Below are 57,671 nucleotides of genomic sequence, written 5' to 3'. Positions count from 1 at the left end.
GCCGGGCTGTCCGAAGTGTCGGGCGAGTATCTGAACCTGTACCGCGACTATCGCTTCGCGCAGGCGCTGTACGAGGTCTATGCGCGGTCGTCGGAGGAAGTGGCGGTCGAGACGCTGGCATCCGAAACCGCATCGGACGTGCAGCTGATCGAGGCGCCCCGGCTGGACGCGGACCGCAAGTTCAACGTCTCGGCAGTTGCGCTGTTGCTGCTGGTGCTGCTCGCGGCGGCGTTCACCGAAATCTATGCGCCCGCGACCGGCATCGAGCTGGCGCTGGGCCGGTGCCGGGATGCCGGGCAATGAGCCGGCGCGACGCGGGGATCGAGCTGTCGATCGTCATCCCGTGCTTCAACGAGGAAGCCAATGTCCGCGCGATCTGTATCGCGGTCAGCGCGGCGGCGAGCGCGCATGTGCGCAGCCACGAGATCATCCTGATCGACAATGGCTCTACCGACGGCACCCGCGCCGAGATGCGCGCGCTGTGTGCAGAGGACCCGCGCATCCGCGTCATCCTGAACAACCGCAACTATGGCCAGATGCGGTCGCCCACTTATGGGATCTACCAGGCCGAGGGCGCGGCAGTGATCGGCATGTGCGCCGATTTCCAGGACCCGCCTGCGCTGATCGGCGAATTCGTCCGGCAATGGCGCGCGGGGGCGCAGGTCGTGCTGGGCCAGCGCCGTTCGGAGCGGGCATCGCCGCTGCTGGGGGCGACGCGGCGGCTGGGCTACGCGTTTCTGCGGCGGTTCGGCGATTATCCGGTGATTCCGGGCGCCACCGGCTTCGGACTGTTCGACCGTGCCGTGGTGGACACGCTGGCGGCGTGGCACGAGCCCGAGCCGTTCTTTCGCGGGATGGTGGTCGAAAGCGGATTCCGGCTGGCAGTGGTCCCGTTCGATCGCCCGGAACGCGCGGCGGGCGAGACCAAGAATGGTTTCGCCTCGCTCTATTCCTTTGCGCTCTCCGGGCTGGCCGGGTCGGCAAAGTCGCTGTTGCGGATGCCGATCGCGCTGGCGTTGCTGGCCGGGGCCGCCGTCGTGCCGATGGCTGGGGCGACCGTTGCGGCGATCATTCTGGGCGGGCCGCTGTCGCCGTTGCTCGAACTGACGATCGCCTTTGCGATGTTCGCGGTGTTGCTGCTGTTCCTCGGGCTGATCGGCGAACAGGTGCGTATGCTGTCGGAGCGCAGCCGCAACGTCCCGCTGGTGATCGAGGAGGAGCGGCTGAACTTCCCCGCCGATCGCGCGCGCCCGGCGGCGCGGACGCTGGTGCAGCGCCCGTGAAAGCCCGGCTGGCGCGCCTGCCCGAGCTGCTGCTGATGTTCGCCGTGCTGGCGAGCGCGCTGTGGACGCTTGGCCAGTTTCGCGACACCGGATTCCTGCCCCAGCCGTTCGTGTTCGATACCAACGACACGTTCATGGACTGGTTCAACACCGCCTATTGGGCGAACCATCCCGGCGCGTTTTCGGTGTGGCGGACGGTGTATCCGCCGCTGTCCTTCGCGTTCCTCGATCTCGTCACGCTGCCGGGCTGTTATCTCCAGTCGCCGTTTCACGCGCGCGATTGCGATTGGCTGTCGCAGGCGGTGATCCTGGGCTTTTACCTGCTCGACGTGGTGCTGGTGTGGTGGAGCTTTCACCGCGCCGATCCGCGCACGGCGGCGATGCGCGGGCTGGCGTTCGCCTTTGGCCTGCCGCTGTTGTTCACGCTGGAGCGCGGCAACCTGATCCTCGTCGCGCTGCCGTGTTTCGTGCTGGCGCATGGGCCGCTGGTGCGGTCGGGCTGGGGGCGGGCGATCGCCGCCGCCGCGACGCTCAATTTCAAGCCGTATCTGCTGCTCCCCGTGCTCGCTTATGCCGTCAAGCGCGAGTGGCGCGCGCTGGAGCTGGCCGGGATCGCCACGATTGCGCTGTACCTGGTGACGCTGGCGATCGTCGGCGGGGGGACGCCGGGCGAGATTGCCGCCAACACGGCCAATTGGGTCGTGTTCCAGGGCGGGCAGGTGTGGAACGAGATCCATTATTCGACCAGCTACGCCCCGCTGCTCCAGGTTCGCAACGCGCAGATCCCGGTGCTGGATTTCGTCCCCTCGCGCACTGTCGAGGGGATCGAATGGCTGGTGCCGATCGTGATCCGCGCGAGCCAGGGGATCGCGCTGGCCGCGCTCGCCGCCGCCTGGCTCCAGCCGCGCGCGCTGCCGACGCACCGGGTGGCGGCGATCCTGCTGGGCGCGTTCCTCGTCACCCAGTCTCCGGGGGGCTATACCCAGACGTTCCTGCTGTTTCTCGTCCTGCTCGAGCCGTGGCGCGGCGCGGGGCCGATCGCGGCGATCGTCTGCGCCTATCTGCTGTGCATCGTGGCGGATTGGCCGCTGTCGACCGTGCTCGACCTGTCGCTCGACAGCTGGCTGAGCGGGCGGCCGGTCAGCCCCAGCTTCGGGCTTGCGGTGGGGCATTTCGCGCGGCCGGCGCTGGTCGTCGCTATCCTCTGGACGCTGTCGCTGGACAGCATCGCGCGGGTGATCCGTGCCCATTTCCGGCACCGGCCCACGCTGGGGCTGGTCGCCGCATGATCCTGGAGCAAGACCTGCGCGCGGTGCACGCCGCGCTTGCGCCGCATTGGCATCGGCTGGACGGCGCGCGCATCTTCATGACCGGCGGGACGGGGCTGATCGGGCGCTGGATGCTGGAGGCACTCGCGCGTGCCGATGTGGACGTCCCGGTGACGCTGCTCAGCCGCGATCCGGCGGGGTTTGCCGCGCGGGCGCCGCATCTGGCGCGGCGCTTCGACGTGGTGCGGGGCGATGTGACTGCGTTCGAGGCGCCCGAGGGCCGCTTCACGCATGTCATCCATGCCGCGACCGACGCCAGCGCGGCGCTCAACGCCCATGATCCGCGCCGGATGTTCGACACGATCGTCACCGGCACCCGCAACGCGCTGGATTGCGCCGTCGCGTGCGGGGCGGCGCGCTTCTTCTTCCTCAGTTCGGGCGCAGTCTATGGCGTCCAGCCGCCGGACATGCCGAATGTACCCGAAAGCTGGCTGGGCGGTCCCGATCCGCGCGATCCGCGATCGGCCTATGGCGCGGGCAAGCGCGCGGCTGAGATGCTGTGCACCATCTATGGCACGCAGTTCGGGCTGGACGTGGTCAACGCGCGCATCTTTGCGCTGCTCGGCCCTCTGCTGTCGCTCGACACGCATTTCGCGGCGGGGAATTTCATCCGCGACGCGATGGCGGGGCGGACGATCCGCGTCGAAGGGGCCGGGCAGGCGGTGCGCTCGTACCTGTACGCCGCCGACCTGACGGTGTGGCTGTGGATGCTGATGCTGCGCGGCGAGCCCGGTGCGGTGTTCAACGTCGGTTCCGAAGAGGCGGTGTCGATCGCCGATCTCGCGCGGCGCACCGCCACGGTGCTGAACGGCCCGGGCGTCGAGATACTGGGGCGGCCCGATCCCGGCTGGAATGCCGGGCGCTATGTGCCCGCGACCGGTGCGATCCGCGCCGCGCTGGGCGTGTCTCCCACGATTGGCCTCGAGGAGGCGATCCGGCGCACTGCGCTGTCGAACGGATGGAAATCATGACCAAGATCAAGCTCGCGGCCTGGGTGGCCGACCAACTCGCCGCGCGCGGCATCCGCGACGTGTTCATGCTCACCGGCGGCGGCGCGATGCACCTGAACCACGCGCTGGGCACGCATCCGGGGCTGCGCACGACGTTCACGCACCACGAACAGGCGCTGGCGATGGCGGCGGAGGCCTATTACCGCTTTTCCAACCGGCTGGCAGTGGTCAACGTCACCTCGGGGCCGGGGGGCACCAATGCGATCACCGGCGTCTATGGCGCCTGGGTGGATTCGGTGGGGATGCTGGTCCTGTCGGGGCAAGTGAAGCGCGAGACCACGGTGCGCGCCACCGGCCTGCCGCTGCGCCAGTTCGGCGACCAGGAACTCGATATCGAGGAACTGGTGCGCCCGATCACCAAATATGCCGTGATGGTCAACGATCCCCGGATGATCCGATACCATCTGGAAAAGGCGCTGCACCTTGCCACCAGCGGGCGGCCGGGGCCGGTATGGGTCGACATCCCGCTCGATGTACAGGCGGCGATGATCGACCCGGACGGCCTGCCGGGCTTCGACCCCGCAGAGCTGGACGAGCCGTGGCGCGCGACCGACCTGTCGGCGGCGGCAGCGGCGATCCTGGAGCGGTTGCAGGCGGCACAGCGCCCCGTGGTGTTCGCGGGGGGCGGCGTGCGGCTGTCGGGCGCGCACGGCGATTTCCTGCGCCTGATCGAAAAACTCGGCGTGCCGGTGGTGACCGGCTGGAATGCGCATGACGTGCTGTGGAACGATCACCCGCTCTATGCCGGGCGCCCCGGCACGGTGGGCGATCGCGGCGGCAACATGGTGACGCAGAGCGCGGACCTGTTGCTGGTGCTGGGCAGCCGGCTGAACATCCGCCAGGTCAGCTATAACTGGCAGAGCTTCGCGCGCGAGGCGTACAAGATCTGGGTTGATATCGACCCGGTCGAACTGCGCAAGCCGACGGTGGTGCCCGATATGCCCGTGGTCGCCGATCTGGCCGAACTGATCCCCGCGCTGCTGGCACAGCCCTATGCCGGGCCGACCGCGGCGCAGGGCGAATGGCTGGACTGGGCGCGCGAACGCGTGCGGCGTTTCCCGGCGGTGCTGCCCGAATATCACGCGCACGCGACGCGGATACACCCCTATGTCGCGATGGATGCACTATTCGGCCAGCTGGGCGCGGACGATGTGGTCGTCACCGGCAATGGCAGCGCGTGCGTGGTCAGCTTCCAGGCGGCGGAGATCCAGCGCGGCCAGCGGCTGTGGACCAATTCGGGCAGCGCGACGATGGGCTATGACCTGCCCGCCGCGATCGGCGTCTGCGCCGCGACCGGCGGCGACCGGCGCGTGATCGCCATCGCCGGCGACGGCAGCATCATGATGAACCTGCAGGAGATGCAGACCATCGCCGGGTCCAGCCTGCCGGTGAAGGTCTTCCTCATCAACAACAGCGGCTATGTCTCGATCTTCCAGACGCAGCGCAATTTCTTCGACGGCGTCGAAGTGGGCGGAGGCCCCAAGAGCAACGTGACCTTCCCCGATTTCGGCAAGGTCGCGGCGGCATTCGGCTTTACCTGTTTCCGGGCCGACAATCACGCCGACCTGCCCGCCACGATCGCGGCGGCGCTGGCCGCGGACGGCCCGGTGCTGTGCGAGCTGATGATCGACGACGCGGTCGGCTTTGCGCCCAAATTGGGGGCAAAGGCGCATCCCGACGGGCGGATCACGTCGCCGGCGCTGGAGGACCTGTCGCCCTTTCTCCCGCGCGAAGTGCTGCGCGAGAACATGCGGATCGCGCTGTGGGAGGAGGAATGACCGCGATGGCCAAGGGGCGCCGCGCCCGGCCGCTGCGCTTCCTGATCGCGGGGGCGGCGAATACCGGGTTCGGCATCGCGATCTATCCGCTGCTGTTGTGGAGTTCGCAGACGCTGCACCGCCACTATCTGCTGGCGCTGGCCATCGCGCAGGCGCTGAGCCTGTGCTTCGCCTTTACGACGTACAAGCTGGGCGTGTTCCGCACGCGCGGCAATCTGGCGCGCGAGTTCGGCAGCTTTTCCAGCTTCTATCTGCTCAACTATGCGGCGAACTGGGCCGCGCTGCCGCTGCTGGTCGAACTGGGCGGGGTGCCGCCGGTGCTGGCCCAGCTTGCGTTCACTGCCGTCCTGATCGTCGGCAGCTATTTCTGGCACAGCCAGATCACCTTTCGGTCGAGCGGGGAACGGCGATGAAGACCAGTGGATTCCTGCACCGCGCCTGTCCGATGTGCGGCGCCACCGACACGCGCGAAGAAGTACACAGCCGGCGAAGGGCCGAGGGCATCACGCTGGATTCGCTGCGCCCCTATTGGTCGGGGCTTTTCAAGGAGAAGCTGTTCTTTTCCTATCATCGCTGCGCCGCGTGCGGGCTCTTGTATAATCCGGTGTTCTTTGGGCCGGGCCAGCTGGCGGATCTCTATTCCGATATGGCGCCCAACATGGACCTGGTGCCGAGCGATGCGATCGCGGCCACGCAGCGCGGCTATTTCCAGGCGGCGGCGCGGCGTGGCGGGCTGGCGGGCGGATATCTGGAGGTTGGGCCCGACATCGGCCATATCGTCTCGGCGGCGGCGGCGCAGGGGGCGTTCGACCATTTCTGGCTGTTCGAGCCCAATCGCGCGATCCACGACCCGTTGCGCGCGGCAACCGGGGGGCGACCGGCCACGCTGTCGGCGGACATGGACGATTTCAGCGCGGTGCCCGACGGATCGGTCGGGCTGGCGGTGATGGTGCATGTGCTCGACCATTTGCTCGATCCGCGCGCGACGCTGGCGCAGATCCGGGCGAAGCTGCGCCCCGGCGGCACGCTGATGATCGTCACGCATGACGAAAGCTCGCTGCTGCGCCGGTTGATGGGCGAGCGGTGGCCGCCCTTCTGCCTGCAGCATCCCGAACTGTATAACCCGGCCACGATCCGCAGCCTGCTCACCCGTACCGGCTTTGGCGACATCGCCGTCGAGCGCAGTCGCAACCATTTCCCGATCGATTTCCTCGCGCGGCAGGCGGCGTGGAGCGTCGGGCTGAAGGTCGATCGCGTGCCGTTGCCGTCCGTGTCGATCGGCCTGCGGCTGGGCAACATGCTGACACTGGCCAGCGCCCCGCCTCAGGCGGCGGAGCGCGTGACCAGGCGGCTGGAAAGCGTGCGGTAGTCGGCGATCTGGGCGAGAGTGACGGCGCGGGCGTCGGCGCCGTCCCCGATCGCGCGGTGCCACGCCACGATCCAGTCCAGCGTCTGTTCCAGCGAGAGCGCAGCACGCCAGCCGAGCGCTGCGCGCACCTTTGAACAATCCAGCCGCAACAGCCCGGCCTCATGCGGGCGCGGGCCGGTGTCCGCCACGGCATTGGCGGCATTGCCGCCCCAGGCCGCGCGCATCCGCGCGACGATCCACGAGACGGGGCGGGCATCCTCGTCCGAGGGCCCGAAATTCCACGCATCGGCGAAGCGCGCGTCGCCACCCAGCATCCGCTCGGCAATCTGGATATAGCCGCCCAGCGCCTCCAGCACATGCTGCCACGGGCGCACCGCTTCGGGCGCGCGGACCAGCGGGGCGACACCCGCTTCAAACGCGCGGATCAGGTCGGGGACCAGCCGGTCGCTCGCCCAGTCGCCGCCGCCGATGACATTGCCGGCGCGCACCGATGCGAGCAGCGGGCCGCCGTCCGCGAAGAACGAACGCCGCCATGCGGAGACGACCAGTTCGGCCGCGCCCTTGCTGCTGCTGTACGGATCATGGCCGCCCATCGGATCGCCCTCGCGATAGGGCCACACCCATTCGCGGTTCTCATAGCATTTGTCGCTGGTGACGCAGACGATCGCGCGCACGCCGGCCACGCGCCGTGCGGCGTCGAGCAGGTGCACCGTGCCCATCACATTGGTGGCATAGGTCTCGACCGGCTCGGCATAGGACAGGCGGACCAGCGGCTGTGCGGCGAGGTGGAAGATCACTTCGGGCCGGCTGGCGGCCACCACCGCGCGCACCGCGTCGGGATCGCGGACGTCGCCGTGCACATGCGTGACGAGGGCGCCCACGCGCGCCGCGTCGAACAGGCTCGGGTCGCTCGGCGGGGCGAGCGCGAAGCCGGTGACGTCGGCGCCCATCGCGTGCAGCCACAGGCTTAGCCAGCTGCCCTTGAACCCGGTATGTCCGGTCACGAGCACCCGGCGCCCGGCCCAGCCGCCGCTCACCAGCGCTTCCACGGCGCGGCGCCCGATCGCCAGAGTTCGTCGAGGTGCACCTTGTCGCGCAGCGTATCCATCGGCTGCCAGAAGCCGTCATGGCGATAGCTCATCAGTTCGCCGCCGCGCGCCAGCTGTTCCAGCGGACCGGTTTCCCACACGGTTTCCGGGCCGTCGACCAGATCGAGCACGCTGGGATCGGCGACGAAGAACCCGCCATTGATCCGTCCGCCGTCCCCGGCGGGCTTTTCGCGGAAATCGGTCACCCGGTCGCCGTCGAACTCCAGCGCGCCGAAGCGGCCCGGCGGAGTGACCGACGTGATCGTGGCGCGCGCGCCATGGCTGTTGTGGAACCCGACCAGCGCGCCGACATCGATATCGGCAACCCCATCGCCATAGGTGAAGCAGAACGGCTCGTCGGGATCCAGATATTGCCGGATCGCCGCCAGCCGCCCGCCGGTCATCGTCTGCGCGCCGGTTTCGACCAGCGTGATCCGCCACGGCTCGCTGCGGGCGAAATGCACTTCCATCCCGTTGCCGCCGCGCAGGTCGATCGTCACGTCCGATGTGTGGAGGAAATAGTTCGCGAAGAACTCCTTGATCAGATAGCCCTTATAGCCGAGGCAGATCACGAAATCGTTGAATCCGGACGACGAATAGATCTTCATGATGTGCCACAGGATCGGCATCCCGCCGATTTCCACCATCGGCTTCGGCCGCACGCTCGTCTCTTCGCCGAGCCGCGTGCCCAATCCGCCGGCAAGGATTACGGTTCTCATCGTCGCTCCACGTCATGCATTCGACACCATGACGAAATCGATCGCCCCGGCCCGTAATCGCGGCTTCGCCCGATGGGGCGAGAGGCTGCTCCTGCTGCTGATCCTGGCCGCTGCCACGGGGTTGCGGCTGGACGGCGTGGGCTTTGGGCTGCCTGCGCTCAACGATCCGGACGAGCCGCTGTTCGTGATGACCGCGCTCGATATGCTGCGGAACCACAGCCTGAACCCCGGCTGGTTCGGGCATCCCGCCACGATCACGTTCTACAGCCTCGCGCTGGTGCTGCTGGCGGTGGGGGGCGGGGGCGTGCTGACCGGGCGGTTCGCCGATGCCGATGCTTTCGTTGCGGCAGTGTATCGCGATCCCGGCATCCTGTTCCTGCCGGCGCGGTGGTTGATCGTGGCGTGCGGCGTCGCCTGTGTGTGGCTGGTCTATCGGCTTGGCAAGCGGCTGGGTGGGGCGCGGCTGGGGCTGGTCGCGGCGGGGTTCCTGGCGGTCAACGCGGTACACATCCACTATTCGCAGATCATCCGCACCGATGTGCAGGCAAGCGTATTCATGCTGCTGTGCACGCTGTCGGCACTCGCAATCGTCCGCGAAGGGCGTGCGCGCGATTATATCCTGGCGGGAATATGGGCGGGGCTTGCCTGCGCGACCAAATGGCCGGCGGCGATCGTCGTGCTCAACCCGCTGTGCGCGGCGCTATATCAAAGCTGGCGGGATCGCGGCGGGGCGGGGCGCGCGGTGCTGATCCCGGTGGCGGCAGTGGCGGCGCTGTGCATCGCGTCGCCCTATCTGCTGCTCGATTACCCGACGGTGTTGCGCAACCTGGCCGGGGAGGCGCGGACGGCGCATCCGGGCGCGGTGGGGGGCGGGTTCCTGGCCAATCTCGGCTGGTATGCGGCGCATCCGCTGTTGCAGTCGTTCGGGGCGGCGGGGCTGGCGCTGGCGGTGGTGGGGCTGGTCGGCGCGATTGCGCGCCGGCGGACGGACGTCGTGGCTGTGGCGCCCGGTGCGCTGGCATTCCTGATCGTCATCGGCGCGCAGGCGCTGCTGTGGGAGCGGTGGATCGTGCCGCTGTTGCCCTTTGTCGCGCTGGCGGCGGCAGTGGGGTTGTGCGGGGTGGCGGACGCCGTGCGCGCCCGGCTGGGCCGTCGCCTGTCCGGGGTCGAGGCGCTTGCCGCGATCGTGCTGCTGCTGCCGATGCTGGCCGCCGCGCGGAGTGGCGCTGTCGAGCGGGCAGTGGATACGCGGCAGGTGGCCAGCGCCTGGGTCCGGGCGCATGTGCCGCCGGGGCACGGCATCCTGGTGGAGCATGCGGCGTTCGACCTGCTCGGCGGGCCGTGGCGCTTCCGCTTCCCGCTGGGTGCGGCGGGGTGCGTCGATGCGCGCGATATCCTGTCGACGCGGATACGCTATTCGCGGGTGGAGACACTGCGCTCGGGGCGGTCGGTGGTCGATGTCGCGCATGTCGATGCGGCGCAGTTGCCCACGTGCCGCGCCGATTTCGCGGTCCTGACGCATATCGACGGCTATGCTGCCGATCCGGCGCGCTTTCCGGGCGAACTGGATCGCTACCGCGCGCTCATCGGCGCGGGGCGTCAGGTCGCCGTCCTTCGCCCGGTGCCGGGCGCGCGGACCGGCCCGGTGGTGCGGATTTTCCAGTTCCCGCGATGATGCCGCACGCGTGCAGGGATACCGGCGCGGCGAACGCCGTTATGGCCAGGGGCGCTGTCGCGGGTTAGCGTCGTTGCCCGAGGATAATGGTCGAGCGGTCAGATGGTTTTTGGATTGTACACCTACGCGGAGCGCAAAGGCGCGGGCTGGCGGAGGGTGTTGCCGCCCCTCGCACTCGCCGCCGGACTTTTGCTGAGCGCGCCCGCAGCGGCGCAGGACTATCCGGCGCGCCAGATCGGCGACTGGACGATCGCGGCCAGCAAGGACCGGCAGGGGTGTTTTCTGACCAAGGAATATCCCGGCAGCGGCAGGACCACGCTGCTCCTGGGGCTCGATATCGATGGCGGCAACCATCTGTCGGTGCTCAACCAGAACTGGTCGATCAAGCCGAAGGACCGGCTGACGCTCAACTTCCGCCTGTCGAGCGGGGGCTATACCGATCATTTCGCGGTCGGCATCGTATCGGACGGGAAACAGGGCTTCGTCACGAATTTCGAGCCGCGCTTCCTGTCCTATTTCGCGTCGTCCAAGGCGCTGCACATCGATCGCGGCGACGTGGCGGTGGCGCGGCTCGCACTCGACGGCAGCGGTGCGGCGGTCGCTGAACTGCGCCGCTGCGTCGACGTCCAGCAGACCAGCGCCAAGGCGGGGCCGCAGGAGGCGGAGCGTTCCGACGACATTCCGCGAGACCCGTTCGCCAAGGGGACGGGGCGCAAGCCGAAGCGGTAGCGCCATCCATTGGGCGGAGAACCTGCACAGCCCGACAGAATCAGGATTGTTGGAACCAAGGGGCTCGTCTTGGGTACTTACCGGGGGATAACGATTGGAAGAAAAATGATGTCGCACTCTGTCATGAAAATTGCTCCCGCTCTGGTGGTTCTGGTCGGCGGCGTCGCCCTGAGTGGCTGTGCTACCAAGAGCTATGTGCGCGAGCAGATCGCGCCCGTTACGCAGCGCGTCGATGCGCTCGAGACCCGTCTCCAGGAGACCGACGGCACCGCCAAGGCGGCGCTGGCCGAGGCGCAGGCCGCTTCGGGTCAGGCCCAGGCCCAGGGGCAGCGCCTGGACCAGCTCAATGGCCGCGTCGACAGCGTCGAGCAGCGGCAGCTTCAGATGCAGGCGCAGCAGAACCGCAAGCGCCCGCGCAACTGACCTCTTCGCATTGCGAACAACCGGGCCGCTGCGGCGGGCCGTGGTTCTATACCGGGTGGCCGCTCTTCCGGGCGGCCACCCCTGGTTTTTTGAGCGGCTGAATCGATGATCCATGGCTTATTGGCGCTGGCGGGGCTGGCGCTGGTTTCTCCGGTGGCGGACGCCGCACCTGCACCTGCGAGCACGCAATCCCATAGCGCGGCGCCGGCCAAGCGGGCTCCGGTCAAGCGCGCGGCTGCCAAGCGTGCGCCGGCCAAGGCTGCGCCTGCCGCACCGGCACCGGCGATCGACCCCGCGGTCGACGCGACGCGCGTGGTCGATTGGGTTGCGGACGCGGGCGACAATCACGGCCTGCCCTATGCGATCATCGACAAGCAGAACGCCGCGCTGTTCCTGTTCGACGCCAAGGGCAAGCCGCTGGGCGCGGTTCCGGTGCTGATCGGCATCGCACCCGGCGACGAGGCGAGCCCCGGCATCGGCAGCAAGAACCTGTCCGAGATCGGCCCGGCGGAAAAGACCACGCCGGCAGGGCGCTTCCTGGCGAAGTTCGGCCTGGCGGCGGGCAAGGAAAAGGTCCTGTGGGTCGATTACTATACGTCGGTCGCGCTGCACCCGATCCCGCCCGGCGCCCCGAAAAAGGAGCGCCGCCGCGAACGGCTGTTGTCGCCGCGCACCGACGACAACCGGATCACTTTTGGCTGCATCAACGTGCCCGCCGCCTTTTATGCCAAGAGCCTGCGCCCGCTTTTCCTGAAAAAGGGCGGCTATGTGTACATCCTGCCTGATACCAAGCCGATCGAGGCAGTGTTCCCCCAGCTTCGCGTCCAGGCGCTCAAGAACGGCCTCTGAGCCCAGATCCTGCGGTATGCGTAGTGTTACCAAGTGCAGTCGCGCCGCAGGCGTTCCAGAACGGGCCGGGCGGTGGGGCCCGTGCACTGGAGAATGCCATGATCGATACCGTATCGGCGCCGTCCGCGCCGGACCGCGCGTCCCGTCTTGGGGCCGGCACAGGCTGGTTTGCCGTGCTTGGACTGCTTCTGCTCGGGCTCGGCATCGCTGCGGCGGCTAACCTGTTCCTCGCGACCGTCGCGGCGATTTATTATGTCGGCGGGATGATGATCGCCGCAGGCGTGCTCCAGCTTGTCCACGCGGCCGGCACGCGCGCCTGGGGGCTGTGGCTGCTCGGCGGCGTGCTCTACCTTCTGGCCGGTGTCGCCGTGTTTCTCGACCCGCTGTTCGCGGCTGCGGTGCTGACGCTGATGCTGGCGGTGTCGCTGGGGCTTTCCGGGATCGCGCGATTGGTGTTCGGGGTGCGCTCGTGGCTGCCCGGCAGCGGCTGGGTCGCGGCCTCGGGTATCGCCAGCATCGCCGCAGCGCTGGTCATCGGCAGCGGCTGGCCGGTCAATGCTGCGTGGGTGCTGGGCATGGTGCTTGCGATCGACCTGATGTTCCAGGGTCTGGCGCTTCTGATCGTCGCGATGGCCGGACGCTCCGGATAAGCGTTCGCGCGGCGCGGCGGGATCGGCCCGTGCGCGCCGCGATCAGATCGACCCGGCGGGCGGCGCCAGCACCGCCGCCGCTGGCCGGCGCGGCGAGAAGGGCATGGTGGGGCCGTATCCGAAGCGCATCACCAGATCGGGCCGGCGCCCCGGCATTCCGATCAGCGCCGCGAGTTCGGGGCGCAGCGCGGCGACTTCGACGGGCTGGTTGATGAAGGCGTGTCTGAGCCCGAGCGCGGTCGCTTGCAACGCGAAACGCTGGCATGCGTGGCCCGCGCGTACCCAGTGATCCTTGTCCGCTTGCTCGGACACGAAGACCGCGACCCCGGCGGAAGAACGAATCTGGCGGGCATATTTGTCGTTTTCGGACGCCGCAGTGAACGCCCAGTCGAAGAACAGTCCGCCGAGCCATGCCGGTACGGCGGGATTGCCGCTTGCCGGGCCGAACAGCCCGTCGCCATGCGCCAGCGCCTGGCGCGGATTGAACCGCAGCCATTGCTTGAGTTCGCGCATGAACGCGGGATCGGTCATCTGCGCGCGATTGCCCGACTGGACCAGTTCGAGCACGCGATCGATCTGCGGCGGCGCGGTCAGCAGTACGAGATCGACGCCCGGCACGCGCGCGGCGGCGGCCAGCGTCGCGAGATCGGCCGGGGGCACGCGCCGCCCGTCATAGTCGGCGCGCGTCGACTGGCGTTTCGGGATCGCGTCGAACAGCGCCGAGCGTTCCGCCGGTCCCGTGGCGAAGTCCAAGACGACCGATCCCGCCGCGTGCGGATCGAACCGTGGTTCGCCCCGTCGGCCCGACGCGGCGGCGGCGAGTGCCAGATTTTCCGCCGCGCAGCCCAGGCTGGCGAACAGATGGTGGTCGTCGGGATCGACCACGTGCGTGCGCCGCGCGAAATCGGGAAGGATCGCGATGCGGCGCGGGTCCGGTTGGAACCGCCAGGGCTGGGTGTTGTGCCCGCTCGCCGCCAGCGTGGCATAGCGGATCAGTTCGGCAAGCGGGGGATGCGCGGACAGAAGGGCGCGTTGTGCCGCCATCGCATCGGCATAGGCCGCCATCGAGCCCGTGCCCGAACAGCCATAACCGGCGGCGGCGGCGCCCGCCACGATCGCGCCGCCCCCGATCAGCATCTGGCGCCTGTTCATCGCCCGGGCTCCTTCAACGTTGCCCCGACTGGGGCGCTATGCCGCCTGCTCGAAATCCAGGACGATGCGGCCTTCGATCTCGCCGCGATGCATGCGATCGAACACGCCGTTGATGTTCTCCAGCGTGTCGGTGGCGACGGTGGCGCGGACCTTGCCGGCGGCGGCGAAGTCGAGCGATTCCTGCAGATCGAGCCGGGTCCCGACGATCGAGCCGCGCACGGTGACGCCGTTCAGCACCGTGTCGAAGATCGACAGCGGGAAATCACCCGGTGGCAGCCCGTTGAGCGAGACGGTCCCGCCGCGCCGGACCATGCCCATCGCCTGCTGGAATGCCTTGGGGCTGACGGCGGTGACCAGCACGCCCTGCGCCCCGCCGATCTCCTTCTTGATGAACGCCGCCGGATCGGTGTGCAGTGCATTGACGGTCAGCGATGCGCCCAGTTCCTGCGCCAGCGTCAGCTTCGCGTCGTCAATATCGACCGCGACCACATTCAGCCCCATCGCCTTGGCATATTGCACCGCCATATGGCCGAGCCCGCCGATCCCGGAGATCGCGACCCAGTCGCCCGGCTTGGTATCGGTGACCTTCAGCCCCTTGTACACCGTCACCCCCGCGCACAGCACCGGCGCGATGTCGACAAAGCCGATATTGGCGGGCAGGTGGCCGACATAATTGGGATCGGCCAGCACATATTCGGCGAAGCTGCCATTGACCGAATAGCCGGTGTTCTGCTGCGTCTCGCACAGCGTCTCCCACCCGCCCAGGCAGTGCACGCAGTGGCCGCAGGCGGAGTAGAGCCACGGCACGCCGACCCGGTCGCCTTCCTTCACATGGGTGACGCCGGTGCCCACCGCGACGACATGGCCGACGCCTTCATGGCCGGGGATGAAGGGCGGGTTGGGCTTGACCGGCCAGTCGCCCTCGGCGGCGTGCAGATCGGTGTGGCACACGCCGGTGGCGGCGATCTTGACGAGGATCTGGCCGGGGCCGGGCATCGGCACGGTCACTTCCTCGATGACGAGCGGCTTGCCGAATTCGCGGACGACGGCCGCCTTCATGGTCTTTTGCATGGGTTCGCTCCTGATGGGATGTCGGCCGGGTTCAGAACGGCGCGTCGATGTCGACCACGTCGATCAGCTTGTGATTGACGAATTCCTTGATCCCCAGCCCGAGCAGTTCGCGGCCATAGCCCGAGCGGCGGACCCCGCCGAACGGCAGGTCGGCCTTGACCATCGTCGGATGGTTTACGAACACCATGCCGGTCGAGATCCGGCGTGCCACCGCCGCGCCGCGTGCGGTGTCGGCGGTGAACACCGATCCGCCCAGCCCGAACGGCGAATCATTGGCGATCCGCACGGCGTCGTCCTCGTCCCTGGCGCGGAACAGCATCGAGACGGGGCCGAAGAACTCCCAGTGGCGGGCCGGATTGTCCTCACCAATATCGGTCAGGATCACGGGCTGTACGAACGCGCCGCGATTGGGTGCGTCGGGCCCGACCGGCGTGGCGGTGGCGCCATGCGCGACGGCCCGGGCGACCATGTCGCGCAGATCGTCGGCGGCCTTTTGCGAGGACAGCGGCGCCAGCGTGGTTTCGGGGTCGAGCGGGTCGCCCATGCGGAGCGCGGCGACTCCCTTGGTATAGCGCTCGACAAAGGCGTCGTAGACGTCATCGACGATGATCATGCGCTTGGACGAGACGCAGACCTGTCCGCCGTTCCAGTGCCGCCCGAACACCGCCCAACCGACGGTCTTGTCGAGATCGGCATCGGCCAGCACGACAAAGGCATCGGCTCCACCCAGTTCCATCGTCGATTTCTTGAGCGCCTTGCCCGCCTGCGCCGCGACGACTGCGCCGGCGGCTTCCGACCCCGTCAGCGCGACGCCGTGGACGCGCGGATCGTTGAGGATCAATTCGATCTGGGCATGGGTGGCGTAGAGGTTCTGGAACGCCCCCTCGGGCAACCCCGCCTCGCGCATCAGCGCCACGAACGTTGCCGCGCTCTGGGGCACATTGGCCGCGTGCTTGAGCAGCATCGTGTTGCCCGCCGACAGTTGCGGGGCGATGATCCGGGCGATCTGGTAATAGGGGAAGTTCCACGGCTCGATCGCCAGCAGCACGCCCAGCGGTTCGTGCACCAGAATGGCCTCGCCCTCGTCGGGGCTCGCCACGGGCAGCGTCTCGGGCGCGAGCAGGCGCTCGGCATTGTCGGCATAATAGTCGAAGATCGCGGCGGACAGTTCGACTTCGGCCTTCGCCTCGCCCAGCAGCTTGCCCATTTCCAGCGTGAGCAGGCGGGCATAGCGATCGGCATCGCGGCGCAGGATCGTCGCCGCGCTGCGCATCACGGCGGCGCGTTCGGCGAAGCTGGTGTCGCGCCATGCGCGAAAGGCGCGATCGGCCGTGTCGATCGCCAGAAGCACTTCGGCGTCGGTCGCGTCGGGAAAGGACTCCACAAGCGCGCCGGTATAGGGATTGGTGGTGGCGTAAGGCATCGAACGCTCCTTCAGCGGCGCGCAAATGCGCCGCGTCTGCCGGCAGGGCACGCGGATCGCCGCGCCACGCCGCCGGTCGGCCACCCTGATGACGGGGCGTGCCCGCGCGACCTATGCGGTTAGTTACGTAGCGGATGCGACACGACCGCCATCGGTCGCGCATCGACGATGCCACGCTAACCCGAACTCACCTGTGCAGGCGCGCGCATTGCCGGATGGTCCGCGCGGCGCCGATTCCGGGCGCGTTCCCCCCGAGGTATCTGCAATGGTCCGGCTCGTCTTTTTCGGTCTTTTCATCGCGGCCATCGTCGCGGCAACACTGGGGTTGCGCGCGTGTCAGCAACGTAGCGCGATCGCCGCCACCGCCGACACGCTCCAGCCGCCGATGGACGTTGAGATTCTGCCCAATGGTGCGCCCCTCTTCGCGCCGGACGGCAGCATCGCCCAGCATCTGGTCGATTGGCTGGACCGTGCCGACCAGGCAGGCGCACGGCAAAGCGCGTATTTCGAGCTTGGCGGCACGCAGTTTCGCGGCAAGGCCGTGGTCCCAGAGCCCGTTGCGGCGGCGCGCATCCCCCGGCTTGTCGACATGCTGAAGGCCTATCCGCGCACGAACGCCCATATCATCGGCTTTACCGGTGCGCAGGGCGACCGGCGATCCAACCGGAAGCTGTCCGAGGCGCGCGCGCGATGGCTGGTCGATGCGCTGGTGGCAGGCGGTATCGAGCCCTCCCGCCTTTCCTTTGAAGGCAGGGACAACGCCCTTCTTCCCGCCGGGACTTCGATCGCGGCACCGGGCCCTGCGCAGAGCGAGCGCGTTGGCCTGGTCCTCTCCATGGACGCGCGGTAATCGCCGGGCGTTCGAGCGACTGAAGGCGCACTCACCCCATGTCACGGATCTGGCCGATCAGGATCGGGTAGATGGGTGTCCTGGCCGGGAGCGCCAATGCAGCGAAGCCCCTCGCTGCCCGGTCTCCGACCGCAAGTTGGCGGGCCCAACGCGCCTCCCCGGGCGCGGCCGCCGGAGCGAGCAGACCGGACCGCGTTTCCCTCAAAACAGCGCGTGCCGGTCTGCTCCTCCACCCTTTTGCCAAACACCGTTGCGAGGGGCCTTGGTCGGCAGGGCGCGGCGATAAGGCGCGGGGGCGGCATGGGGGCACTCTCCCACACCGCCTCCGCGCCTGTGCTTTGGCCCCGCGATCGGGTCAGGCGGGCTGGGTCGTCGACGCCGGCGTGGCGGCAGGTGTCGGCGCCTGGGGGGCCGCACCCTCCAGCTCCGCTGCGTGCCACGGATAGGGGGAAACCGCCCCCGGCGTCGCGCCTCGCAGGTCGGCCGCAAAGGCGTGGTTCACGTCGCGATGATGCGCCTCGTCCGCGCGGATCACCAGCACCACGTCGCGAAGCGTCGCGTCCTCGGCAAGCCCCCAATAGCGGCGTGCGATCACCGGGGCGGCGACGTTGGGGCTGCGCCCCGCATCGATTTCCTCAAGGTAATGCGTGTAGCTGACGACGGCCTCCTCCTCGAAATAGCCGACCAGCCGGTGCGCGGTCTTCGGGCTGATCAGGTACAGCGCGAAAAAGCCGAGATAGAAGAACCATTGCACGATCAGCACGATCAGGCGCTCGAACAGCGTCGGCTTGCACACCTCGAGAAAGGTCATGAGGTGCATGCGCTCGTTCTCCGCCTCTTCCATCAGGATGCGGATCCAGCCGCGATCCGATTCCATCCGCCGTAGGCACCGCAGATGGGTGAGCGTGGCACCGACCATGCCCGGCACGGCCGCCACGGTTTCCAGCACGATGGCACGGTGGCCATAGCGTTTGGCGAAGAAGGTGTCGGCGAAGAACCGCAGCAGCTTCGTCACGCCCAGCGCGAAGCGATCGGAGCCGCCGTGGGGCGGGTGATGGATGGCAAGGTCAATCTCGGGAACCGGGCTCATGACGTAACTCCTGAACATGGGGGCATAGCAAGCGCCTGCGCGGGTCTCGCGAAAGCGGGCGTCAGGACGTGGCCGCTACCGCCCGGCCCGTATCGATCGTTCGACGGGGTACCCGGCTGACTCTCCATTCGTGGAATCGGCACGTCCCGTTTCCTTGGGAACGTGCCGCGCGTAGGGGGATCGAGCCCCGGACCGGCGTGAGCGCGGGTTATCTGCGGCGGTTGCTTACGGTGAGCGGGGCGGATGGAATATGCGTTCGACGCCGATGAAGACCGCTACGATCTTCGCCATGGGGATCGCGCGGGGAACGCCGCATTCGGCATGCCGCGCCGGGCTTCAATCGACGGGTCGTGCGCTTCCTGAGCGGCATCGGCGGTTGCGTGGACCGGCGCTGTTCACGCGCCGCTGCGCTCGCGGGCGAGGTCCAGAAAGGCCCTCAATGCGGCCGAAGGGTTTCTGCGGCCGGGATAATAGAGGCACAGGCTGCCGAAGGGCGGCGTCCAGTCTTCCAGCACTCGGATCAGGCGACCGGCCTCGATATCTTCGCGCACGTCCTGTTCCATGAAAAAGCCGAGGCCCAGGCCCGCGATCACGGCCATGCGGGCAATGCTCGCCTCATCGAGGGTGACCGGGCCGCGGACATCGACCTCCGCCGTTTCCTCGCCCCTGCGAAACTGCCATCGGTACAGCGAGCCATCGGGCAGGCGGACGCGGATACATGGGTGCTGCAAGAGGTCGGCGGGGTTGTTCGGCCGTGCGCGCGCCTCGAAATACGCGGGAGTGCCGGCGACCGCGAACCGCTGCGGGCGACGGAGCGAGAGCGCGATCATGTCGCTGGGGACGAGGTCGAACTCCCGCACCCCCAGGTCGAAGCCGTCAGCGACGACGTCGACCAGCCGCGCCTCGGTGACGATATCGACATGGACCTGCGGATAGCGGCGGACGAATTCGACGACCAGCGGCGCCATGATCGCGCGCGCGCCGGTGGGGAATGCGTTGATCCGGATCGTGCCGGACGGGACCGTCTGTTGCGACCGGGCATTTTCCATCGCGTCGGCAATGTCCTGCAGGGCAGGGCGCACCTGCTCCACGAATTGCCGTCCGGCCTCGGTGAGCGAAACGCTCCGCGTAGTGCGGTTGAATAGGCGGACGCCGAGATTGGCTTCGAGTTTGCCGACGGCGTTGCTCAGCGCGGTCGTCGACATACCCAAATCGAGCGCGGCAGCGCGGAACGAGCCGCGCTTCGCGATGGCGACGACCGCCGCGAGTTCCTTCAACCCCTCACGATACATGACGCCGTTTGTCAGGGCTTTGCCGTGCAGATCAACCCCTCGATGGTTTTGGTCGACCGGTGGCGTGGATTATCCCGTTGCGCGTGACGCCTCGTCCGCTTCTGTCCCGCTTATCGTAACACCGGGCGAGGGCTATTTCCGACGGGTACGAGCATCCAACGGAAAGGAAGCGCACATGATCTTGCCTGCACCCCTTCAGAGCTATTTCAATGCCAATGCGAAGCAGGACCTCGAGGCGATGGTCGCGCCGTTCGCGGCGGCGGCACTCGTCCGCGACGAAAGCCAGACGCATGAAGGCAGAGACGCGATTCGCGCATGGATCAGGCAGTCGACGATTGCGGTCTCGGCAATCGCGACGCCGCAGGCGATCCGCTCGCATGGCGCAACGCACGAAGTGACGGCGGAGGTTTCGGGCGCGTTCCCCGGCAGCCCCGTGACGCTCACGTTCCGCTTCGTCCTTGATGGCGAGAGCATCACCGATCTGGAGATCAAATGATGGCTAGGATCGATCCGGAGGAGTTTCGCGGCAAGCGCGTGGTCCTCACCGCCGGAACCAAGGGGGCGGGCGCCGCGACCTTTCAGCGGTTCGTTGCCGGTGGCGCGCGCGTCATCACCACCGCGCGGTCGGGGCCGCCCGACTTCATGGCGGCGGACGCGTTCGTGGAGGCCGATCTGAGCACGGCGGAGGGCGTTTCCGCCTTTGCCGCCGCTGCGGTCGAGCGGCTCGGCGGCGTCGATATCCTGGCGCATGTCGTCGGCGGCTCGTCTTCGCCGGCTGGCGGCTTCGCGGCGCTAGAGGACCGGCATTGGCAACAGGAACTCGATATCAACCTGATGAGCGCGGTGCGGCTCGATCGCCTTCTGATCCCGCACATGCTGGCCGGCGGATCGGGCGTGGTGGTGCATACCGGATCGATCCAGCGCAAGCTGCCGCTTCCCGAGTCCACCACGGCCTATGCCGCGGCAAAGGCGGCGCTGGTGACCTATAGCAAGGCGCTGTCGAAAGAGGTCGGGCCAAAGGGCGTGCGGGTCAATGTCGTTTCCCCCGGGTGGATCTACACCAGCGCGTCGGACGCACTGGTAAAGCGGATCGCCGCGGCATCGGACTTCAGCGAGGATAGGGCGCGGCAGAGCATTGTCGATGCGCTGGGCGGCATCCCGCTGGGTCGGGCAGCGCAGCCCGAGGAAGTGGCCGAGCTCATCGTCTTTCTGGCATCGGGTCGCGCCGCCGCGATCCATGGCGCAGAGTTCACCATCGACGGCGGCACGGTGCCCACGGTGTAGCGAGTCATGGACCGAACCTATACCCGGGAATAGCATGGGAGGGGTTCAGGCCGGATTTGTGCCTCTCCTCATGCAATTATTTGGCTGTAACCCACACGCCTGCCACGATTGTCCGCCGAAGCGGCCTTCGTAACAATCCACACGTCCCCGAGGCCGCTGGTCTCTCAAGGAGTGTAGAGATGTCGAGCGCAACGGATCAGGCGGAATTTCAGGAAAGGGCCAATGCGAACCAGCCAGGTCTCGCGGCTGCGCTGAAGCCCGCTTATGACTTCATTGTCTGCGGCGCCGGCGCATCGGGCTCGGTCGTTGCCGCGCGTCTGGCGGAAAATCCGGACGTCCAGGTCCTGTTGATCGAGGCCGGGGGCAGCGACGACGTCGAGGCCGTGCTCGATCCCGGGCAATGGCCGGTCAACCTCGGCAGCGAACGGGTCTGGCCGTTTCAGGCAACCTCCAACCCCCATCTGAACGGGCGCGCAATTCCCATGCCGATGGGCAGGGTTCTGGGCGGCGGATCGAGCGTCAACGTAATGCTATGGGCGCGCGGCCATCGCAGCGACTGGGATTTCTTCGCCGCCGAGGCCGGCGATGACAAATGGGGGTATGAGAATGTCCTCGGCATCTATCGTCGGATCGAAAACTGGCAGGGTGCGCCGGATTCCCACTATCGCGGCGCTTCCGGCCCCGTCTGGGTCGAGCCGGCCTCTGACCCCAGCCCGGTCGCGCAAGCGATGCTGGGCGCCGCCACCGAGCTTGGCATCCCGACCTTCGACAGCCCCAATGGACGCATGATGGAGGGGCCCGGTGGCGCAGCGCTCACCGACCTGCTCATTCGCGACGGCCGCCGCCATTCCTTGTTCCGTGCCTATGTGCGACCGATCTTGGACAGGCCCAATCTGACGGTTCTGCCCCACACACTGGTGCGGCGCGTGATCCTGGACAGCAAAAGTGCGACGGGCGTGGAGATCGAACGCGGCGGCGAACGCCTGACGATCGGCGCGCGATTGGAAGTGGTGCTTTCGTTGGGCGCGATTCAGACGCCGAAGATATTGATGCACTCTGGAATAGGCGACCAGGCCGAACTCAACCGCGTCGGGATTGCGGTCGCGCAGCACCTGCCGGGGGTGGGGCAGAATTTTCAGGATCACGTGTCGTTCGGCTGCACCTGGGAATATAACGAACCCATCCCGCCCCGGAACGGCGGAAGCGAAGCATCGCTGTATTGGAAAAGCCGGCCCGAACTGGATGCTCCGGACATCCTGTTCTGCCAGGTCGAGTTTCCGGTTCCGAGCGAGCGAACCGCCGCGCTTGGCGTGCCGGAGCATGGCTGGACGATGTTTGCCGGTCTGGCGCAGCCGAAGAGCAGAGGGCGACTGCGGCTGCGCGATTCCGACGCTTCGGCGCCGCTCGAGATCGACGCGAACATGCTGTCCGACCCCGAGGACGTGCGCGCCGCCGCGCGCTGTGTCGAGTTGTGCCGCGCGCTGGGCAATGCGCAGGCGTTTCGACCGTTCGTGAAACGCGAAGCGATGCCCGGCAACCTCAAGGGTGCAGCGATGGCCGACTATATCCGGAACGCGGCGGTGACGTATTGGCATCAGACCTGCACGGCGAAGATGGGGCGCGATGCCATGTCCGTCGTCGATGGTTCGCTCAAGGTTTACGGCGTCCAGGGGCTGCGCATCGCAGACGGCTCGATCATGCCCCGTGTCACGACAGGCAACACGCAGGCCCCGTGCGCGGTCATCGGCGAACGTGCTGCGGAAATGATCCGCGCGACTCACCGAGTGTGAGGTCCGGCCAATCGATCGTCCTTCCGCTTCGGGTTCAATGGATGGGAACTCCGGCGCAGGCGGACAGAATTCGCACTTCAGAGAAGGAAACCGTCATGAAGTTTCGAAACGCCATCCTCGCTGCTGCGGCAACGGCTGCGGTCAGTCTTTCGAGTGTCGCGCAGGCACAGACCGTCAAGAATATCGTGCTCGTCCACGGCGCTTTCGCGGACGGATCGGGGTGGAAAGGGGTGTATGACGAGCTTACGTCTCGCGGCTACCGCGTCACCATCGTGCAGAACCCGCTGACCTCGTTCGAGGACGACGTGGCGGCAACCAATCGGGTGCTCGCCCGGCAGGACGGCCCGACAATTCTCGTCGGGCACAGCTATGGCGGCAGTGTCATTACGCAGGCCGGCGGCAACGATAAGGTGGTCGGTCTCGTCTATGTGGCGGCCTTTGCCCCCGACGTCGGCAAATCCACGCTCGACCAATATGCCGAGGCCGCGCCCCCGCCCAATTTCGTGCCCGAGCAAACGGCCGACGGTTTCGCGACGCTCAACAAGGACAAGTTCAAGGCAGGCTTCGCGGGCGACACCAGCGACGCGGTTGCAGCGTTCCTGCGCGACAGCCAGGTGCCGGTGGCGATGGCGGCGCTTGGCGCCAAGGTCACGTTTGCCGCGTGGAAAACCAAGCCCAGCTGGGCGGTAGTCGCGACCGAGGATGGCGCGATAGACCCGAAACTGCTGCGCAGCACGGCGCGCCGCATCGGTGCCATCGCCACCGAGGTGCGGGGAAGCCACGTCGTGTTCCTCACCCAGCCCAAGGCGGTGGCAGACGTCATCGAACAGGCGGCAAAGGGCGCACGGAGCGCGAAGACCACCGCCAGCAACTGAACAGGACCGGAAGCTCCCGCCCGGCGATCGGTCAGGCAGGGCAGGCGCTGGCGCGGCGCGATTTTGGAGTTCGTGATGTTCGGCAGCCCCTTTCTTTCGGCACTCCCGGCACTCCTCGTGGGGGCTTTCGCCGCGCAGGCACAGGAAATCGAGCGTCACGGGCGACACGCTACGCTCCCGATCGTGGAATCGGTCACGGTGCCGGCAACGGCTGAGACCCTGTATCTCAGCGGCGAAGTGGCATCCCTCCCCAGCGGCGCCGCGCCCGCCAACACGCCGCAAGCGTACGGCGATACCGAAGCCCAGACCATGATCGTGCTTGGCAAGATCGAGCAAACGCTGGCCCGCCGCGGCTATGGTCTGGGCGATGTGGTGAAGCTGACCGTCTTCCTCGTCGGCGTGCCTGAACGGCAGGGCCGGCTTGATATGGCGGGGTTCACGCGCGCCTATCTCCGCTTCTTCGGGACCGCCGAACAGCCCAATCTGGTAGCGCGAACGACAGTGCAGGTCGCGGCATTGGGCGATCCGGGCTATTTGGTCGAGATCGAGGCAGTCGCGGCCAAGCACCGCTCAACGGGTGCGCCGGGTTCCGCTAATTAGGCGAGGCCGCGCTGCTCAGGATACCGCGACGCATCGCGGTAGTCACCGCCAGGGTGCGATCGGATACGCCCAGCTTGGCGAAAATGTTCTTGAGATGCGTCTTGATCGTGTCCTCTGCCACACCGAGTTCCCAGGCGACTTCCTTGTTGGCCAGGCCCTCGGCTACGAGCGCCAGCACCGCCTGCTCGCGCGCGCTCAGCGACTCGTCACCGGCATGGAGCGCGATTTCCTGGGCGATCGCCGCCGGGACGTGCCGGCGCCCGGCGTGGATAGTCCGGATCGTGTCCAGCAATTCGCGGCGTAGCGCGGTCTTGAGCAGGAAGCCCGCCGCGCCCGCCCGCAGCGCTTCCGCCGCCTGGGCGTCGCCGTCATAGGTGGTGAGCACCAGGATACGCGCGCGCGGATATTCCTCGCGGATCGCGCGGATTGCGGCCACCCCGCCCATTCCGGGCATCTGCAGATCCATCAGCGTCACATCCGGACGCAGCGCCGCATAGTGGCGGATGGCATCGGCACCATCGCTCGCTTCGCCGATAAGGAGCATGTCTGGCTGGCTATCCAGCAATGCTGCCACGCCATCTCGAAGTATCGGATGATCGTCCGCGATCATAATCCGGATCGGCCTCGGTGCCACCATTCTCCCAGTCCCATTCGATGTGATCGGCGCGCACGCACCCGCGCCATAATGGGTGTCGCGGCACGCATCGTCCACCCCAGAACGGGTGAGTGTTTGCACGCGGGTTCGGGGGTTTGACAGGGCGCAGGCAGGTACCATGAATCGGCATGGATTCAGACCCTTCGTCCTTTCCCGCCGGGCGCGCCGGCCAAGGACTGCTTATTCTGCGGGGTGTCGTCGCGCTGCTCCTGCTGCTTTGCAGCACCAGCGGGGTCCATGGCGCGGCGGTGCATGGGATCGGCGCTGGTGCCACGGCGCTGATCGTGGTCGGGCTGTGCACCCGGTGGGCGGCTCTGGCCGCGCTGGCGCTGATCATGGCGTCGGCTGCGTGGACACTGGGCCCTTTGCTGGTGGCCAGCCTGGCCCTGGCCCTGGCTTTGACCGGCCCCGGGTCGCTGTCGCTGGACGCGTGGCTGTTCGGGCGGCGCAATATCCGGCTGCTCCCGCGCGATCGAGACGATGCATGAGGGCATGCATGGCGTCGCGTCACGATGACGCCGCCACGATCGAAACGACGGCGATGCACGCGATGCTGGCCGATTGCCCGCCGCGCGTATATCCCGTTCGGTGTCTGTCATTCGAGGGTTGGAGCGGGATGCGTTCGTACGCGCGAATGGCGATGCTGGCGATCGTCGCATGGGCCGCGCTGACCGCTGCCGGGCCCAGCTTGCCAGTGATGCCTGGATATAAGCGTACCAGCTTCACCGTTGAGGAAGGCGCCCCAAGCAGCGTGACTTCGATCGCCCAGACGGCTGACGGCTTTCTGTGGATCGGGACCGGCCAGGGCCTGTGGCGGTTTGACGGGGTCCGTTTCGAGAGGATGCCCGCGCTGGAGAAGACCGGCGGATCGGGCGTACGCACGCTGCTCGGCACCCGACGGGGCGAGTTGTGGATAGGCTATGGCTTTGCAGGCCTCGCCCGCAGCAAAGGCGGTCGCGTTCTTCCTGCTTCTCCGGGCGAGGCGCCCAGGGGCTGGACCGACAGCCTGTCTGAAGCGCCCGATGGCGCAATCTGGGCGGTGAGTTCGGCGTCCTTGTATCGCCATGCCGGCGAACGCTGGACCAGGCGCAACTATGCCGAACTGGGGCGCCCGATCCAGGCGCTGGCCGCGCGCGACGGATCAATCTGGGCCTGCCTTCGCAACGACGACAAACGCCGCCTGATACGCATCGATCCGGTCACCCTAGCGCCGACGGTTGTCGCGGAGCTGGGCGAGGTCTGCACCTTGAGCCGGGATGGCGGGGGCGGCGTCCTGGTCGCGGATGGCAAGCGAATCCGCCAGTTCGGGGCGGGGCGTGCTACCGGCCGCACGGTCGTGATTCTGCCAGAGGGCATGTCGGACCCGGCAATCGGCGTCGGGCGGAATGGCGATGGTTGGGTGGCAAGCTATTCACGCCGGATCCTCAAATTCACCTTGCCCGGCAGTGCCCCGAGCGCCGCACGCGAGGCGACGGTTTTCGAGAGCGCGCGCGGCGATGCCAATTATGCCACTGCGCCGTTCCAGGACCGCGAGGGCAATTGGTGGGTCGGCACCGATCGCGGGATCGACCGTTTCCATCCGGTGGACGTGGTCCACAACAGCGCGGTCGATCCACAATTGCGTGCAGTCGTTCCGAGCGAGACGCGTGCGCACCAGATCTTTGCCGATGGGCGCAGAACCATATTCGCGCGCGTGGACCGGCGTTTCTTTCGGATCGCTGACGATGGTAAGGCGGTGCCGCTGCCGGCCGCAAGCCTGGGTCCGGACGACATCGCCTGCGCGGCGCGCGACGCGGGTTTGTGGGTCCGCATCGCGCCCGATACGGTGCGCCTTGTCGGCGGCGAGCGTACTCGCAGCGTTCGGATACCGCCGGCGGACCGGCCGCTTGCAGTCGCCTCGCGATGTTTCGAGGATCGCGAGGGACGGCTGTGGCTCGGGATGTCATCGCACGGGCTCCTTCGATACGATCAGAGCGATCGCAACCCGCAGGCGATGGTGTTCGACGATCGTCCGAATGCCTTTCCCTACATGATGGCGCAGGGCCGCGACGGCGTAATCACCTATATTGGCTATGGCTATACTGCGGCATTTGACGGACGCCGGTTTCGCACGCTGATCGGGTATGCGCGCAACCCGTTCACCTTTGTCGGTGCGATCTTGCAGCGTCCCGACGGATTGCTGATTGGCGGCGAAAGCGGGCTGGGCATGCTGCGCGACGGCCGTATCCGGATGGTGCCTGCGGGCGAGAACGGCGTCTTTGGCGACGTATCGGGACTGGTGCAGAACGCGGCGGGCGAGACGTGGCTGCAATCGCAGGCCGGGCTGGTGCGGGTGCCCACCGCCGCTTTGTCCGCGCGGATCGAGGGGCGGCCCGGCGCCTTGGCCTATCGCATCTTCGACCAGGATGACGGGGTGATCGGCACCAGCAGCGTCCGTGGCTTTACCGATCTGGTGGAGGCCGCCGATGGACGGCTGTGGTTCGCCAACCGGACCGGCATCTATTCGCTCGACCCCCGCCGCATCGCGCGCAATGCGCTGCCTCCGCCGGTAGTGATACGGGCACTCGCGGCGGACGGCAGACCCATGGCCGTGGCGCCGTCGCTTGATTTGCCCGCCGGTGCCCGCAACCTCCAGATCGACTTCACCGCGACCAGCCTTGGCGTGCCGCGGCGCGTATCGTTCCGCTACCGCCTGGCCGGGGTCGATGCCGACTGGGTCGATCCGGGGGCTCGGCGGCAGGCGATCTATACGGGCCTTGGCCCTGGCCGCTATCGCTTTCAGGTCATCGCCAGCAACGATGACGGCGTCTGGAATCGGACGGGCGCGAACCTCGAGATCGTCATCCCGCCGACCTTCGTCGAATCGCGCTGGTTCATTCTGCTGTGCGCCGCCGCTGCGCTCGCTATTGGCTGGCTGGTCTATTCGCTGCGCATTCGCCGCCTGAACCAGCGTTTCGACGCGCTGCTGCGCGAACGGCTCAACGAACGCGAACGGATCGCGCGCGAATTGCACGACACGCTGTTGCAGGGGCTTCAGGGGCTTATGCTGCGCTTCCAGGTCGTCGCCAATCGGCTGCCCGCCGAGAACGCGCTGCGGGGTGTGGTCGACGAGGCGCTCGATCGCGCGGAGGCAGTGATCGTGGAAGGCCGCAACAAGGTGCGCGATCTGCGCAGCGAGACCAGCGACCTCCCGCTGGAGCGCCGGATAACCGAGATGCTTGAAACCGCGGCGCAGGACAGTGCCGCGCGAACCACGCTCACGGTTGAGGGCGCCACCCAACCGCTCACGCGCCGCGCGGGGGAAGAGGCATTCGCGATCGCGGCGGAGGCGCTGCGCAATGCGCATCGCCACGCTGCGGCACAGCACGTCGAGATTATCGTCACCTATGGCTTCGCCGCGCTGACCCTGGCAATTCGCGACGATGGTCGCGGCATCGATCAGGACGAAGTGGCCGCGAAGCGACGCGACGGGCATTTCGGCCTGATCGGCATGGAAGAGCGCGCCGTACGCGCCGGCGGGTCGCTGCGCGTCTCCACGCGCCGCGCGCGGGGCACCGAAGTCGTGCTGACGATACCCGCTCTGGCCGCATATGGGCGCGGGCGCAGCGTCCGCGAGGCTGCCGCGCACGAAGCGGACTGAAACTCTAAGCCACGGGCAGATGCGCGGCGATCTCCCTCCAGGCGCGGATCAATTCTCCGATCGTCGCCACCTCCATCTTGCGCATCACGTTGCCGCGATGAAGCTTGACCGTGACTTCGCTGATCGAGAGATCATGGGCAACCTGCTTGTTGAGCCTGCCTTGCGCGACCAGCTGCATTACCGCGCGCTCGCGCGGCGTAAGCGATGCGTAGCGCTCGAGCAGGCGATCGGTGATGCGCATTTCGGCGCGGCGCGCGCAGTCGCGGGCGATACCGACCGATACCGCGTCGAGCAGAGTCTGGTCCCGAACCGGCTTGGTGAGGAAATCGACCGCCCCGGCCTTCATCGCATCCACCGACATCGGAATATCGCCATGTCCGGTAAGAAAGATGATCGGCTTGGCATCGCCCGCCGTCACCAGGCGATGCTGGAGTTCGAGACCGCTGCCGCCCGGCATCCGGACGTCGAGGATCAAACAGCCCGGCCGGTCCTGACGGTCGGCCGCCAGCAATTCGCCCGGCGATGCATAGCTGACCGCATCGATCCCGACCGAGTCGAGCAGTTCCCGAAGCGCGGCGCGCACCGCGCCGTCGTCGTCGACGATCAGCACCAGCGGTTGCGGATGGGGCATGGCGGCTTCCTTCATGCGGGTAGGGGGAGCGAAAACACCATGCGCGTTCCCTGCGGCGCCGCAGGCTCGGCCTGGAGGTCGCCGCCATGGGCACGCGCGATCGAGCGGCAGATTGCCAGGCCCATGCCCATGCCCTGCGCCTTGGTGGTGACGAAGGGTTCGAAGGCGGCGTCGGCGTCGGCGTCGTCGAAGCCACAGCCAAAGTCGCGGACCTCGAGGCACATATACGTGTCGGTGCGACGCGTCGCGAGCACAAGGCGGCGGACCGCGCTTTCCTCCATGGCCTCTGCGCCGTTGCGCATCAGATTGACCAGCAACTGCTGGATCTGGACACGATCGACGGCAATGGGCGGCAGGTCGCGATCCAGCGACAGCGACACCTCCACCCCGTGCGCGCGCATCTCGTCGTCTAGCAGCGCATGCGCTTCGGCGACAATGTGGTTGAGCTGGCCGGGCATACGCTGCGCGCCGGTCTGGCGGAACAGCTCGCGAATCCGATCGACCACCTGCGCGCCGGCAAAGCCGTCGTTGACGATATTTGCAACGATCCTGCGCGCCCGTTCGAGATTGGGCGGGTCCGCCGCCAGCCAGCGCTGGCATGCCTGGGCATTGCTGACGATCGCGGCGAGCGGCTGGCTGACCTCGTGCGCGATCGACGCGGAAAGCGCTGACAGGTTCGCCGCCTGGGAGGCACGCGCCAGCCGCTCGCGCGCCGTGCGCAACGCCTCGCGATCGCGAAGCTCGTCCTCGATGTCGCGCGACACGCCGTACCAGCGAACGATCCGCCCCATCTCGTCGCGGAGCGGCTCAGCCTTGCCCTCCACCCAGCGATAGCCGCCATTCGCGCAACGATGGCGATAGCGCAACGCGAAGGGCGCGCCGGTGGCGAACGAATTGCCCAGCGCCGCGCTCACCGCACCTGCGTCCTCGGGATGCACGGTCTGCGCCACTGCCACGGCGAGCCGCGAACGGTCGGGGTCGTCGAGGTCGGCCATCTCGATCCCCGCCCATTCGGACAGTCGGCGATTGATGAACACCGGGTCGCCGGTGGCGGTCGCGATCCAGATCAGCACCGGCACCGTGTCCGCCAGCCTGACGAGTTCGTACTCGCGTTCGCGCAACATGATCTCGAGCCGCTTGAATTCGTCGATATCGATGATCGTGCCATACCAGTCGGTGATCGCGCCGCTGGCATCGCGCACCGGCACGCCGTCGCACTGGCACCAGCGATAGCAGCCGTCCGCGCCGCGCATGCGCTGCTGCGAGAGATAGGGCTTTCCGGTGCGGAGGCTCTCAACCCAGGCGCCCAGCGCAGCATCGGCGTCGTCCGGATGCACCGCATCGACATAGTTGAAGCTGCCGTCGGCATTGACGCGATGATCCTCGATCCGTGCGCCTTGCCATTCGAGGAAGCGCGGATCGAGATGCAGGAAGTTGCCTGCAAAATCGGCGCGCCAGGCGAAGGCGGGCAGGTGCTCGGCGGACGCGCGGGTGACGGGTCGTCCGGTCAGCATGTTCCGTCGCGATCGGCCCGCCAGGCGGGGCAAGGGTCAACGATCGGATACATGATTTTCCTTCCTCCCATGCATTCGGGGCGCGCACATCATCGCACGCACTGCGCCGCGCGACAGACCGCAACCCGCTAGTTCCCGATCCCCCGTTCGGGGGATGCCAACCGCAATCCGCACGACATCAGGCGCGAAAAAAGGCGCTGTGCGGTCACCGCAGCGTGGACACATGCTTGCGCCGACCTTCGCGAGACAGACAAACGGTCAGGTGGTCGCCGCCCATGAGAGGAATGGCGCACCGGAAAACGGCGTTCACGCCATCGGCATCAGGCGGCAAGCCAGAAGTACGTGGCGCTGATGGTGCCTATGGCGCCCAGCATCAGGCCCTTGTGGCGCGGCTTCCAATAGTCGGCCCGGTGCAGCATCAGGGCCGCGTAAACCAGCAGGACCACGCCCAGCACCGGCTGGGCCAGGTCGCTGCCCGCGAGCAGGCGCAGCGGGAAATAGCCGGCGGCGATGAAGGCTGCCCAGAACACCGGCATGCCCAGATAGGCCAGCTTCGCCGGGCTCCCGGCGGCAGAAATCTCGATATTGCCGATGCCGTTGAAGACAGAGAGGCGGATCAAGCCGGCGGAGATGAAGACGGCGAGGATCGCCAGCGCCCATGGGGTGTCGAAACCAGTGGCGTAGAACCAGGCCGCGGGCGTGATCAAATAGATGAACACGTCGACGAAGCTGTCAAGATAGCGTCCGAAGTCCCGCGCCAGGCCGTAGCGGCGGGCCAGCACGCCGTCGAAGGCGTCGCAGAACACCGCCAGGAACAGCAGGCCCAGGGCCAGCTCGAGGTGGTGCCGGCCAGTGGCGAGCAGCGCGCCCAGCGCCAGCAACAGGCCGCCCAGGGTGACGGCGTCCACCCAGTTGAGGTGGACGATGACGCGGCTGGGCGCCGGCGGCGGCGACAGGTGATTCATATTGGCATCGCCCGCAGCTTGCAGAGGTACAGCAGGTAGTTGACCGCGAGGTGCAAGGCAGTGAAGGCCACCACCCCGGTCAGCACGAAAGTAAAATCCATCCGGCTGAAGGGATAGAGCAGCAGCAGGCAGCCGAGGACGGAATCGGCCTGGTCCAGCAGGACGTGGGGCAGGGCCCCGGCCTGGCCCGGGCGGATGTTGCGCTGGCGCTTGAGAAAGCTGTTGGGCAATTCGAACAGGCTGTAGCCCAGCCCATAGAGCAGGCCGTAGAACGGCGCCCCGTGGGTGCTGAAGTCGAGAACATTGTAGGGCGCCAGCCCGGGGGCCAGCGCCACCAGGCCGGCAAGCGCATAGCATCCCAGGATGCTGAACAGGATCATGGCGACCAAGCCGCGCCAGGTCTTGTTGTCGCCGAAGATGCGGGCGCTTCGCCAGCAGCGCCCACCGTCCAGCGGACGGGCCAGCCACGGCATCAGGTCCAGCCGCACCACGACCATGTGCAGGCAGCCGGCGATCACGGCGGGCAGCGCACACAAAGCGAGGGCGGGCCACAAGGATGGCTGCGAGATCAGGGGTGCCATAAGGTTTCTCCCATCCGGACGCGCGGGACCTCCGCGTCGTCCTGTCGGGTTGCCCGCAGACCGGGGGTGGCGAAGACGACGATGACGGTGGAGCCCATTTCGAAGCAGCCGAGCTCCGCCCCCTTGGCTACCGCCACTGGCGGGTCGAAATGGTGCGCCGGCCCGGCGGCGTCGCGGTGGTCGGTCAGCAGGACGCCCAGCGCGGCGTCCAGTTCGATGCGCGCCCGGCCGATCACCGTTGCACCCACGGCGATCAGGTACAGGGGACCGTGGTCGCTGTCGGCGTGCAGCACCAGGCGCTCGTTCCGGCAATAGACGCGGTCCGTTGCGGCGATGGCGTCGCGGTTTGTGGCCAGCAGGTCGCCGGGCAGGCGGCGTGCGGACCGGATGCGCAGGTCGCATGGCGCATGGAAGCGATGATAGTCCGCTGGCGAAAGGTAGATCGTCGCATAGTGCCCGTCCGGCCAGCCCACGGCCTCGCCCAACAGGCTGTCCAGCGCATAGGTCCGCCCCTTCACCTGCAGCATCAGTCCCTGGTCCAGCCGGCCCAGCGCGCTGAGATAGCCGTCCGCCGGCGCGACGATTCCGGCGGCCACCGGGCGCGCGCCCGGCTTCAGCGGCCGGGTGAAAAAGGCGTTGAAGGTGGTGAGCGGGCCGTCGATGTCGAACACGAAGTCATCGGGCCGAATGGCGAAGCTGCGGCAATAGGCGCGGATGATCCGCCGCAACAGCCATTGCGGCAGCTGGCGACTGTCCGCCAGACGCCCGAACCAGCGCGCCACGCTGCGCTGGTCGGCGAAGCGCTGGAACCACGGCCGGGTGACCAGATGGTTGATGGCGTTGATCATGCGGCGGCCTCGCGCGCCGGAAACCCGGCCCCTTCGGCCAGCCGCTCCACCGTGCCCGCACAGCCGTCCAGGCGCAGACGGGAGCCGTCACGCAGCCAGGTGGTCGCCCCCTTGACGCCGACGACGGTGGGGATGCCCAGTTCGCGCCCGATGATGGCGGTGTGGGACAGCAGCGATCCCTTTTCCGCGATGATGCCGCTGGCCTGGGTGATAAGGAATATCCAGCCCGGATCCGTCATGCGAGTCACCAGGATCTGGCCGCTGACGCGTTGGCTGAGTTCAGGGGCGTCCAGCACCAGGGCCGTTGCCTCCACCACCCCGCGCGACACGCCGAGGCCCAGGCGCAGGACGCCGTCCTCCGCCCCCCCGCCGCCGCCGGCCGCGGCGTAATGGCGCAGATCGGGTTCCTGTCCCGGCGGGAAGATCAGGCGATCGGGCATGTCGGAATAGGCGCGCTGTGCGGCCGCCTCGCGCCGACGCTGTGTCACCAAGGCGCGGCGGTCGCTGTGGTCGCCGCCGTGGGCAAAGGCGCGCAGTTCGTCCAGCCGCAGCGTGAACACATCCTCCGCCTGGTCCAGCAACTCCTGGGCCTGCATCCGCCGGCCCAGGGCGTGGAACATCTCCTTCACGGCGCCGAAGGCGCGGGCGCGGTTGATCCGCATGGCCTCGCGGTCGCGCACCGCCTGGTGCGCGCGGGCCAGCAGCAGCCCGATGATCCAGCGGCGCACGGGGCGATTGCGCAGCGCCCCGGCCAGACGCTGTTCCGCAGCGCTGCGGATTACGCGCTGGCGCTCCCGCATCGTGTCGGCATCGTGCGGGCTGGCCAGCTGGTTCTGGAGCATGCTGGCCAGCAGATCCGGGCGCATGCGCAGGGTGGGGCGCTCCAGCTTCAGCTCCTCCAGCGTACGGTCGCCGAATTCCCGCAGATACGCGGTCCAGGCCTGGCGGAAATCGTCCGGCACCGTGGCGTCCCCGTCGGCAAGGCGGGCGGCGACCTCCGCTGCCGGCCGCGCGAACAGGTCCCGCAAGACTGTGTCCGCCTTGATGCGCCGCGTCATGGCCAGCAGGGCCAGGAACGGCGCCTCGGACGGCAGGCCCTCGATGCCGCACAGCAGGTCGTTGCTAAGGCTGGCGCCGCAGCCGGGCAGGCGGTCCAGCTGGCGGCGCAGCAGTTCGTGGAGCTTCATGGTGAAATAGTCGTTGACGATGGTGGGCGCCCAGGCTGCGAACAGGGCGGCCGCCCGGGTTTCGAAAAAGCGCCAGATGGTTGCCGTCTCCTGCCCGTCGACGCCGTCGACAAAGGCGCGCAGGCCGTGCAGTTCGCGTTGGAAGGCGGCTGCCAGGCGGCGGTTGTCGCGCCGGTACCCCAGGGCCAGGCGGGTCAGCCGCCCGGCCGCGCGCACCCGTGCCCCCATTCCCGGCCGCGTGATGGGCCAGGGCAGGCTCGCCAGACCGAGAAAGTCCTGCCACGCGCGCTGGCTGGCGGCGCTGGTCAAAACCTTCGACGTGACGCGCCGGGCATTGTCGAGGCGATAGTAGACGCGGCCATTGAGTTGCGCCAGCAGGTGCTCGAATACGGGCGCGTTGGCCGCGATCCAGCCGGCGGGGATGCCGAAGGCCCGCGCCGCGCCGGCGAAGACGTGCCGGTACGCCAGGCGCGCGAAGTCGAAGCCCAGCGGCAGGGTCACGCCGGGGTAGGATTCGATGATGTTGGCGTTGTCCAGGATGACCCAGTCGCGCGCCGCCGCCATGTCCAGGCTGGTGATGGGGCGGGCCTGCAGCAGGAACAGCGCGCCGGCTCCGTCGAACGCGAACTCCACATCCTGCGGACAGCCCTGGCGGCGCTCCAGATCCAGGGCCAGATCGGCCAGTTGGCGCAAGTCGTCATCGTTCAGCACCGCGGTGGCCCGCTGGTCCGCCTTGACCGCGCAGGCGCGCAGGCCCCAGGCACGGTCTGGATCGGGCTCCAGCCGGGTGTCCTTCAGCGCCACGGCGCGGTGGATGTGATGGCTGTCGCGGGCGATGAAATAATGGTCGCTATCGGCCCGGTCGGCGACCACGCCCTCGCCCAGGCCATAGGCGGCGGCCACCACGATTTCGTTGAGGTTGCCGCCGGCGGCCCTGCTGAACACCACTCCGGCGCGGGCCGCCGGCACCATCTGCTGTACCACTATGGCGATTCCCTCGGCGCCCGCCGTCAGCCCCCGGTGGTGGCGGTAGTGGAGCGTGCGGGCGCCGAACAGCGAGGCGACGCAGGCGCGCATGCGCTCCAACAGGTCAGCCTCGCCGACGTGCAGATAGGTGTCCAGCTGCCCGGCGAAGCTGTCCTTGTCGCCGTCCTCGGCAAGGGCGGAACTGCGCACCGCGCAGCGGTAGCCGGGGCCGAACAGTGCCCGACAGTGGGCCAGTGTGTCCGCCGCCATCGCTGCATCCACCGGGTGGGCCAGGATCCAGCCGCTGATTTCGATCGCGGCACTCTGGCACTGTGCCGGGTCGTCCGGATCGGTCGCCGCCAGGCGGGCGTCGATACGGCTGCGCAAGGGGTGCAGCCAGGCAGCCACCGCGTCCGCCGGCAGTATCAGGAAGGGCGGCACCGGCATGCCCCAGTCGACCAGTCTCAGCAGCGACGCGCCCTTGCCACCGCATTGCGCGACCTTGGCGCGCAGCGCTTCGCAGTCCTCTAGACGCCAGGCCATCTACAGGCTCCAGCCGAACAGAATGACGGCGCGTTGGGTGAACAGCTGCAGCAGGAACAGAGCGAATATCGATCCCGCGACGGCCTCGGTGGCAGCGCGGATGCGGTTGTTGGCGGCGACGGGTCGAAGAATGAAGCGGACGCAGATGGCGACATGGCCCAGCGCCGCCAGCCCGATGGCCCAGAACGTCCAGGAGGCGAAGTCCAGGATCACCACCAGGCGCATCAGGAGCCCGGCCGTCAGCGCCATGAAGACAAGGGGCAGCAGCGCGGCGCGGCGCGGGCCAAGCAGGCTGGAATAGGTCACATAGGCCGTTTCCTGTTCCGGCGCGCGGATCTTGCGCGAGGTTTCCCAGGCGCCGACCGGGAAGAAGAAGGCGAACAGCGGCAGCAACCATTGGCTGTCCAGCGCCGGGGGTGGCCCGCCGTTCAGGGCATGCCAGGCGACCGCGATGACATAGGCGTTGACGAACAGGCCCAGCGGCTGGTGGGTGACGAAGGACAGCAGCAGGCTGTTGCGGTGAAGCCGTTCCAGGAAGAACCACTTGAACGTCAGCCAGGCAAAGGCGTGCATGGCCAGATAGGGCCACAGCAGCCAGCCCTCGCGCAGGTTGAGCACCAGGCCCAGCACCACGGTGCCGACGCACAACGTGACCAGATCGCCGGCGCGGACCGCGCCTCGGGGGAAGGGGCGATGGGGGAACAGGACGCGGTCCAGGTCCCTGTCCTTGAACTCGTCATAGACCCGCATGGTCAGGCTCATGCCGAAATAGGAGAGGAACCCCACGGCAGCCGCTGGGCCGAAGACCAAGGCCGCCGCCCCGGCCTGTGCCTGCACGCAGCCATACACGCCCAGGAACGACACCAGCAGCAGCGGCAGGTGCTTTTCGAGCGGGAACATCTCTCGCAAATAGATCCAGAGACGGTGGGGCAGGGAAACCGTCGGCAAGGCGATGGGGGCGGTGCTGGACATCGAGGTCTCCGGTCCGATCAGGTCAGCGTGCGTTCGTAGAGGGTGTATTCGCGCTGTGTGCCGGCCAAGGGGCGGGTGAACGCGATGTTGGGCGAACCGTCGCGGATCAGGGCCACGACGATGCGGCGGTAGCGGGCCTGGTCGAGGATGCGCAGCGCGCCGTGGTGATAGACCGCATGGCCCAGGGAAAGAGGCCGGCCGAGGCGGCGGCGGCCCAGCACTGCCGCCTGTTTCAGCTCGCGATAGGGAATGCCGATCTGGTAGGCCGTGGCCATCGGCCCGCCGCGCGCGTGGCGCAGGAAACGCAGGCGGTCCAGCCAGACGCCCAGGCCGCTTGTATGGCCTCGCATGGCGCGCAACGCCGCGCTCAGATCCTTCAGCACAATGCTGAAGCCGACGCGGGCGCCGCTGGGATTCAGGACGAAGCAGCTGGCGACCCGGTCCACCGCGATTGGCAGGCGTGCATAATGGTCGCGGAAACGCTCCCAGGGCAGGGCCACGAAACCCGGCATCCGGCCATAGCTGGCGTTGATCAGTGTCCAGACGTGGTGCAGCGCCTCTTCGGTGGTGCAGCTGTTGTAATCCTCGAAACGGTATCCCACGGCCTTGGCGTCGGCATAGTCGCTGGCGGAAGCGGTCAGGGCGGCGCCAGCGTAGGCCCGGTCAATGTCATGGCTTTCCCAGCGATGTAGCGGGATGAACCCCAGCGCGTCGAAATGGCTGCCATAATAAGCCGGGTTGCGCGGTTCACCGAGGAAGGGCGGTGCATCGAAGCCCCCGGTCTGGCAGCGATAGCTGTGGAAGATGGAGAAATCGACCGGGGCAAGCACCCTGGACGCGCCGCGCCCGGCCAGCCACCCCATGCCCGCGTCGATCAGCAGGTGGGCGACGCCCGGATCGTCCTCGGCCTCGTACAGCCCCAGGCATGCCGCGCCCTGTGTCTCTTCGGCGGGGCCCATGGCGGCCATGCGCCCCACCACCGGCCCGTCGGCGCCATCGCGCACCAGCCAGGCTGCCACGGCCCGATCCGCCAGCCACGGGTTGCTGGCCGGGTCCAGCAGCGCCATCTCCTGCGCGATCGGGCGCGGCAGGTGGCGGGGGTTGCGCGCGTTCATGGCGCTGCCGAAGGCGGCGAAGGCCGTACGCGCCGCGATGTCGCCCAGGTCGACGCGTTGGAGCACCGGGGTCATGCCACCGCCTCTGCCACCTCGACCTCCACCGGGGCGGGGGCAAGGGGGGTGATCACGCCGGTGCCGCCGTCCAGGCGCACGCGCATGCCGGTGCGCAGGTGCTGCCGGGCGCCCTTGACTGCCAGCACGGCGGGAATGCCATATTCGCGCGCTACCACGGCCCCGTGCGACAGCACTCCGCCGGTCTCCGTGACAAGTCCGGCGATGCGGGCGAACAACGGCGTCCAGGCCGGGTCGGTATAGGCCGTTACCAATATCTCGCCATCGCGGACCTGGCCCGCCTGCTCGATGCTGTCCAGCACGCGCAAGGGGGCCTCAACCACGCCCGGGGAACAGACGATGCCGCGCAGGCCATGCGGGTCCGCCGCGCCGGCCGGGGCGAGGGCGGCGTGGGGCATGATCTCGTTGGGGCGGGGATAGCTGCGGAAACTTTGGTGATAGTCGCGGTTGCGGCCAAGCTGCGTCAGCAGGCTGGCAACAATGTCCTCCGCACGCACCGCGCTGGCCCGGGCAAGGGCGATGACCTCTGGGTAGGCGAGGTGCAGGACTGCGTCCGGCCCGTCGGTCCGGCCGGCAGCATGCAGGCGCCGGCCCAAGGCCAGCGCGGTGATGCGGACCAGGCGGTAGATGCGCGTCGACCGATCCCGCATCTGCTCGCGCAAGGCCAGCATGGCGCGGTGGATGGCCAGTTCGCGGCGTAGATCGGTTTCGGTCACGCCGGCCAGGGCCTCGCGGTAGCGGGCCAGGCTGCGCTCTTCCTGCAGTTCCGGCGCCTCGTCATCGTCGCGGGTCAGCAGCAGCAGCAGGTTCTGGAATGCCGGCAGCGGATCTTCGTCCCAGCACGGCACCAACAGGTCCAGTTCGCGCAGGCTGCGGTGGCGGTGGGTATGCACGAAGGGGCGCAGTTCGTCCGCGCCGGGATAGGCCTCGCCGGCCAGATGGCGGCGGCATAGTTCCTCGGCGCTCAGTCGCTGCAAGGCCGCTGCATCGTCGGCGCGGGCGCGCAGACGCCGGCTGATCCGCCACAGGTCGCGGACCGGCGCCAGGTGGGGCACGTCGTTCAGGCCCCCGGCGAGGACCAGATAGTCGTGCTCCGCCCGCCCGCGCGCCTGCCGGCGGCGGTTGCGCTTGCCCAGCGTCTCGCGAAACAGCGTCGCCATGTTGGCGCTGTCGTATATCGTGGCGAAGTAGCGTCCCTCGCACGCATAGTGGTGGCGGGCCAGAACCGCCTCGACGTGGAGGGCAAGCGCGCTGTCATCAAGGGCGTCGGGATCGACCGTTTCCAGGCGGGCCAGCAGGGTGTCCAGCTCGGCAAGGGTCGCGTCGGCCGTCTTCAGCCGGCGCCGGACCGAACGACGGATGGCAAACAGCGTGCGCAGGCCCGCCAACAGCGTGCGGGGGGTGACGGACGTGCGGATGCCGTCGCCCGGGTAGGTGGGGGCGATGCCCAGATCGGCATCGAACGCGCGTTCGACGAAGCCGGGGATGCGCCGCAAGCCGTCCTTGACCGCGCTCAGGTTCCAATAGGGAAAGCCGCAGCGGAGCAATGTCCAGGGGCGAAGCCTGGACCGGTTGAGCAGGCCGACGCTGTCGAGATAGGCAGGCATGCTGGTCTCAAGCACGCGCTTGTACAGCGACCAGATCAGCGCGCAGGGGATGTGCGCCGCGACGCCGCCATCCTTTAGGTCGGCGTTGGTCCATTGGTCGACCACGTCATGGTGGATGGCGGCGATCGCGCGGCTCTGCAGGACATGGAACGTGCCCCGATACCAGGCCCATTCGATGTCCTGGGGGCGACCGTAATGCTTCTGGACGGCCAGTGCCAGGACGCCCAGCGCGCGGACCTGGTCGTCCGTCAGGGGCGCGTCGCCAGCGGCTCCTTCGCGGCGCAGCCGGTCTGCCATCCAGTCATAGCGCCAGGCGATGGGGTCGCTTTCCCCCTGGACTAGCGTGTCGCCCAGGCCGGGCACGGCCTCGATCAGCATCTCGGTATCGTGGCCGCGCACAGGATCGACTGTGAACACCACGCCCGCGGATTCCGCCGGCACCATGCCCTGGATCAGGCATGCCGGTTTCAGGTCGGCCACCGACAGGCCGCGGCGCAGGCAATAGTCGCGCACCCGGGGGGCAAATGCGGAGGCCCAGCAGGTCCGCACCGCGCGGCGCAGGTCGTCCACCCCCCGGACGTTCAGCACCGTCTCGTACAGCCCGGCGAAGGAACTGCCGTCCAGATCCTCCAACGTGGCGGAGGACCGCGCCGCCAGCGCCTCGAACCCGCGCGCGATCAGGGCGTCGTGCACGCGATCCAGGGCGGCCACGAGGGTGTCGGGCAGCGGCATGGCCAGAATGGCCGCCCGCAAGGACTCGCCGCCGTCGTCGTCGCGACCGGCGACGAAGTCCGCCAGCCTACCGGCCAGGTCGCCGCCAGCGGCCTGCACCGACGCCTGAAAGGTCCAGGTGGGCAGGGCGTACGCCGCCGGCACCGCGAAACCGGCGCGGGCGAGTTCCGCCAGATGGCGCGTCTTTCCACCCACCGCCGCCGTTTGCGCGGGACCGATTTCGTCGAGGGGCAGGGCGAGCGGCGTGTGCATGGCGCGTCCGATGGCCTTTCAGAAGATGCGGGTCTGCTTGCGGTGGCCCAGGCGGAAGCCGTGCTTTTCGCCCAGCGCCCCCATGGTATCGACGTCGTAGGGCTGGATGTTCCCGTAGGAACAACTGGCGTGCCCCTCCTCCAAGCCCAGTAGGATGGTTTCGGACAGGCAGGCATATGCCATGCCGTCGGCCAGGCGCATGCCCTTGATCGGCATCACCTCGGCGTTGGGCAGGGCGACCTCGCCCCCCAGCAGCACTGTGATGCCGCGGTCGTTGTCGAACAGATCGTCGCGGCAGTTCATCGGGACGGAGATGTCGCAGACGATGGCGCCCGGCTTACAGTGCTCCGGCCCCAGAAAAGGCTCCGCCGCGTTGGTTGCCACCACCAGGACGTCGCAGTTGCCGAGCGCGTCCAGCGCGTCCACCACCTGCAATGCCGGCGGCGGCCCATGGTCCAGCCAATGCTGGTGAAAGCGCGGCCAGGGGCGGGCCTGGGTGCCGCCACCGGCGCCCCCTGCCGCCGTCGCGACCGCGCGTTCGAAGCCGCTGCGGGGCGCCCCCCCGTTTGCCAGTTCGCTCAGCGTGTGGCGCAGCACCGAATCGGCAGCGCGCTCCGCCTTGCGCACGCCGCGCGCATGGTCGCCGCCGTACAGCAACAGCCGGCCGGCATGACGCGTGAAGCATTGGGCATAGGCGCTGCAGATGTTGCCGCCGGCACCGATGATCCCGATGGTCAGGTCGCGGGTGTCCCAGCCGCGCTCGCGCGCCATGGCCAGTACCGCCTGCACCCCGACGTGAACGGTGAAGCTATTGCCGGTGGTGATGATGGTGGCGTCGTCGGGCACAGTCTGGCCGTTCTTGGTCAGGATCGACGTGTACTGGCCCAGCCCGACCACGGCGCAGCCGAATTCCGTGCGCAGGGTGGCGACACCGCGATGGCACAGGGCCTGCAGATGGCTTTCGTCCTGGTTCAGCAGGGCGCGGCGGATCATGCTGGAGGTCACGGGAATACCAGCGAACACCACGCTGGTCTGGCCCCCGTGCGACGCGGTGATCGTGCGTCGGCCCAGCACGATGGGCTCGGTCACTGGCAGCATGCGCTCCAGCAGATCTTCGAGGGTGCTGGTATCCAGCAGGGCCAGCGACGGGTCGGCCACGCGCAGGTGGGCGGCGTCGATGTAATGGGTCAGGAAACCGACGCGGCGCATGCCCTCGGTCGGCGGCTCCAGCGCGATCTCCCCCTGGCGGAAGTCGCCCAGGGGGCGCAGCCCGCGTGTGCCCTCGGGCAGGGCGAATTCGATGAGCTTGTAGATATCCTCGTTGTCCACGATGCGGCACAGCTGGTCGAAGGCCGCAAGGACGCGCTCGATCTCCGCGCCCTTGATATAGGCGGAGGGCTGGATGCGGATGACGGTAGAGGCGCCCAGTGCCGGGGCAACGCGAATGCCGTGCGCGTGCAGGAGATGGCCGGCCAGCACGTACCCCAGATATCCGCTGCGGGCCAGCAGCTGCAGGCCGTAGCTCTGGCGCAGCTTCATGTCGGTGAAGGCGATGCCCAGCATCAGGCCCTCGCCCCGCACGTCGTGGATCACCTGCGGATAGCGCGTGCGCAGGGCTTCGAGTCCGGCCTTCAAGTGGCTGCCCCGCGCCTGCACGGCTTCACCCAGCTGGCGCGCGATCACCAGCGCCTTCCGCGCGATGCCACAGGACGGGTCGTCCTCCACGTTGGTGGAGGTGTGCAGCAGGCCGAAGCGCGGCAGATATTGTTCGCGCGTGACGGCACAGGCGGCGATCTTGGCCAGGCCTCCGCCCAGCGATTTGCCCAGCAGATAATAGTCGCCGACCAGGCCCATGCGGCTGGACGCCAGCAGCGCGCCTGTGCGGTAGAAGCCGGTCTGGATTTCATCCACCACCACCGGCACGCCGGCGGCGCGGGCCTCCGCCACCAGCGCCACTGCGGCGTCGGCCGGGGCAGGGATGACGCCGGCCTCGCCCTGTATGGGTTCGAGGAACAACGCGGCATAGGCGTTGAAGATTTCATGATGGCAAGTGACCTGGCCATCGACGACGGTGCCGGGCAGGACCAGGGTGTACGCGCCGGCGGCGATAAGGGTGTGCGCCGCCGCGGGATCGGCACGCAGGCGCTGCCAGTCGAAGAAATTGGTCTCGGTGTCGCCGCGCAGGAAGGGGTCGCGGAACAGCGGTTTGTGGGTCAGTGCCAGGGCCCCCATGGTCTTGCCGTGGAAGGCGCCCTGGGCCGCCAGGAAACGGGGGGCGGCGGCGGCCAGCGCCTGTGCGTTGCTTGCCCGCACGGCGGCGGCGAAGGCGTCGAAACTGGTGTGGGTGTGGCCGTCCAGGACCAGTGCCAGGGCACCGCCCAGCCGTTTGGCGCTCGCCTCGGCCGCGCGGATGCGGGCCAGCCGGCGTTCCACCCGTTCGGCAAACGCGTCCAGCCGCGCCAGCTGGGCCATGCGGGCGTGCTTGGCGGCGGCCTCCACCGCCTCCGCGCCGGAATTGCCCAGGGTGATCACGAAGTGGCGGCCGGTGGCGGCGTGCAGTTCGGCATCGAGGTCGCGGCACAGCAGCCCGGCTTCGCCCCGGATGGACATCTGCGCGTGGGTCGGCATTTCCTGTCGCAGCTGGGAAATCGCCAGGCGGCGCAGCTCCGGATGGTTGTGCCCGAGGATCAGCGAGCCGTAGCCGCCGGCGAGATCCAGCACCTCGACCTCGTCGCCCGCTTCGTCGCGGTAGCAGAGATAGTCGTCATGGGCCCGGATATAGGGCTTATCCAGGCTCAGGATCCGCAGCAGCTCGGCCGTTCGGGGGCGGGCGTACTCGGCATAGCCCTGCAAGGCGGCGGCATCGTGGTCGTGAAGGTCCGCGATCCCGGCATGCCGCCGGCTGAAATCCGACAAGGCGGCGGTGTCCGCGGAAAGCGCGGGCGAAAGGGCCCCGATGGGATCGTCGTCGAGGGTATCCATGGGGCGTCCACCTCGCATCTGTCGCGGAAAGGCGTTGGTCGTCATCGGCCGTCCCGCCATTGCTTGAGCAGCCATAGGTAACAGCCGACCAGGGCGATCCCGATCGGCCAGGCCACCGGCACGCCACCCCAGACCGGCAGCGTGCCGGCGCTCAGCAGCACGCTCAGACCGACAGTGACGATAGCAACGCAGAGCATGCGCACGTGGCGGTCGTTGAGGTGCTGGTCGCGGGCGGAGACGCGGGTTTCGACGTTGAAGACATAGCGCCCGGCGAACAGCTCGCTCAGCAGATGCTCCAGCCGTTCGGGCGCGCGTTTCAGCAACTCGACGAGGCTGCCGGCGATGCCCTGCAATTCCTGCGGGCTGAGCGGCGCCAGCAGCTCGCGCATCTGCAGGGCAGGGAAGAAATCGGCACCCACCTGACGCAGGTCGGTCCGCGCACCCAGCATCCCGGTCACGGTCTCGGCGGTCAGCAGCGCGCGGTACAGCGCCAGCGAGTCCGTGGAAACGCGCATGTGCGCGCTGCGGGCGGCGCGAACGATCTGCATCAGCCAGATGTGGGTCTCGCCGCCGCCGCCGGAAGCGTCCTCGCCGGGCGCGCGGCGCTTGGCGGTCCACACGCTGGTGGCGGCGTAGAACTCGCGCTTGAAGACTTCGGGGCGTGAGGCGTCGGTGCTCTCCAGCAGGGCGCCCGCCGCCTGATACAGCGCATCGGAGTCGTCGCGGACGATGGCGCCGAAATAGCGCAGCAGGCGCTGGCGCATGCTGGCTTCAAGATCGCGGCACAGCCCGAAGTCGATCATGCCCAGGCGACCGTCGGGAAGCAGCATCAGATTGCCGGGGTGCAGGTCGACGGCAAAGAAGCGATGAACGAAGATCTGGGTCAGGCAGGTGTCGAGCAACCGATAGGCCAGGCGCTCGCGCGCATAGCCCAGCGCCTGCAGGCAGGCGGTGCGCTGCGGGTCGCCGCTTTGCTCGGCACGTATGATGCGGCTGAGGGCGATACCGTCCAGGAACTCGCAGGTCAGCACGCCCTCGCCGCTCAGCTCCGGATAGGGTTGGGGGATGTGGATGCCGGCGTCGTCGGCATGGTTGGCGTGCATCCGGGTGAGGTTGTCGAGCTCGCGCTTGAAATCGAGTTCCTGGCGCAGCCAGAGGGCCATTTCCTCGACCGCCTCGCGCGGCGAAGCGATCAGGGGAGCGCCGGCGCGTTCCAGCACGGCCGCAAGCCGCGCCGCGCGGCGCAGGTCGTGCTCCACCCGCTCGGCAATGCCGCGCCGACGGATTTTCACCACCACCTCGCGCCCGTCGTGCAGCCGGGCCCGGTGCGCCTGGGCGATTGATCCGCTGCCCACGGGCTGGGGGCGGACATGCGCGAACAGCAGGTCTGGATCCCGGCCCAGACCCTCCGCCAACACTGCCCGCGCCTCCTCCCACGGCATGGGATGTGCGTCGTCAAGCAAGCCCAGCAGCGCAGCGCCGTATTCCGCCGGGATCAGGTCCGGGCGCAGGGCAAGGAACTGTCCGAGCTTCATGAAGATCGGGCCCAGCCGCTCCAGGCGGGCACGGAACACCTCCGGCGTGCCGATCAGGCCGCGTTCGATCCTGTTCAGGGGGCGTGCCTCGGCCAGGTCCATCATATCAGGCGGCCCCCGGCAGCGGCTTCAGTAGCCAGAACGTACCGCCCAGCAGGAGCAGCACCAGCACCAGGTGGTACGCGGCCCTGTCGCGCTGATGCCGGCTCCGATCAGACCATAGCTGGCGGATTCGCAGGTCCCGGACCATGCCACCGCTGGCCAGCCGGGCGGCGGCGCGGCGGCGGGCGGCGGCGCGTGCCGGGTCGATCACGGCGTCCGGTGCGCCATAAAGGGCCGGCAGACGCGCCGGGTGCTTCACCTGCGACCGAAAGAACAGCGCCATCTCCGCGAACAAGTCGACATGGGCGCCAAGCTTCAGCGCGCTGGCGTCCAGCATGTACAGCGCGCGCCAGTATAGCAGGGTGCTGCTGCCGCCGCGCAGGCCGTGGCGTCGGGCGGCGTCGAGGATCTCGCCGCTGTGGTTGCCCAGGTGGCGGGCCTTGAGCGAGGAGCTGGGGTCCATGGAGGCGCGATACCAGGCGCTCAGCCGGTCCTTGGTCTCGCGCTCGAAGGCGCGCCAATCTGTCCTGTCGGTGGCGGCCACATATTGTTCGCGCACGCAGTCGTAGCAGCCATCGACGTCGCCGATGCTGATGCGCTGGATCTGGCGGGCCAGGACCCGGCGCTGACGGGGATGCAACGCACCGAAGATGCCGAAATCGACAAAGGTGACCTGGTTGTTCAGGCCGACGATGACATTGCCCGGATGCGGGTCGCCGTGGAAAAAGCCTCGGGAAAACAGCTGGTGCAGTACGGACTGCACCAGGTTATGGCTGAAAAGGGAGAGGTTCAGGGTCGGGAAGGTGCGGCGAAGTTCGGCCTCCGCCTCCGGACCGTCACCCAACTGCTCCATCCGCGCCAGTACCTTGCCCAGGGTGGGGCCTTCGATGAATTCGCTGGTCAGGACGCGTCGGCTGGTCAGGTCCCAATGAACGCGGGGGAAACGTTCCCAGGGGCCGGCCTCGCGGCGCAAGCGTTCCGCGACATGCCCTTCCTGCGTGAAGTCGAGCTCGCCCCGCGTCCACTGCGCGAACTCCTCCACGGTCTCGCGCACGGAGAACACGGGCGACAGTCCCAGACGGTCCAGCATTCCGCCATAGGCCGCCAGCAGGCGCATGTCGGCTTCGAAGACCGGCCCGATGCCCGGGCGCTGCACCTTGACGGCCACCTTCTGGCCGGCCCGCGTCCAGGCGACGTGCACCTGCGCTACCGAAGCCGCCGCGATGGGCACCGGATCCAGCCGATCGAAGAGCTGTTCCGGCGCGCGCCCCAACTCCGCGGCGATCGCCGCGTGAATGTCGGCGAAGGGGACGGGTTCCACCGCCTCGAACAGGCGCGCCAGTTCCTGGCACAGGGCTGGCGGCAGGATGTCGAAACGCATGGCCATGAACTGGCCGAACTTCAGATACGTCAGGCCGAGATCCTCGATCGCCTGGCGGATGGCGCGATAGAACCGGGCGCTGGTCGGCCGCAGCAGCACGGGCACCAGCCGGCGTAGCAGCACCCAGGCCAGGCGCGCGGCCCTGCCCAGGGTGTGCGGCAAGCTGGGGCCGGCGCGCGGTTCAGCCATGGTCTGCATGATGTGCGTCGATCCCATATGAAAAATCGAGTACGCAAACAGACGCTCCGGTCGCCGCTGCACCGCCGCCATCCTGGCGGGGCAGGGACGGAAGGAAGACGTGCTAGCCTGGTGCCGCGCCCTGACCGGGGGCCGGGAGATCAGGACCGGGCAGCGTTCCGATGGGCTTTGGTGAACCGTTCGGCCATGCGACCGGGCACTTCCGTCGCGCGGCCCAGCGCCCGCAGATAGCCCTTGTAGAGGTCGGGTAGCAGGCGGTTCACGGTCTTTCCCAGATCGTCCTGGTTGGTGCGGCCGTTGGCGGTTGCCTCGTCGTTCAGCTTGACCAGGATGTCGGCGCCGGACTGCAGCAGTTCGGCGGTGGCGGCGTTGACCCCCTGCACGATCCTGTACAGTTCATCGAGGGCCGCGTTGTTGGTGTCGCTGGCGATGGCGTTGATCTCGTCCCGCACGTCCTCCGCCGTCTGAGACGGGGGTTCTGATTCTGCGCTAGACTTGGCATTCAACTCGCTGCGCAAACGATTGACCTCTGCCTGTAGTTCATCGGTCGTCTGGGCTTTTGTCGTCGCCATGGCGCCACGCTCCTGCATTAAAACGGGAACTAATGTTACGATATTGTTTCAGGGTATCGTAGAATAAACATATGTGAAGCGATAAAATTTGATTACCGGATGACATTGACGACTAAGGGGTGATAGCTATCTCCATTTTGGATAAACATAGTGTATTATCGACGCAAAATCGTCGAATCAAACTTGATGGTTACTGTCAATTCGGTTGAAACTATTATGACGGAATTGGTTGATCACCATTCGGAATGGATGACGATCAGAGCGAGGCCTTCGCCAGCAGGGCCAGGCCATAGAGACCGATGAAGGACGTAAAGGCGTGGTCGTAGCCGCGATTGCCCAGCACGTCGAAGACGCGCCGCCCCACGAGCCGGTGGACACAGAAAGCCACGCCGGCGGCCAACAGGCTGTGCCAGGATAGCATCTTCGGCTGAAAGGCCGCCAGCACGCCGAGCTGGACGATGCCGAACGCCAGATAATAGTTGGCCACGATGCCGCGCACCGCCTCTTTCCCCGACGCGACGGTGGCGGCGTAGAGGGACAGCAGGCTGCCGCCCATGTTGGTAAAGCCGTGCAGGGCGCCCATGGCAACCAGATAGCCGCGCTCCGATCGCCCGATGGAGCCCTGCACCCGGTCGCGCAGCGCAGGACTCAGGCGCAATAGCGCGGCGGCGCACATGGCGAGGCCGATGGGCAGCTCAAGACGGAAGCGCAATTGCAGGTAGAGCGACAGTGCCAATACCGGCACCAAGACACCGATGCACCACAAGGGCTTCAGCGCGCGCCACGCCGGGCGCACCTGGCCCGGTGCCTCCAGAACCTGCAGCAGCGAAATGGTGGCGGAGGCCGGCAGCAGCCACCCCAGGGTCGCGCCGAATGTCAGCCCGAGCAGCAGCAGGGTCGGCGTCCCGAACACCAACAGCCCCATCCCGAACACCGACTGCACCACCGCCAGCATCGCGATCAGGCTGATCGCCAACATAGGATCTTCCATCCCCGCTTGCCCTCCGCACGCTTAGACCGCAAAATCTAGCGCTCGTGCCCTGGGCATTACGAGTTGGATTGCAGCCCATTTGGTGCAAGTTCACGGGATGGGCGTGAGCGACCCTAGGTGAAGCTTCCTGCGATGTTCGCGACGATCGTCGGATCTTGCTCCACCCTGTCTAAAAGTGGGTTTGATGACGTCGCAATCTCGGAAGCTTGCATGATGCCTCCCACCAATCTGACTTCGGTTCGCAAGGGGGCCGAACGTCCCACCGGGCAGTTCAATCAGCGCGATACTGCGGCAGGGGCGTCCTTGCCCGGAATCTTGATGAGCAGCTCGGCGCGCGGGAAGTCGAGCGCGAAGGCTTCGAACAGGTTGAGGATGTCCGCGCCGAGGATGATGGCCGGCGAGGCGTCTCCATCCTGCGCGCCGGTGAAGTAGATCGGCACCTGTCGCAGCGTGGCCGGACCGATGGTGAGCGTTTCCATCTTCGCGGTGCGGACGCCCTGGCCGGTGGCGGTCGCCCCCCGGATCTGCCCGCTTTGGCGCAGCCGCGCGTCGTCGTCCGCCCAACCCAGCGCGTGCAGGGCGGCAGTGTTGGCGACCGTCACCGCCGCCCCGGTATCGACCAGCGCGCGCATCTTCACGCCGTTGATCAGGATCGGGACCAGCAACAGCCCGTCCTGCCCCAGCGTCCCGGACAGGCTGACAAAGCCCGGTGCCGCTGTGCCCGAGGCCGCCGCCGTGACGCGGTGGGCGACCCGATCGAACACCAGCCTGCGACCGGTGAACGTCTCCATCCCGATGATGCCCAGCGCCGAGGTCGATTGCGGGTTGGGAAAGCGGAGCAGCCCGATCTGGCTTTCATCGATCAGCCCGTTGGAGAAGCGATCGATCGGATAGATGCTGGCGGCGTCGGCACCCGTGGCGCCGTTGATCTGCAGGTCGCTCGCCATCGGCCTGAGGCCCAGCCTGTCGGCGAGCGCCGGCGCCATCAGGCTCGATTGCGCGCCGGTATCCAGCACCATGTCGAACGGCCCCTGTCCGTTGACCTGGATCGCGACCATCGGGCGCCCGCGATCGTCATAGCGCAGCGCCTCGCTCGGCAGTTGCTGTGCGACAAGGGCGGACGAAAGCGAAAACAACAGCGCAGGCAACAGCATGGCAAGGGCATCCAATCGGTTCAGTGCCCGATGCGTACTCCGCCACGCTTGTCCGAAGCTGGCAGGGATCAGCGATTGGCCTGGAACGAGGGGATGCGAACCGAGGACGGCCGATCGTCTTCGCCTGGGTGCGGGCCTGTGCCGGGCGGGAAATGGAGTTCGAAGATCGCGCCCTGTCCATCCGCATTGCGGGCGGAGGCGGTGCCGCCGTGCAGCGTCGCGATCGCTTTCACGATGGCGAGGCCCAGGCCGTGGCCCTTGCGCTTCGATGGCTGGCGCACGAACGGCTCGAACAGCGCCATCGCTTTCTCCGGTGCGATGCCCGGGCCGAAGTCCCGCACCGAAAGCAGGCCGTTTTCATCGAGCGCGAGGAACACTTCGCCGCCATCGGCCGTGAAGGAAATCGCGTTGTCCACCAGATTGGCGATCGCCACTTCCAGCAGGTCCGCGGCGCCGGACAGGGGATAGCGATCGACCTGCGGCGCGAAGCTGAGCGCGATGCCGCGCGCGGCGGCGAGCGGCGTCAGGTCCACGATCACCTTGCGCGTGCTGGCGACCAGATCGGCGCTGCCGGTCACTTCGACCAGCGTGTCGATCTTCATCAGCGTGAGCAGCTGGTTGACCAGGTTGGTCACCCGCCGGACATCGCCGATCAGTTTCTCTTTGATCGGAGCCTCGTCGAGCAGTTCCAGCCGGGTCCGCAGGACGGTGAGCGGCGTGCGCAGTTCGTGCGCGGCGGCGGAGAGGAAGAATTTCTGCCGCGCCTGCGCGCTGCCGAGCCGGCCGATCAGCTGGTTCGTGGCGCGCACCAGCGGCAGCACCTCGGCGGGCACGCCCCGTTCCGGCAGTTGCAGGTCGAGCCGTTCCGCGTCGAAGCCCTGGGCGATCCGTGCCACGCGCCGGATGGTGCGGATATTGCAAGCAAGAACCACCGACAGCAGCACGAAGAACGCGGCGACGGTGTATAAGAAGGTGTCGCTATAGGCCCAGAAGATCCGTCGGAAAGCCAGATTGGTGCGATCGGTGTCGGTGGGGATGGGGTGGCTCAGCCCATAGAATTCGTAATAGCGCGGCTGATCGCAATAGAGATATTCCATGCTCCCCTTGTTGCCGGCGGTCGAAAGATCGCGGAACATCTGCATGCAGAAGCCCGGCGTCTCCACGCCCGTCCGTGCCGCCTCGATGCGGGCGATGCCGGTCGTATGGAAATAGGTGGGTTCCGAAAGGTTGCCGACCACGCGGTTGCCGACCCGGAGGTAATAGCGAAAGCCTGGATTGCGGCGGACGGCGGCATCCATCACGGCGCGGAACTCGCGGGAAATGGCGCGATCCGGATGGCCGCCGATCAGATGGGCCTCTTCGTTGATCGTGTCCCGCACCTGTTGCGCGCTGACGTCCAGCGGGTCGGTGGCGGCAGGAGGAAGAACCGCCAGGATCGGGCGGATCGCCAGCAGATACACGCCGATTCCCAGCAGCAGTAGGGTGAGGATCGTCACCTGCCCGAACATGGACCGGTGGGGCCATGCCAGCTTCATGGGCGTGGCCCGATCATCGTCCGCCCGGTGCAGCCGCGGTGGCGCCGAAGGGGGTATCGTCGGCAGCCGCGCCGAGCTCGCGCCGCACGAGCGCGCGCAACCCCGCTTCGGCCTGGCGTGCCGCGGCGGGGTCTGGCCAGTGCTTCAGGCTGTCGAGGATCATGGTGAAGCTTTCGCTGCTGTCGCCACCATATACCGCTTCGCTTTCTGCCGGATAGATGCTCTGCAACGCTGCTGCCTGCAGCAGCTCGGCCGCCGCGGCGGAGTCCCCGGCCGATGCCAGCACGGTCGCATAGCGGATGCGCGCGGGCGCGGAGAGCAGCGGCATCGTGGCGAGCCGGGTGCGCAGCGCCGCCGATTGCTCGTGGCTGAGGGCGGTACCGGTGCGCAGGAGCAGGCGCGCGAGCAGATCCAGCGCATCGGGCCGGATGCTGCCTGCCGAAAGCGCGGGGAGGGCGGATGCGATGTGGGCCTGGGCGGCGCCCTGCGCGACCAGGCCCGCCACGACCAGATCGCCCAGCGTCTCCTGATAGGCGCGCGGCAACGGAGCGAGCCCGGTCAGCCAGCGCTCGAACTCGGCGGTGACCGGCGCCGACACGAGCAGGGTCCGCAAGGGAGAGGGCTGTGCGTCCGCCGCGTTCGCCGCGGCCAGCGCCTGGAGGAACTGGCTGCGTTCGGCCAGCGTGCTGCCCTCGTCATTGTCGCGGGGCGCGGTGGCGCGCCAGCGTGCCCTCAGCGTCGCACGCACGGCCATGGCGCCCTGGCCGGCGACGGCCTCGACGGCGCGGAGCGGGGATGCACCGATCGGTGCCGTCTGCTCGCGTTCGGCAATGGCGCGGCGGCGCTCGGCTTCCCGGACTGCGGGATCGTTCGGGAAGGCCGCGGCATAGCTGGGATAGAGGTTGCTGAAGAGCCGGCCGAACGATGGCTCGACCGATCCCCCCGCGGATGCGGTGGCCCGGTTGAGCAGGTCGATCAGCCAGTCCTCGCTGCGAACATCCACGCCGCTCGCCCGCGCCAGCGCATCCGCGCGCTCCGCCGCGCCGGTGAGGCGATAGGCCATTTGCAGGACCGAGGCGGCTTCGCGATCCTCGCCGTGCGCGGCGACATAGCGCGCCAGCATTGCCACGAACCCGGCATGGTCCGCGCGCGCCCAGGCGGTATCGAGCGCACCGCTGACATAGGCGGCGTTGTCCGGCTGCACCGCGGCAAGCTTCGCATAATAGCCCGGAAAGGCGGCGCGCTCGGCGGCATTGCCGCTCGTCTGTGCGGAGACGATATAGCGCTGGTAAAAGGCATCGGCCTCTGCCGCGCTCGTGCTTGGCCGTTCCAGAAATGCCGCGATCGTCCGGCGTCGCTCTTCGGCAAATTGAGCACGGATGATCGGCGCGGCATAGTTGAGGCCGGGCGCGCCCGCGCTGGTATCGGCGTAGAGCGCCTCCAGTTCGCGATAGCCGCTGGCCTTGTCCCCGCCGAAATAGGCGCGGAGAAAGCTCGGCAGATGGCGGGCCACCGCGTAGCGGCTGGCGACCTCGTCCGCGACCTGCAGCAGCAACGGGCGGTTGGCCGGCAGCACGTCGAGCACCAGCAGCTTCTGGACGAGGAACGGCGCCGCCTTGTCCTTCAGGCCACGATCGAAACCGGTATCCACCTGCACTGCGCGCGCGAACCGGGCGCGCTGGTCCGGATCGAGCGCGGCGGTGAACAACTGGGCGACCAGCGCTTCCTGATAGGCGGTCTCGGAGTTCGTTGCCCGCATCCGCTCGACAAGCTGCTCGTACAGCGCCAGCTTCTGGTCGGTGGAGAAGCGGGCGACGAGCGCGGCCGGCCTGGCCGATTCGTCGCGGCGCACCGCAAAGCTCGTGCGTGAATAGGGAAGCGGCCCCGATCCTCGCTCGACCAGCAGCGCCAGCAGCCGCGCATCGTCCAGCAGCGGCTGGCCGGCCGCCTTCTCCATGCGGGCATACCAGCCGGACCCGCTGCGATAGATGTCGAAAAGCAGCGCATCGCGATAGGGCGCGCCGCGCAGCGGCGTGAGGATCAACGTGCGGAACTGCTCCGGCGGCAGACTGTCTATCGCCTTCAGCAGAAGGGCATAGAGCGGCGAGGGCATCTGCACGGTGGGTTCGCCGCGCTGGTCCGCCGCGAACCGGTTGGTTTCGGCGGCCATGGCGCGGTTCATTTCGGCGCGGATCGCATCGGCATCGCCGCGGTCGAGGGCGATCGCCTGCGCCAGCTCGCGATTGTCCATGTCCTCGGCCTGTCGGGCCAGGGCCTGATCGGCCCAATGCTGGGGCGATGCCGGCACGGTCGCCCATCCCTCCACGTCGCGAAACGCCATGGCGCCGCGACGGGCCTGGGGATCGGCGGCTAGCAGGGGCGAAAGGCGCGCGTCGATGCGATCCGCCAGCGCGGGATCGCCGGCCCGATCGCTGATCCGGCGGCCGATTTCCGTAAGCAGGGCGAGCCGCGGATAGGCCGAGAGAGCGGCCTTTGCATCGGGCGGGATGCCCTCCGCCGATGCGGCAAGCAGCGCATCGAAGCGGGCAAGAACCGGAGCGGCAGAGGCCGCGTCCTGCGGCCAGGTGAGGATCAGGCCTTCGAGCAGCGTTCCCGCATATTGCCGGGCGTCGAACAGCGCCTCCTCGCTGTTCCCGCGGAGCGGCTGGCGCTGTGCCAGCGCCTCGAGCGACCGCCAGTACCAGCCGAACGCCACCGCATCGTCGCCCCGCTGTTCGTGGAGGATCGAGGTCTTCACGACCAGATCGGGATCGTCGCGATCGCGCAGCAGCGCGCGCTGATAGTTGAGCAGCGCCTGTTCGGTGAAGCCCTGGGCGGCGTAGGTTTCGCCCTTGATGCGATCGACATCGATCAGGCCGGCCATGTCGCGCATCATCCCGAAGGCGCGTTCCGCCCCGGCCGGATCGTTCACCGCCAGCAGCGAGCGGGCGAGATCGGTATAGAGATCCGGCGGATAGTCGCGCTTCAATGCCAGCAGGCGCCGGCCATAGGTGAGCTTGGCGGCAAGATCGCCGACCACCGGGCCGGAGCCGCCGCCGCCCGTATCGCCATTGCCGGCGCTAAGCGTCACCAGCATGCGCAGCACCGCGGCGCGCTGATCGCCCGCATCCGCCAGCGCATTGCTGAACGCGCGAACCTGCAGCGGAAAATCGGCTTCGGCCTGCGCGACATCGGCCAAGAGGGCGGTGAGCCTGGCATCCTGGCCGCTGCTGGCGATCCGCTCCAGCACCCGGCGTTCCGCCCAGCGCAGCCGGGCGGCGATCAACCGCGCAAGACCGGGGGAGGGCGGCGCGCCGCTCGGGTCCGGGGCCAGCGACGCCACCAGCGCATCGATCGCCGCGATGAAGCTGCCCTGGTCGCGGGCATGGTCGGCGGCGAACTGCAGCAACGTTGCCGCCTCCGCCTGGCGTCCGCGCTTGTGCAGCAGATCGGAAAGCTGGACGATCGCATCGATCTTGTCCGGCACCAGCGCGGCAGTTCGGCGATAGGCGGCGATGGCCGCGTCGGTCAGCCCTGCCGAGGCATAGACCGCGGCCGAGAAGGCGGCTGCATCGGCGGCGGGCAGGGCGGTGGCCTTGCGAAGCTCGCCCAGCAAGGCCTCGATCCGCGCCTGCTGGGCTTCGGGGGCCTCGCCGTCCGGCGCGAAATGGACGGCGTTCAGGGTCAGCTGGCGCAGATACAGATCGGCGTTCCTGGGATCGGCCGTCACCAGCCGCCGCAAGGTCGCGTTGGTCCGGTCATGGTCGCCGAGGCGCGAATAGATGCTCACCAGCCGCCCGAGCTTCACCGCTTCCGGTTCGCCACTGGCAGCGGCCTGCCGTTCCACATCGGCGACGGCGCCGGTGCGATCCTTCTGAGCGATGCGCAACTCGACGAGCAGGGCAAGCGCATCGTCGCCGTCGCGGCGGCCGGCGAGCTGGCCTTCGAGCGTGGCGGCAACCTTGTCCAGCGTGCCCAGCGCCTGGGCCGTGCGCACGATCTGCTTGGCCAGATAGGTCTTGCGCGCCGGCAGCTTGGCCTCGGTCCAGAGCTGCCGCCAGCGGGTGAACGCTTCCTCGCCCTGCCCAGCCTCGCCGGCAAGCGCGGCGATGTGCACGCGTTGGTCGTAATCGAGCGCGGGCAGCTTGGCCTCGAGCGCGCGCAGCACGGCGAGCGCCTGTTGCTTGTCGCCCATCGCTTCATAGGCGTCGGCAACCGCGATCCGCTCCTGCGAGGTCGCCGGCAGCAGCGTCAGCAGCTCGGATAGCCGTTGCCGCGCGGCGGCATCGCGGCCCTGCGCCCGGTCGATCTCGACCAGGAAGAAGCGATAGGGTACCGCCAGTTCCGGCGCCTTGGCCGCCTCCGCCATCAGCGCCATCGCCCGATCGCCCAGGCCCATCGCGATCATCTGCCGCGCGGCGGGGATCAGCAGATCGGCGCGACCGGGATTGGCGGCGAACAGATCGCGGTACACCGCCTCGGCGGCATCGCGCCGGCCGTTGCCGAGCTGCAGCACCGCCAAGGCGGTATAGCCTTCGAGGCGGTGCGGATCGGCGGCGATCAACCGGCGATATTCGCCGTCGGCATCGCCGGCACGACCGGCGAGGTCGAGGATGCCGAGCAGGCGCTGGCGCAGCGCCGGATCGGCGGCGCGGGCGACGCGTTCGATCGCCGCATCGAACCGGCCGAGCTCCAGCAGCAGGTCGATGCGGGTCTGGGCGATCTCGCCATCGTCCGGCTGCGCGTCGAGAAAGGCGAGGGCGCCCGCCAGATTCCTGGCGGCACGATAGCTCTCCACCAGCATCGCCAGTGCGTAGCGGCGATCGGGCAGGGCGGTGGCACGCTGATAGGCTCGCCACGCATGGCGGCCGGCCGATGCCATGTCGCCGGCTTCGATCGCCCATTCGGCCAGCCGCAGCGCGTCGACCTGGCTTTCCGGGCCGGTCTCGGCCGGGTGGTAGAGGGCCAGCGCGTCGCGCGGGCTTCCCATCAGCGCGAGCGTGGAGGCGATCCGGTTCGCTTCCGCGTTGCCCCCCTCGCGCGCGAGCTGGACCAGGCCCGTTTCGGGCTGACGCTCCGCAAGCAACGCGATCCGCAGGCCAAGGCGCCGCCGCTCGGCCGGTTCCGTGGTCGCGGCTGCCGCCTTGCCATAGGCCGTGCGCGCGCCCGCCAGGTTACCGCTGGCATCGAGCAGTTCGGCCTGGAGGCGAAAGCTGTCGGCGTCCGGCGAAAGCGCAGTCGCCGCATTTGCCGCGGCAAGGGCGGTCTCCACGTCCCCGCGTTGCCAGGCGATGGCCGCGCGTGCGCGCAAGGCGCTGACGCGGACGGCGGGCGGGCCGTTGCCGGCGCCGATCGATGCGAGTTCGGTGTCCAGCGCCTCGACGCGATCGCGCAGCACGGCATCGCGATAGAGGCGCGCGGCGGCCGCAGGATCGAAGCGGGCGGCGTGGACGAGCTGGGCGACCGTTCCGGCTTCCTGCGCGGCAGCCGGCGTTCCGGCCGTGGCGGCCAGCGCGAGCGCCAGGGAGACGGTCCAGGAAAGCGGCAGATGGGTATGCGACATCGCGAATATCTTCATGAGGGGCGCCGCCGTGCGGGCCAGCGACGATAGAGCAGTTCGGCGAGGTAGAGCAGCAGCGCGAGCAGCGCGGACCAGCCGCCCAGGGCAACCGCCGTCAGCAGATGGCCGTGCACCGGTCGCGGCGCGAAGGATGCGTCACCGCTGGCGGCCGTGCTGCCGCCCGTGCGGTCGGCGAGCGCTGCCAGGGGCAGAACCGGGTTGCCATCCGTATCCGAATGGGCGCGGTCGGCGGCGCGCAGCACGCGCCCGTCGACGCGCGCTTCCACCAGCGCCGGCGTGCCGGGATCCAGCGGGCGGGTGCCGACATAGAGGCCCGGCGCACGCTCATCCATCACGAGCGGGTTGCCCTGCGCGCGGCCCTGGGGATCGACGAACCGGATCTCGGGCGCGGCGGTGCGGCCGGCGTCGTCGCGATAGGTGACCGTCACCGTATCGAAGCGCCGCTCCAGCGCCAGCGAGGCGGCCGCATCGGGATTGGCGGTCTGGGCGATCAGCCGGCCCAGCCAGGCGCCATAGCCGCTCCACTGCTGCCAGCCGCTGCTGCCCTGGCCCAGAGGCTCGGTCATCATCGCGGTGATCCGGCCGGCACCGAACTGCCAGCTCGACAGCAGCGTATCGCCGCTGTTCGTCGTCAGCAGCGTCTCGGCGGCATCGCGCCGGGTGGTGGGGACGAAGCTCTGCACCGCGGGGACGCCGTTCATCGCGATGCCGTGCCAGCGCGGCCGTCCCGCCGGGGCCATCGTGGCGAAGGCGCCGTCGCGATAGGCGGGGGCGGGCTTGTCCTGCGGCTGCTTGAGGTTGAGTTCGACCATGCTGAACTCGTCCGACACCGAATAATAGCGGCCGCGGCCCCAGCGCGCCCATTGCACCATGCGCTCCTCCCCCTCGGGATCGGCGCCGACCAGCGCGGTGGAGACGTTGATGCGATCGTCCGCGATATGGGTGAGGAGCGCCTGATAGCGCTGCTCCTCGACGCCCGCGTCGGAGATGACGAGGATGTGCTTGAAGCGGGCATTGCTGCCCTTCAGC

The 57,671-nt window shown here is 68.2% G+C and carries 46 protein-coding genes (2 of these 46 running past the window's edge); 20 read left to right on the top strand and 26 right to left on the bottom strand.

Translation table 11 applies throughout. From position 1 onward, the window contains the following. The 7 genes in view from ACG3SL_RS08525 to ACG3SL_RS08495 are tightly spaced (each overlapping or abutting the next) and all read left to right on the top strand, a layout consistent with a single transcriptional unit that may run on beyond the window. Positions 1-303, top strand: partial view of a capsule biosynthesis protein gene (locus ACG3SL_RS08525; RefSeq protein ID WP_448664702.1) — the end only. It extends 807 nt beyond the left edge of the window; 303 of the gene's 1,110 nt are visible here — the last part of the coding sequence; its start codon lies beyond the left edge, outside the window; it ends in the stop codon at positions 301-303. Beyond that, a complete protein-coding gene (locus ACG3SL_RS08520) occupies positions 300-1,283 on the top strand; it encodes a glycosyltransferase family 2 protein (RefSeq protein WP_448664701.1) in 984 nt (327 codons plus the stop codon). Before ACG3SL_RS08525 ends, ACG3SL_RS08520 begins: the two co-directional genes overlap by 4 nt. Then, on the top strand, positions 1,280-2,572 hold the full coding sequence (locus tag ACG3SL_RS08515; protein WP_448664700.1) for a hypothetical protein: 1,293 nt from the start codon (positions 1,280-1,282) through the stop codon (positions 2,570-2,572). The genes ACG3SL_RS08520 and ACG3SL_RS08515 overlap by 4 nt, the downstream gene beginning before the upstream one ends. After that, on the top strand, positions 2,569-3,582 hold the full coding sequence (locus ACG3SL_RS08510) for an NAD-dependent epimerase/dehydratase family protein (protein ID WP_448664699.1): 1,014 nt from the start codon (positions 2,569-2,571) through the stop codon (positions 3,580-3,582). Before ACG3SL_RS08515 ends, ACG3SL_RS08510 begins: the two co-directional genes overlap by 4 nt. Further along, entirely contained in the window at positions 3,579-5,399 is a 1,821-nt protein-coding gene (locus ACG3SL_RS08505; protein ID WP_448664698.1) for a thiamine pyrophosphate-binding protein, read from the top strand. Before ACG3SL_RS08510 ends, ACG3SL_RS08505 begins: the two co-directional genes overlap by 4 nt. Further along, positions 5,396-5,812 carry a GtrA family protein gene (locus ACG3SL_RS08500; RefSeq protein WP_448664697.1) on the top strand — a complete coding sequence of 139 codons (417 nt, stop codon included), beginning with the start codon at positions 5,396-5,398 and terminating at the stop codon, positions 5,810-5,812. The genes ACG3SL_RS08505 and ACG3SL_RS08500 overlap by 4 nt, the downstream gene beginning before the upstream one ends. Next, positions 5,809-6,768: a class I SAM-dependent methyltransferase gene (locus ACG3SL_RS08495; RefSeq protein ID WP_448664696.1), complete on the top strand. Its 960-nt coding sequence runs from the start codon at positions 5,809-5,811 to the stop codon at positions 6,766-6,768. Before ACG3SL_RS08500 ends, ACG3SL_RS08495 begins: the two co-directional genes overlap by 4 nt. Here the strand turns inward: ACG3SL_RS08495 and rfbG are convergent. After that, on the bottom strand, positions 6,723-7,817 hold the full coding sequence (gene rfbG / locus ACG3SL_RS08490) for a CDP-glucose 4,6-dehydratase (RefSeq protein WP_448664695.1): 1,095 nt from the start codon (positions 7,815-7,817) through the stop codon (positions 6,723-6,725). The genes ACG3SL_RS08495 and rfbG overlap by 46 nt on opposite strands. Further along, positions 7,802-8,575 carry a glucose-1-phosphate cytidylyltransferase gene (rfbF, locus tag ACG3SL_RS08485; RefSeq protein ID WP_448664694.1) on the bottom strand — a complete coding sequence of 258 codons (774 nt, stop codon included), beginning with the start codon at positions 8,573-8,575 and terminating at the stop codon, positions 7,802-7,804. Before rfbF ends, rfbG begins: the two co-directional genes overlap by 16 nt. 28 nt (positions 8,576-8,603) lie before the next feature. Here rfbF and ACG3SL_RS08480 point away from each other — a divergent pair, with 28 nt between their 5' ends. From ACG3SL_RS08480 to ACG3SL_RS08460, 5 genes are all read left to right on the top strand, one after another. Beyond that, entirely contained in the window at positions 8,604-10,250 is a 1,647-nt protein-coding gene (locus tag ACG3SL_RS08480; protein WP_448664693.1) for an ArnT family glycosyltransferase, read from the top strand. Positions 10,251-10,406: 156 nt separating this feature from the next. Further along, positions 10,407-10,979 carry a hypothetical protein gene (locus ACG3SL_RS08475; protein ID WP_448664692.1) on the top strand — a complete coding sequence of 191 codons (573 nt, stop codon included), beginning with the start codon at positions 10,407-10,409 and terminating at the stop codon, positions 10,977-10,979. 108 nt (positions 10,980-11,087) lie between these two features. Beyond that, positions 11,088-11,402: a hypothetical protein gene (locus ACG3SL_RS08470; RefSeq protein WP_448664691.1), complete on the top strand. Its 315-nt coding sequence runs from the start codon at positions 11,088-11,090 to the stop codon at positions 11,400-11,402. A gap of 105 nt (positions 11,403-11,507) precedes the next feature. Beyond that, positions 11,508-12,251, top strand: coding sequence for a hypothetical protein (locus tag ACG3SL_RS08465; RefSeq protein ID WP_448664690.1), 744 nt, complete (start codon positions 11,508-11,510; stop codon positions 12,249-12,251). Positions 12,252-12,424: 173 nt separating this feature from the next. Continuing rightward, on the top strand, positions 12,425-12,901 hold the full coding sequence (locus tag ACG3SL_RS08460; protein WP_448664689.1) for an HdeD family acid-resistance protein: 477 nt from the start codon (positions 12,425-12,427) through the stop codon (positions 12,899-12,901). A gap of 42 nt (positions 12,902-12,943) precedes the next feature. On the opposite strand, the gene ACG3SL_RS08455 is transcribed toward ACG3SL_RS08460, so the two are convergent. Genes ACG3SL_RS08455 through ACG3SL_RS08445 form a run of 3 tightly spaced genes read right to left on the bottom strand, consistent with a single transcriptional unit; the run spans position 12,944 to position 16,547 of the window. Next, positions 12,944-14,053, bottom strand: coding sequence for an Acg family FMN-binding oxidoreductase (locus tag ACG3SL_RS08455; RefSeq protein WP_448664688.1), 1,110 nt, complete (start codon positions 14,051-14,053; stop codon positions 12,944-12,946). Positions 14,054-14,089: 36 nt separating this feature from the next. Beyond that, entirely contained in the window at positions 14,090-15,124 is a 1,035-nt protein-coding gene (adhP, locus tag ACG3SL_RS08450) for an alcohol dehydrogenase AdhP (protein ID WP_448664687.1), read from the bottom strand. A gap of 31 nt (positions 15,125-15,155) precedes the next feature. After that, entirely contained in the window at positions 15,156-16,547 is a 1,392-nt protein-coding gene (locus ACG3SL_RS08445) for an NAD-dependent succinate-semialdehyde dehydrogenase (RefSeq protein WP_448664686.1), read from the bottom strand. Between the two features lie 265 nt (positions 16,548-16,812). Between ACG3SL_RS08445 and ACG3SL_RS08440 the strand changes: the two genes are divergently transcribed. Then, on the top strand, positions 16,813-17,397 hold the full coding sequence (locus ACG3SL_RS08440) for an OmpA family protein (RefSeq protein WP_448664685.1): 585 nt from the start codon (positions 16,813-16,815) through the stop codon (positions 17,395-17,397). 355 nt (positions 17,398-17,752) lie between these two features. On the opposite strand, the gene ACG3SL_RS08435 is transcribed toward ACG3SL_RS08440, so the two are convergent. Both ACG3SL_RS08435 and ACG3SL_RS08430 read right to left on the bottom strand, forming a co-directional pair. Then, on the bottom strand, positions 17,753-18,487 hold the full coding sequence (locus ACG3SL_RS08435) for an alternative oxidase (RefSeq protein ID WP_448664684.1): 735 nt from the start codon (positions 18,485-18,487) through the stop codon (positions 17,753-17,755). A gap of 395 nt (positions 18,488-18,882) precedes the next feature. Continuing rightward, positions 18,883-19,779, bottom strand: coding sequence for a LysR substrate-binding domain-containing protein (locus tag ACG3SL_RS08430; protein ID WP_448664683.1), 897 nt, complete (start codon positions 19,777-19,779; stop codon positions 18,883-18,885). A gap of 175 nt (positions 19,780-19,954) precedes the next feature. Here ACG3SL_RS08430 and ACG3SL_RS08425 point away from each other — a divergent pair, with 175 nt between their 5' ends. The 5 genes from ACG3SL_RS08425 to ACG3SL_RS08405 all read left to right on the top strand — a co-directional run bounded on the left by ACG3SL_RS08425 (position 19,955) and on the right by ACG3SL_RS08405 (position 24,328). Beyond that, a complete protein-coding gene (locus ACG3SL_RS08425; protein WP_448664682.1) occupies positions 19,955-20,275 on the top strand; it encodes a nuclear transport factor 2 family protein in 321 nt (106 codons plus the stop codon). Further along, entirely contained in the window at positions 20,272-21,063 is a 792-nt protein-coding gene (locus tag ACG3SL_RS08420) for an SDR family oxidoreductase (RefSeq protein WP_448664681.1), read from the top strand. The genes ACG3SL_RS08425 and ACG3SL_RS08420 overlap by 4 nt, the downstream gene beginning before the upstream one ends. A 179-nt stretch (positions 21,064-21,242) precedes the next feature. Then, positions 21,243-22,853 (top strand): GMC family oxidoreductase, encoded by a 1,611-nt coding sequence (locus ACG3SL_RS08415; RefSeq protein WP_448664680.1) that lies wholly within the window; start codon positions 21,243-21,245, stop codon positions 22,851-22,853. A 95-nt stretch (positions 22,854-22,948) separates the two neighbouring features. After that, positions 22,949-23,728 carry an alpha/beta fold hydrolase gene (locus ACG3SL_RS08410; protein ID WP_448664679.1) on the top strand — a complete coding sequence of 260 codons (780 nt, stop codon included), beginning with the start codon at positions 22,949-22,951 and terminating at the stop codon, positions 23,726-23,728. Positions 23,729-23,803: 75 nt separating this feature from the next. Further along, the gene (locus ACG3SL_RS08405) at positions 23,804-24,328 is read left to right on the top strand and encodes a RidA family protein (RefSeq protein ID WP_448664678.1); all 525 of its coding nucleotides are present in this window, start codon (positions 23,804-23,806) and stop codon (positions 24,326-24,328) included. Here the strand turns inward: ACG3SL_RS08405 and ACG3SL_RS08400 are convergent. Next, entirely contained in the window at positions 24,321-24,938 is a 618-nt protein-coding gene (locus ACG3SL_RS08400; protein WP_448664677.1) for a response regulator, read from the bottom strand. The genes ACG3SL_RS08405 and ACG3SL_RS08400 overlap by 8 nt on opposite strands. Positions 24,939-25,111: 173 nt before the next feature. On the opposite strand from ACG3SL_RS08400, the gene ACG3SL_RS08395 reads away from it, so the two are divergent. Further along, positions 25,112-25,471, top strand: a complete 360-nt coding sequence (locus ACG3SL_RS08395) for a hypothetical protein (RefSeq protein ID WP_448664676.1) — start codon at positions 25,112-25,114, stop codon at positions 25,469-25,471. Positions 25,472-25,479: 8 nt separating this feature from the next. Further along, on the top strand, positions 25,480-28,623 hold the full coding sequence (locus ACG3SL_RS08390; protein ID WP_448664675.1) for a sensor histidine kinase: 3,144 nt from the start codon (positions 25,480-25,482) through the stop codon (positions 28,621-28,623). Positions 28,624-28,627: 4 nt separating this feature from the next. On the opposite strand, the gene ACG3SL_RS08385 is transcribed toward ACG3SL_RS08390, so the two are convergent. The 18 genes from ACG3SL_RS08385 to ACG3SL_RS08300 all read right to left on the bottom strand — a co-directional run. After that, entirely contained in the window at positions 28,628-29,254 is a 627-nt protein-coding gene (locus tag ACG3SL_RS08385) for a response regulator transcription factor (protein WP_448664674.1), read from the bottom strand. An 11-nt stretch (positions 29,255-29,265) separates the two neighbouring features. Further along, positions 29,266-30,768 (bottom strand): PAS domain-containing sensor histidine kinase, encoded by a 1,503-nt coding sequence (locus ACG3SL_RS08380; protein ID WP_448664673.1) that lies wholly within the window; start codon positions 30,766-30,768, stop codon positions 29,266-29,268. A gap of 320 nt (positions 30,769-31,088) precedes the next feature. Continuing rightward, positions 31,089-31,733, bottom strand: a complete 645-nt coding sequence (locus ACG3SL_RS08375) for a CDP-alcohol phosphatidyltransferase family protein (RefSeq protein WP_448664672.1) — start codon at positions 31,731-31,733, stop codon at positions 31,089-31,091. Next, the gene (locus tag ACG3SL_RS08370; RefSeq protein ID WP_448664671.1) at positions 31,730-32,314 is read right to left on the bottom strand and encodes a CDP-archaeol synthase; all 585 of its coding nucleotides are present in this window, start codon (positions 32,312-32,314) and stop codon (positions 31,730-31,732) included. The genes ACG3SL_RS08375 and ACG3SL_RS08370 overlap by 4 nt, the downstream gene beginning before the upstream one ends. Beyond that, positions 32,302-33,162 (bottom strand): archaetidylserine decarboxylase, encoded by an 861-nt coding sequence (gene asd, locus ACG3SL_RS08365; protein WP_448664670.1) that lies wholly within the window; start codon positions 33,160-33,162, stop codon positions 32,302-32,304. The genes ACG3SL_RS08370 and asd overlap by 13 nt, the downstream gene beginning before the upstream one ends. Next, on the bottom strand, positions 33,159-35,858 hold the full coding sequence (locus tag ACG3SL_RS08360) for a PEP/pyruvate-binding domain-containing protein (RefSeq protein WP_448664669.1): 2,700 nt from the start codon (positions 35,856-35,858) through the stop codon (positions 33,159-33,161). Before ACG3SL_RS08360 ends, asd begins: the two co-directional genes overlap by 4 nt. Next, the gene (locus ACG3SL_RS08355; RefSeq protein WP_448664668.1) at positions 35,859-36,830 is read right to left on the bottom strand and encodes a UbiA family prenyltransferase; all 972 of its coding nucleotides are present in this window, start codon (positions 36,828-36,830) and stop codon (positions 35,859-35,861) included. Between the two features lie 17 nt (positions 36,831-36,847). After that, positions 36,848-38,020, bottom strand: a complete 1,173-nt coding sequence (locus ACG3SL_RS08350) for a hypothetical protein (RefSeq protein ID WP_448664667.1) — start codon at positions 38,018-38,020, stop codon at positions 36,848-36,850. Beyond that, positions 38,017-40,611, bottom strand: a complete 2,595-nt coding sequence (locus ACG3SL_RS08345) for a PEP/pyruvate-binding domain-containing protein (RefSeq protein WP_448664666.1) — start codon at positions 40,609-40,611, stop codon at positions 38,017-38,019. Before ACG3SL_RS08345 ends, ACG3SL_RS08350 begins: the two co-directional genes overlap by 4 nt. An 18-nt stretch (positions 40,612-40,629) precedes the next feature. Next, complete coding sequence (locus tag ACG3SL_RS08340) at positions 40,630-43,593, bottom strand: aminotransferase class III-fold pyridoxal phosphate-dependent enzyme (RefSeq protein ID WP_448664665.1); 2,964 nt, start codon at positions 43,591-43,593, stop codon at positions 40,630-40,632. 41 nt (positions 43,594-43,634) lie between these two features. After that, a complete protein-coding gene (locus tag ACG3SL_RS08335; RefSeq protein ID WP_448664664.1) occupies positions 43,635-45,233 on the bottom strand; it encodes an ABC1 kinase family protein in 1,599 nt (532 codons plus the stop codon). A gap of 1 nt (position 45,234) precedes the next feature. Beyond that, positions 45,235-46,872 (bottom strand): ABC1 kinase family protein, encoded by a 1,638-nt coding sequence (locus ACG3SL_RS08330; protein WP_448664663.1) that lies wholly within the window; start codon positions 46,870-46,872, stop codon positions 45,235-45,237. A 77-nt stretch (positions 46,873-46,949) separates the two neighbouring features. Then, positions 46,950-47,381 carry a hypothetical protein gene (locus tag ACG3SL_RS08325; protein WP_448664662.1) on the bottom strand — a complete coding sequence of 144 codons (432 nt, stop codon included), beginning with the start codon at positions 47,379-47,381 and terminating at the stop codon, positions 46,950-46,952. Between the two features lie 256 nt (positions 47,382-47,637). Continuing rightward, a complete protein-coding gene (locus ACG3SL_RS08320; protein WP_448664661.1) occupies positions 47,638-48,360 on the bottom strand; it encodes a hypothetical protein in 723 nt (240 codons plus the stop codon). A gap of 287 nt (positions 48,361-48,647) precedes the next feature. Further along, positions 48,648-49,526, bottom strand: coding sequence for an aspartyl protease family protein (locus ACG3SL_RS08315; protein WP_448664660.1), 879 nt, complete (start codon positions 49,524-49,526; stop codon positions 48,648-48,650). 68 nt (positions 49,527-49,594) lie between these two features. Then, a complete protein-coding gene (locus ACG3SL_RS08310; protein WP_448664659.1) occupies positions 49,595-51,061 on the bottom strand; it encodes a sensor histidine kinase in 1,467 nt (488 codons plus the stop codon). A gap of 13 nt (positions 51,062-51,074) precedes the next feature. Beyond that, positions 51,075-56,624, bottom strand: coding sequence for a hypothetical protein (locus tag ACG3SL_RS08305; RefSeq protein ID WP_448664658.1), 5,550 nt, complete (start codon positions 56,622-56,624; stop codon positions 51,075-51,077). An 11-nt stretch (positions 56,625-56,635) separates the two neighbouring features. Next, positions 56,636-57,671, bottom strand: partial view of a VWA domain-containing protein gene (locus ACG3SL_RS08300; protein ID WP_448664657.1) — the end only. The gene runs 1,415 nt beyond the window's last position; the window shows 1,036 of its 2,451 coding nt (coding positions 1,416-2,451); its start codon lies beyond the right edge, outside the window — the gene reads right to left on this strand; its stop codon occupies positions 56,636-56,638.

Source organism: Sphingomonas degradans (genome assembly GCF_053502645.1).
Note: the sequence above shows the minus strand (reverse complement) of the source record. Positions and strands in the feature narration are given on the sequence as shown.

Coding starts and splice junctions, on each gene's coding strand:
- ACG3SL_RS08455 (WP_448664688.1), bottom strand. CDS start 14,053: ATGAACAGGCGCCAGATGCTGATCGGGGGCGGCGCGATCGTGGCGGGC.
- ACG3SL_RS08415 (WP_448664680.1), top strand. CDS start 21,243: ATGTCGAGCGCAACGGATCAGGCGGAATTTCAGGAAAGGGCCAATGCG.
- ACG3SL_RS08520 (WP_448664701.1), top strand. CDS start 300: ATGAGCCGGCGCGACGCGGGGATCGAGCTGTCGATCGTCATCCCGTGC.
- adhP (WP_448664687.1), bottom strand. CDS start 15,124: ATGCAAAAGACCATGAAGGCGGCCGTCGTCCGCGAATTCGGCAAGCCG.
- ACG3SL_RS08505 (WP_448664698.1), top strand. CDS start 3,579: ATGACCAAGATCAAGCTCGCGGCCTGGGTGGCCGACCAACTCGCCGCG.
- ACG3SL_RS08370 (WP_448664671.1), bottom strand. CDS start 32,314: ATGGCACCCCTGATCTCGCAGCCATCCTTGTGGCCCGCCCTCGCTTTG.
- ACG3SL_RS08315 (WP_448664660.1), bottom strand. CDS start 49,526: ATGCTGTTGCCTGCGCTGTTGTTTTCGCTTTCGTCCGCCCTTGTCGCA.
- ACG3SL_RS08395 (WP_448664676.1), top strand. CDS start 25,112: ATGGATTCAGACCCTTCGTCCTTTCCCGCCGGGCGCGCCGGCCAAGGA.
- ACG3SL_RS08380 (WP_448664673.1), bottom strand. CDS start 30,768: ATGCTGACCGGACGACCCGTCACCCGCGCGTCCGCCGAGCACCTGCCC.
- ACG3SL_RS08375 (WP_448664672.1), bottom strand. CDS start 31,733: ATGAATCACCTGTCGCCGCCGCCGGCGCCCAGCCGCGTCATCGTCCAC.
- ACG3SL_RS08355 (WP_448664668.1), bottom strand. CDS start 36,830: ATGTCCAGCACCGCCCCCATCGCCTTGCCGACGGTTTCCCTGCCCCAC.
- ACG3SL_RS08385 (WP_448664674.1), bottom strand. CDS start 29,254: ATGCCCCATCCGCAACCGCTGGTGCTGATCGTCGACGACGACGGCGCG.
- ACG3SL_RS08360 (WP_448664669.1), bottom strand. CDS start 35,858: ATGGCCTGGCGTCTAGAGGACTGCGAAGCGCTGCGCGCCAAGGTCGCG.
- ACG3SL_RS08345 (WP_448664666.1), bottom strand. CDS start 40,611: ATGCACACGCCGCTCGCCCTGCCCCTCGACGAAATCGGTCCCGCGCAA.
- ACG3SL_RS08390 (WP_448664675.1), top strand. CDS start 25,480: ATGGCGTCGCGTCACGATGACGCCGCCACGATCGAAACGACGGCGATG.
- ACG3SL_RS08480 (WP_448664693.1), top strand. CDS start 8,604: ATGACGAAATCGATCGCCCCGGCCCGTAATCGCGGCTTCGCCCGATGG.
- ACG3SL_RS08310 (WP_448664659.1), bottom strand. CDS start 51,061: ATGAAGCTGGCATGGCCCCACCGGTCCATGTTCGGGCAGGTGACGATC.
- ACG3SL_RS08400 (WP_448664677.1), bottom strand. CDS start 24,938: ATGATCGCGGACGATCATCCGATACTTCGAGATGGCGTGGCAGCATTG.
- ACG3SL_RS08495 (WP_448664696.1), top strand. CDS start 5,809: ATGAAGACCAGTGGATTCCTGCACCGCGCCTGTCCGATGTGCGGCGCC.
- ACG3SL_RS08350 (WP_448664667.1), bottom strand. CDS start 38,020: ATGACCCCGGTGCTCCAACGCGTCGACCTGGGCGACATCGCGGCGCGT.
- ACG3SL_RS08335 (WP_448664664.1), bottom strand. CDS start 45,233: ATGATGGACCTGGCCGAGGCACGCCCCCTGAACAGGATCGAACGCGGC.
- ACG3SL_RS08470 (WP_448664691.1), top strand. CDS start 11,088: ATGTCGCACTCTGTCATGAAAATTGCTCCCGCTCTGGTGGTTCTGGTC.
- ACG3SL_RS08510 (WP_448664699.1), top strand. CDS start 2,569: ATGATCCTGGAGCAAGACCTGCGCGCGGTGCACGCCGCGCTTGCGCCG.
- ACG3SL_RS08435 (WP_448664684.1), bottom strand. CDS start 18,487: ATGAGCCCGGTTCCCGAGATTGACCTTGCCATCCATCACCCGCCCCAC.
- ACG3SL_RS08410 (WP_448664679.1), top strand. CDS start 22,949: ATGAAGTTTCGAAACGCCATCCTCGCTGCTGCGGCAACGGCTGCGGTC.
- ACG3SL_RS08430 (WP_448664683.1), bottom strand. CDS start 19,779: ATGTATCGTGAGGGGTTGAAGGAACTCGCGGCGGTCGTCGCCATCGCG.
- ACG3SL_RS08325 (WP_448664662.1), bottom strand. CDS start 47,381: ATGGCGACGACAAAAGCCCAGACGACCGATGAACTACAGGCAGAGGTC.
- ACG3SL_RS08445 (WP_448664686.1), bottom strand. CDS start 16,547: ATGCCTTACGCCACCACCAATCCCTATACCGGCGCGCTTGTGGAGTCC.
- ACG3SL_RS08320 (WP_448664661.1), bottom strand. CDS start 48,360: ATGTTGGCGATCAGCCTGATCGCGATGCTGGCGGTGGTGCAGTCGGTG.
- ACG3SL_RS08465 (WP_448664690.1), top strand. CDS start 11,508: ATGATCCATGGCTTATTGGCGCTGGCGGGGCTGGCGCTGGTTTCTCCG.
- ACG3SL_RS08440 (WP_448664685.1), top strand. CDS start 16,813: ATGGTCCGGCTCGTCTTTTTCGGTCTTTTCATCGCGGCCATCGTCGCG.
- rfbF (WP_448664694.1), bottom strand. CDS start 8,575: ATGAGAACCGTAATCCTTGCCGGCGGATTGGGCACGCGGCTCGGCGAA.
- ACG3SL_RS08420 (WP_448664681.1), top strand. CDS start 20,272: ATGATGGCTAGGATCGATCCGGAGGAGTTTCGCGGCAAGCGCGTGGTC.
- asd (WP_448664670.1), bottom strand. CDS start 33,162: ATGATCAACGCCATCAACCATCTGGTCACCCGGCCGTGGTTCCAGCGC.
- ACG3SL_RS08340 (WP_448664665.1), bottom strand. CDS start 43,593: ATGGATACCCTCGACGACGATCCCATCGGGGCCCTTTCGCCCGCGCTT.
- ACG3SL_RS08305 (WP_448664658.1), bottom strand. CDS start 56,624: ATGTCGCATACCCATCTGCCGCTTTCCTGGACCGTCTCCCTGGCGCTC.
- ACG3SL_RS08405 (WP_448664678.1), top strand. CDS start 23,804: ATGTTCGGCAGCCCCTTTCTTTCGGCACTCCCGGCACTCCTCGTGGGG.
- ACG3SL_RS08500 (WP_448664697.1), top strand. CDS start 5,396: ATGACCGCGATGGCCAAGGGGCGCCGCGCCCGGCCGCTGCGCTTCCTG.
- ACG3SL_RS08425 (WP_448664682.1), top strand. CDS start 19,955: ATGATCTTGCCTGCACCCCTTCAGAGCTATTTCAATGCCAATGCGAAG.